Genomic DNA, 55246 nt, shown 5'->3' with positions numbered 1-55246 from the left:
GTTCCGCCCGACCAGGTCACGGAACCAACGACGTCTGTCACTTCAAACCCATGTAACAGGATCGGTTTATCCAAAGTGACCATCGATACTTCGACAGTCCACCCTGATATGGCCCTTGGGGTCACGCGGGTGACCCCTTCCGGAATGATAACAGTAACGCGATTGGTCGGCTCGCCGTCACAGCCGTGCATCACGCGCAATTGAGCCGTATGAAACGCACCCGCCGCAGCTTCGGTCTCGTTGAAAACCACATGGGCTTGCGCCGAACTGGCGATGGATAATGCGGCGATCCCCAATTTGAAAAAGTGCTTCACAAAAAGCTCCTTAAGCTGATTATACCGCGCCGGGTCCAGTCAGAGTTGTCGCAGCAGCAATGACCAAGAGAATACCCGCAAAAACAAGAATGTCAGCGCCAAGCGAGCGCTTGAGACTCGCCACGCCGCTTGGCGCATCGTTCTTCAATAGATGCGTGATCCGCAATTTATTCCAGGCGCCAATCGCAAGCGCCAGAGTGGCGAGCAGAAGCTTTGCAAGCAGCAGCTGCCCATACGAACTGGAAAGTATCGCTTCAAGGGATCCAGCCAGTCGGAGGGCCAACCATATACCAGAAACGAATAGGAACGGGACACACCAGAGCGCAATTTTGCTGAAACGCTCCATTCGCGCATGCACGAGATCGGCATCTAAACTGGCATGGGGCCAAAGCGTAAACGGCGCGACGATCCAGAAACCAGCTATCAGCGCATGTACGCCAGCAAACCATGGTGCCAGGCCCGGCGTATCAAGCCCTTGGGTGTGTCCGCCGAGCCCAAAACCGGCGGCGATAAGGAGGGCGGCAGGTAGCCTAAGATATTTCAGAGGCGCCAAGCTTGACGCCGCGATCAGGCCCCCGCCAGCCAAGAACGCCATCGCCTGGGAGCGATTGGCGGGCCAGATCCAGCTAAAGGTGTCCGGCGAGAAGGCTGCACTCAAACCGCCCGCCAGTTGTGCATTCAAAAGAGCGAGCCGGAGAGAGACGGCGATGATCAGGCCAAGGCCAAGGATGACCAACCATCGCCGAGGCGTGACGATTGCCGCAGCGCTATGTAGCGCCGCGCCAAGACCCATAAGCGCGGTGAGATAAAGTCCGAACTTCGAAAACAAGACCAGAAGCGTCAGCATTCAAGACGCTTAGCCGGTGATGGTGAACGATACTTCACCTTTCATGACGTGCCCATCTTTAGCCACCGCCCGCCACTTCAAAACGTATGCGTCTGCCACGAGGGGCGGCAATGCGACGGAAAAATCCTTTTGCATGCCCCGGGGGGGATCAAAGCTGATTGCCACCGCTTCACCGGCCAGGGTTTCAAGCTCGAGCCCGGCGAGACCAACGGCGCTACCAAAACTGAATTCAAATGCCGACGGCGCGCCCGATAGAGTCGCGCCATTTTCAATATTGGCCGCTTGTATCGTTGTGTGAGCCAGAGCCGGCGCGGCGAAGAGAATTGCTGCGATCGCTGCCATTGCGAACATTTTTCTGCCAAGCTTCATGTTGGTGCTAGTCCTTTTATCGGTTCCATCCAATATCTGCATACGCCGGTCACGCGTCGTACCCTCAACAAAAAGCTATATCAGACCCGCGATTAGAGTCATTGACGGAGTCTCAGCGTGCTCTTGACGCGGCACGCGCTTTAATCATTATACCCCCAAGAGGTATTTCAATGAAACCAGATACGCGCACAAATGTCACACGCCGCCTTTCCCGGATCGAAGGACAGGTTCGCGGCGTTGCTAAAATGGTCAATGAAGATCGCTATTGCGTCGACATTGTCCGTCAGGTCCAGGCGATCAAGGCCGCGCTGACCAGTCTTGAGACGGTGATGCTGGACGATCACCTGGAAAACTGCGTCGAGAGCGCATTGAAAGGCAACAGCCTCAAGGCAAGGCGAGAAAAGGTCGAAGAACTAGTCGCCGTATTGGGTGGACGTCGAAAATAGCAGCGCCGTTAGATCACATGCCCGTATGGGGTATTTGTTTCTTTAGACAATTCGGGTATAGGCGATGCAATGATGTCATTTGCCCGCCTTCTCTCTGTCTTTGCGATAATCGCAATGATCAGTGCGCCGGCAATGGCCTGCTGTTTGACAGGCCATGATGACGCCGCGCATGTAGAAATCGCCGCTCATCACGACAGCGCGGCGAAGTCCGACACTGATACCTGCCATGATCATATGGCTGGAATGCAGGTCGATCAGACGCCTGCCGCTCCTTCGGACCCTGATTGTACGGGATGTTTTGACTGCGAAACCACGCTTGCGAGCGCTGATGACGCGCTTCAGCCCACATCTTTTAGCGCGGCTCAGAGCGCCGATCTGGTGACCATGCTCACGGCTCGGTTTTCGGGATTTGACACACCGCGCCTCGTTCTGACAACTGGTCCGCCCCTATTGGACCTTGTCGCCAAACCAACACTTGTTGAACTCAAGCAAATCCTCCTGATCTGATTGACGTGAACACGCCTTGCCGCACGGTCGCTGACCGAGTGCGGCTTTTCCGTTGTTCGCTCGCCTCCTTTGATTGGAGATCAGGATGTATAAACCCCCTATCTATTCCCTACGGCCTGCACTGACTGCGCTCGTGCTGGCCACACTCGGTCCCTCAGCCATCGCCCAAAGCATGGACGAACTTGAAGCGCGGCTATTTGATCATCCTGCTCTGGACGCCATGCGCTATGGTTCAGATGCTGCGCGCGAACGCGCCCAAGCCGCGACAGGCCTGCCTGATCCAGTGGTCTCGCTTGGGATCAATAACTTCCCAATCTTTGATCCCTCTTTCGATACATTTTTGCCGACAAATAAGGCGATCGGCATTCGCCAGCAGATTCCAAACAGGGCGGGCCGAGAGGCCCGATCCGCAGAGGCTCTGCGCCGGGCCGTCCAGAATGATGCCGCGACAGATATGCGATTCGCTGAGTTGCGCGCTGCATTGCAGATTGCGCTGATCGAGAAACGGCGGATTGAAGCTCAACGTATCCTGGCGGAAGAACGTGATGCCAAATATGCGGAACTCGAAGAGATCGTCCAAACAGAGATCGATTCTGGGCGACCGGTTGTTTTTCGGCTGGCTGAGATTGATGTCGAAAGGGCTGAGGTTGCCCGAACCCTGGCCGAGCTGGAGGGGCAGCTAAGCCAGGTCGACGCTCAGCTGATCGACCTCGTGGGTTTGGTCCCGGCAACGCCTGCTCCGGCGCTCACGGTCCTGGACTGGAACGGAGACGCTCAAGCCTTCCACCTTGTCCGCGTCGCCGACAAGGCGATCGATGTCGCCGACGCGGGCGTTGACCAGGCGGAAGCTGACTACCAGCCCAATTGGGGCGCGCAGCTGACTTATCAGCAACGCGATCAAGGCAGCGGCGCACCGGGGTCGACCTTTGCAGGTGACGATTGGGTGTCCGGGGCGGTAACATTCACGATCCCGCTCTGGGCCGAAAGCCGGCAGGCCCCTGCGCTACGCGCGGCAAAGGCCGACCGAGAGGCGGCTCGCGCGCGCTACATGGCCGCCGCAAGAACGGCCTCAGCGCAATATGCCGCTTTCGATGCAACGCGCCGCGCGGCTGATGAGAGTATTGCAGTTTTCCAACAGAAAATTGACGCGATCGCCGACCAGGTCGCCGCGCAACTGACCACATATGAGTCCGGCATTGGCGACTACTCTCCAATCATTGATGGCGAAATCGCCACCATCGCCCTTCGCGCGCAGATCGCGCTTGAACAATCCCGCCGCGACAATGCGATCGCGCGGATGAACGCTCTATTGGTGACCCGATGAAACAGACACTTCTCCTTGGCGCATCCGCGCTCGGTCTCCTGCTCTCCGCCTGCAGCGGCGAGCAGGCGCTTCCCATCAGCCAAACCGCAATGGCGCAAGCCGACAGCCAGCCCGGACAGGCGCAGCAATATACCTGCCCGATGCACCCCCATTACATCTCAACCGACCCCGACGGCTCATGTCCAATTTGCGGCATGGATCTCGTCCCTGTTGCAAGCGACGGCGCCGCGACCGGCGATGGCTCCATCGTCGTCGCTCCGGAAATGATCCAAACAATGGGCGTTCGGGTGGCGGTGGCGGAAACGGCGTCCTTCGGACAAACCGTGCGCGCGTTTGGGACCGTGGAAGCGGATGAACGGCTGGAAGCTGTATCTGCGTCCCGTCTCGAAGGTTGGATTGAAAATCTCACCGTTCGCGCTGAAGGCGATACGGTTCGCCCTGGCGCCCTGCTCTACCGCGTTTACAGCCCAGAACTGATCGCTGCCCAAAAAGACTATGTCGCCTCGCTAGCCATCGGAAATGAAAACCGGATCGCAGCCGTCCGTCAGCGTCTGCGATCGATCGGCATGCAGAATGCCGCGATTAGCCGTCTTTCCGAAACCCGCGAAGTGCTTGAGCGTGTCCCGGTCTATGCCGAAGCTGGCGGCACAGTCGATAAGCTTCAGGTGCGCGAAGGCGATTACGTTAAGCCCGGTACGCCAATTCTGCAGCTTCAGTCCTATGCTGATGTCTGGGTCATTGCGTCCATTCCCGAGCAGGATTTGGCATTCATCGATACGGGCATGCCCGTCTCGCTCGACTTTCCGAGCGCGCCTGATGCGGCGGCAACGGGCCGGGTGGATTATATTTATCCAACCATTAACTCGCAAACGCGAACCGGCGATGTCCGTATCGAGATCGATAATTCACAAGGCTATCTGCGCCCGGGCGCATATGCTGACATCCGGTTCGACCTTGGCGGCGAGACGCGCCTGGCGGTCCCGACCGAAGCGATCTTGCGCGATAGCCGCGGAGCCCATGTCATTATGGCCCTCGGCGATGGCAGGTTTGCCGGGCGCGCCGTACGCACCGGCGTCTCAGCAAATGGCCTCACCGAAATTCTGTCGGGATTGGTTCCAGGGGAACAAGTCGTCGCCAGCGGACAGTTCATGCTCGATAGCGAAGTCAATTTACGCGAAGGATTTTCCAAACTTCAAGCGCCGCCCGCTTTTGCCGCCGGGCCGGATACGCCGCTCTCACAGCTTCCGGTGGATGCCACCACGCTCGCAGAGATCGATCACTTTACTGACATGGCGCTCTATTTTCACGAAGCGCTGACCGATCGCTACAAGATCGATCCCTACTTCGTGGATCCGGCCCTCGGGCTGGGTGAAACACTGCGTACACGATTTGCTGACACCAAGCTGGTCGGCATTCTGGAGCCGGCAGAAACAGCTCTGCGGGCCGCGAAAGCCGCCCGTGAAGGCGATGCGCTAGCCGCAACGCTGGCAGACTTGATGACGGCGCTTGAACCTTGGTTGCTGGAGGGCGCGCCCGTTCACTATCAAACAGCTGGCCTGGTGCTTTACCGCGAGACCGACACAGATCGCCTCTGGGTGCAGGAAGGCGGCGCGGCCCGCAATCCGTACGGAAACGGCGCTGCCGAGACCGTTGATTGGCCCGACCCCATGGCGGGGATTGAAGTGCCCGACACCGAGCGCGGCCCTATCGATCCGCATGCTGGTCATCGGTAGGAGCACGCCATGTCAGACCCCCACAGTGACGATCTTGCCGGACGTGATCCCTCCAAATCTGGGATCGCGAAGCTCATTTCTTGGTCGATTTCAAATCAGCTGATCGTGCTGACACTGGCCGCGGCGCTGGCCATCTCTGGCTGGCTGGCGCTCGATCGGACGCCGCTCGACGCGGTCCCTGATTTAACCGATACCCAAATTATCATCCGAACAGACTTTCCAGGCCAAAGCCCGCAAATCGTTGAAGACCTGGTCACCTACCCACTCTCAACCAACATGCTCGGTCTTCCAAAAACAAAGGATGTGCGCGGCGCATCCATGTTTGGCACCAGCTTTGTCTATGTCATTTTCGAAGATGATGTGGATCTGTATTGGGCCCGCTCACGGGTCGTCGAAGCGCTTTCGCGGCTTGGCTCAGAGCTTCCGCCAGGCGCGGTGCCGCAAATAGGTCCGGACGCCACGGGCGTTGGCTGGGTCTATCAATACGCACTGGTCGACAAGACCGGTGGCACCGATCTGGCGCAGCTGCGATCCTTGCAGGACTGGTTTCTGAAACTGGAGCTGGCAGGAGTTGAAGGTGTATCCGAGGTCGCCTCGGTTGGCGGATTTGTGCGGGAATATCAGGTCCTGATCGACCCCAACCGGCTACGCGCCTACGATGTGCCGCTTCGCCGTATCAGTGAGGCTGTCAAAGCCGCCTCCAGCGAAGTCGGCGGACGCGTTCTGGAGCAAGGCGAAAGCGAGTTCGTCATTCGCTCATCGGGCTATGTTGATGACAAGGCCGATCTTGGAAATGTGGTTGTTTATGCCCTCGACGGAACGCCGGTTCTTCTGTCTGACGTGGCGCGCATCATAGAAGGTCCGGCGCTCCGGCGCGGTATTGTCGAGCTGAACGGCGAAGGCGAAACAGTTGCCGGTATCGTCATCATGAGAGATGGCGAGAACGCCTTACAGGTTATTGAGCGCGTCAAAACCAAGCTTGCGGATCTTCAACGCGGCCTCCCGGACGGGGTGGAGATCGTCACGGTCTATGACCGCGCGCCCCTGATCGAAGGAGCGGTGGAATATCTTCAACACAAATTGATTGAAGAAGGGATCGCGGTCGCGCTCGTCATCCTCATCTTTCTCCTGCATGTGCGCTCGTCTTTTGTCGCGATCATCACTTTGCCACTCGGTGTCCTGGGCGCATTCTTGATCATGTCCTTTCAGGGCGTGACCGCAAACATCATGTCCCTTGGCGGCATTGCAATTGCGATCGGCGCGATGGTGGATGCCTCGATTGTCCTGGTTGAGAATGCGAGCCGAAAGCTCTCAGAACTCGATGAAAAGCCAGATGCCAAATTGCATCGCCAAACCGTGATCGCAGCGGCCCAGGAAGTCGGCCCGGGGATCTTCTTCTCGCTCTTGATTATCACAGTGTCTTTCTTGCCCGTCTTCGCCCTGACCGGTGAGAGCTTCCGGCTGTTTTCCCCCCTGGCCTTCACCAAGACCTATGCGATGGCGTTCGCCGCGATCCTGTCCGTTACGCTGGTGCCCGTTCTGATGCTTTATCTGATGCGCGGGCGAATGCGCCGCGAACAGGAGAATCCGGTCAACGCCTTTTTTGTTTGGGTTTACAAACCGATTATTCACGCCGCGCTTCGCTTCAAATGGATCACGGTTGCATTAGCGCTCGCCCTCACCGCAAGTGTCATCGTTCCGATCCAGCGTCTCGGCTCGGAATTCATGCCGGCGCTTTATGAGGGCGAACTGTTATACATGCCAACGACGCTGCCTGGGGTATCGTCCACCAAGATGCGCGAAATCCTCGGACAGACGAACCGGGTAATGATGACCGTGCCGGAAGTGGAGCGTGTGTTCGGGAAAGCGGGCCGCGCCGACACAGCCACCGACCCGGCCCCGCTGACGATGATTGAGACCTGGATCAAGCTTAAGCCCAAGGATCAATGGCGTTCCGGCATGACCGCTGATCGGATCATTGAAGAGCTAAACTCAAAACTGCAAATGCCGGGTTTGGTGAATTCCTGGGGGTATCCGATCAAGATCCGAATGGACATGGTCTCGACCGGCGTGCGGACCCCTATTGGCGTGAAAGTGACCGGTGACAATCTTGTCGAAATCGAGCGGATCGCGCGCGATATCGAGACTGCCATTGCCGACGTTCCGGGCACGCGATCTGCGTTCGCAGACCGGGTTCTTGGCGGCAAGTATCTTGAAATCATGCCCGATCGCGGCGAACTCGCTCGGCGCAATATCGATATGGGCGTTTTCCAATCTGTTGTGCAAACGGCCCTTGGCGGTATGCGCCTCGCCGAAAGCGTCGAGGGCCGGGAGCGATATGACATCATGCTCCGATATGATCGCCCGTTCCGCGAATCCAGCGAAGACCTGGAAGATATCCTCGTTCCGACCCCTACCGGCGCGCACATTCCACTCGGCGAGCTTGCGAGCATTACCTTTACGGAGGGACCTCCCATGATCCGTTCTGAGAATGCTCGTCTGACGGGCTGGGTTTTTGTCGATATTGCGGGCCGTGATATTGGCGGGTATGTCGCTGAGGCGCAAAGAACCGTCGCAGACGGTGTCGATCTACCGCCTGGTTATGCCGTATCGTTTTCTGGGCAATATGAGCAGATGCAAGAGGCAGGCGCGCGTCTTCGCGTCGCCATTCCGGCTGCGATTGCACTCATCTTCCTTCTGCTCATGCTGCATTTTGGGCGGCTCGATCGCACCGCCATCATCATGCTGTCACTGCCATTCGGCCTGATTGGAGGGCTCTGGGCCGTGTGGCTCGCAGGTTACAATCTGTCAGTGGCCGTTGCTGTCGGCTTCATCGCACTTGGTGGCATCGCCGTCGAAACCGCTGTGGTCATGCTCCTCTACATTGATGCTCAGGTGCGTGAAACGCAGCCGAAGACCAGGGCAGAATTATTCGATGCGGTCAGCGCAGGCGCTGCCATGCGCGTGCGGCCAAAACTGATGACGGTGACCACTATTTTTGCCGGTCTTGCGCCGATCTTCATTACCGAGGGACTGGGGTCCGACGTGATGCGGCGGATCGCTTTGCCCATGCTGGGCGGCATGACCTCTACCCTTTTGCTGACCCTGATCGTGATCCCTGCGGTCTACTATATCTGGGTCGGACGCAGCCTTTCCGCGCGCGCCGGAAACGCTTCCAAAGAAGCGCGCGCCATTCCCGTCTTACCTGAAGGAGACCAAGCCTAATGAAACTCTATACCTTACTTACAGTTAGCGCCGCAGCGCTGACCCTCGCCGCATGCGGTCAAACCGACAATGACGCGCCGGCATCCGATACAGCTTCCCAAACAGAGCCCCCAATGGAGATGGAGATGGCCGACGGCGAGATGATGGATCATTCCGACCACGACATGGGATCGAGCGATACTGGTCACGCCACCGGCGTCATCAAATCCGTTGGTGCCCAGGGCGACTTTTTGACGATCGATCATGGCCCGATTGATGGCATCGGCATGGGCGCCATGACCATGGGTTTCGACATCGCGGGTGATGTCGACCTTTCCGGATTCGAAGACGGCGACACCGTCAGCTTTATGGTCAAGAAAGGCCGTGACGGCTCTTACAGGATCACCGCAATCTGTGACACCGGCGCGGCGGGCGATGAATGTCTCGCAGGCATGATGGACCATTCCGGTCACGAGTAACACGACTGGGCGGCGCCCGTGAAAGCGCCGCCCTTACGGGAGGGTTGGACATGGCGGTTCTGAGATGGGCAGTGCGTATTCACAAATGGGTGGCGCTGATTGTCGGACTGCAGATCGTGCTTTGGGTCGCCGGAGGCGTCGTCATGAGCGTCATCCCAATCGAGCAGGTCCGGGGTGAACATAATATTGCGACGCAAACAGCCAAGAGTGTTTCACCAGCCGATATAATAACTCTGCAGAATGCGGCGCAGGCCGCTCAGATTAATCAAGTCGCCGAAGCTTCAACAGGAACTGTGCTGGGTGAGCCGGTTTGGCATCTGAAAAGCCCGGACGGTATTTCCTTTACAATTGACGCCAGGACCGGCGCTGTTATTTCACCGGCGAGCGAGTTGTTGGCAACTCAAATCGCTCAGGCGGATTATTCTGGAAATGCAACACTTAGCGACGTAACCCTTCTGACCGACCCGCCATCGGAATACGGTAGACCGGGCCCAGTTTGGCAAGTCGTATTTGCCGACCGTGACAATACCACTCTATATGTTGATCCGGCACGTGCAGAGGTTCGCGCGCGCCGCTCATCTACCTGGCGCTTCTACGACTTCTTTTGGAAGCTTCACATCATGGACTATGACGACGGAGATGATTTCAATCATCCTCTTCTGATCACAGCTGCGGGCGCCGCCATGTTTGTAGCTCTCTCGGGGCTCATTCTGCTGATTATCAAAATGCGACGTTCATTACTCGCCTGGAGCCGGCAGCGTAAGTCTTCGCCATGATCGGACGCGCTTAGACGGCCTCCTCTGACAGGGCGGTTCCATTGGTTGCATCAAGTTCGCACCAAATTCCCAACAGGCTGGTATGGAACTAACCCCCTGACATCGTGCTGAACTCTATAGCAAACACCTGAGGTGACATCCGGTTCCTGCCTGATCCAGGCGAAGACTCCATTGACGTGTCATGGAGCAAGACTATATACCCATACAGGGTATAGGTTACCGGAGATATGATATGAACAGCCTAGCAAAGCCAGGCAACGATACCGGGCAAGAGTCTGCACAACTCTTTCGTATGGTGACTGAAGATCATGTCTGTCCCTACGGATTGAAGGCTAAAGCCTTGCTGGAGCGCAAGGGTTATGCGGTACAGGACCATCACCTGAAAAACCGGGATGAAACAGACGCATTCAAAGCGAAGCATGATGTTCAAACAACACCGCAAACGTTCATCGGCGGGGACCGGATCGGTGGTTACGACGATTTGAAGGCTCATTTCGGAAAGCCAGTTAAAAAGGCTGGTCAGTTAACTTACACGCCAATTATCGCGATCTTCGCCGTTGCGGCATTGATGGCGCTTGCAATTAGCTGGGCGTCATCTGGAACACTGCTCAGCATACGCGCCATTGAGCTCTTTATTGCTGTCAGCATGTGTATTCTGGGCGTTCAGAAACTGCGCGACCTATCAAGCTTCTCAAGCCAATTTCTCGGTTACGACCTCTTGGCCCAACGTTACGTGCGATATGCATACGTCTACCCGTTCGCTGAAACGGGCGCGGGCATCTTAATGATCGCAGGCGCGTTGACCTGGATCGCAGCACCAACCGCTCTGTTCATCGGTCTTATCGGTGCCGTTTCAGTCTATAAAGCGGTCTATATAGACAAGCGCGACTTGAAATGCGCCTGCGTCGGCGGCGACAGCAACGTGCCGCTTGGCTTTGTGTCCTTGACCGAAAATTTGATGATGGTGGCCATGGCCGTCTGGATGGGTACAAAGGCATTCGCGCTCTAACCACGGCGATTGCCAGAGACTTAAGAGCGGTCTGTTCGCACAAATCACGGCGTGGGATTATCGGAGGTAAGCCAGTTTTCCCAGCAGTCGGCCTTCCTACGCTTTGACACGGGCGCAGGATGAGAGTCGACTGATGGCCTTAGGGCCCCAATGAAAGCGTCAAAACAGATAGGCTGCAACCTAATTAAGTCGAAAATTAATTAGACTGCAGCCTATTGATCGAATGATAACTATTAGGCTATAGTCTATCTTTTCCATTGACCTTGATAGACTGCAGCCTATGAAAAAACACCTTACACGCGCGCGCGACGCACTTGATGGACGCCTGTCACCGATGCGTCCAACGGATCGTTTTACTGTTCCGCCGAAAGGTTGGATACGCGCGATCCGAGACGCACTCGGCATGTCTGGTGCACAGCTTGCTGCAAAGCTAGGGATGAAGCCACCAAGCGTTGTTGCGCTTGAACAATCTGAAGCGGCGGCCACGATCCGCCTGGAGACGTTGCAAAAGGCGGCAGCAGCGCTCGATTGCGAACTGGTTTATGCCTTGGTACCCCGAAAACCATTGGAAGAAATCGTCCAAGATCGCGCGAGGATGATCGCGCTTCGAGAACTCGGCGGGATTGCCCATTCGATGGGACTTGAAGACCAGGCGGTCCCAGATGAGCTTGAAGAGCGCATCAATCGCTTTATCGAGCAGTCGCTGCGCGATCGAGACCTTTGGGACGAGTGATGAGTGACTTGTTCCAGGAACCCGATGATGCAACACCCTTAGTGCCCGCCGAGCGGGATGGGCTAAAGCTGACATGGATTACCACCCGAGCTGATCTAAACGCTGCGGAACAAGACAATATCGATGCTGGAGCGGCATGGGCTTTTCGCAGTCGAAGGGCCAACATATTGACCGTTGCCTTTTCGATCGCGCTTCACCGACAGATGTTTGGACAAGTTTGGGATTGGGCAGGCCACTATCGCACGACCGAGCGAAACATCGGTATTGCGCCATACAGAATTGGCACTGAGACCGCGCAACTCTTTGATGATGCAGCATTCTGGGTCGCAAACGAGACTTATGAGCCTGACGAACTTGCGGTGCGCCTGCACCACCGCTTAGTCTTTGTACATCCTTTTCCGAATGGAAACGGACGACATGCGCGCATGATGGCGGACCTCCTCATCCGTCGTCTTGGCGCACCGCCCTTCTCTTGGGGCAGTAATAGAGATGACGGCGTCATCCACGACATTGGCGACCTTCGCAAGCGATATGTCTCAGCGCTGCGAGCGGCAGACGGCAATGATTATGAACCATTGATTGCCTTTGCACGATCGTAAGTCGTAGTCGCGTTGAAACCTTGCTGCGGTCGACGATACGGTTAAAATGAGGTACCTTAGAACAATGTCAGATTATGATCCCTCAGAACTCCAAAATCCGTTCACTAGTTCCGCGCGTCCTGGAGACTTTGAGCGGGCTTCGGAAGGCGAGAATTACGGTGAGGTACAAGCTTCTCTGAAGCACTTACTTATTGCTTTTGTTCTAGGTCTCGTCGGAGTATTTATCGTATTCGGGCCACTCACTTAACTGAATCATCTCACAGACCTAAGCCTCCGATCTTCTTCAGCTTTTTCTGCTTCGACGCGAACCAATTCTTCAAAACGCTCATCTCCCATGACGGCGCGTGCATTCTCTTCACCGCCAGCCCACTCAACGTACGACTCGAGCCCATATCGTTGAACATGCGCTTCCCCATTGGTGATGGCCGTTTGGTGAGCGACGTCATCTCCTGATCCTCTGACATACTCTTGAACCTCACGTTGTTGCCCGATCATATCTGTGAAGCGTCCGTCAACGGCTGCGGATGTCGGCGTCTCAACGGGCGTTGTTCGTTCGTCAAAACGAATATTGCGATCGAAAGCAGCGCTCTCGAATGCAGCACTCTGAGCCGCTTCGCCAGAGAACGATCCGATCGGCGCGTACGCGCGGCCCTCAGGCTGGGAAAAGCCGTTCGGAGCGCCAAATGACTCTGGCCTCAAACGGCTCTCGAAGAAACCGGATTGAACGGCTCGCTGTTCAGCGCGTCCCATGTCGGAAGATGACAGGTCAACCCAATACTCCTGAGCCTCCCGTGTCGAAACGGTTCGACCATTCAAATTTGAGAGATGGCTAACCAGAAATGTCTCAAACGCTGCGACCTCGTTCGCATTGATGGATCCGCCGCGTCCCATTCGATCATCGGCGCTCGCAGTGTAAGTCGATGCTTCTGTGTAATAGGCCTCCGCCTGCTGCCTTGCTTCTTCGCCGCGCCTAAAGTCAGCCGAGGTCTCGCGTGCGAGTGACAAACCTTCCTGGTGTTGTTGTCGTTCCATCACGCTCTCAGCATCGCGCACGAACCCACTCAACTCGTCGCGATACTGCTGCCCTTCATCATATGAGGAGCTGTCGGTCGAACTTCGGTCTGAATTAAGAGACCCAGATTCGCTAACGCGATAGCCTTGGTCAGCGCGGTTTTCTCCGCGCTTATAAGAATTTCCGTCTGTCCCCAAGCCACCAGAAACTGGAAGTCGGCCACCTTGGCTACGGCCGTTTTTGGGCCTTGGAGAGCTATTGCTTCCACCTCCACTTGGCGTACCCACACGCAGTCCCACATTGATGTTCGCTTGCTCACCCTCAGCGATTGAAGCAGTACGGCCTTGGAATTCATCCAAGCTCAGGGTCATCGAGCGCCCAGCTCTGAGTGCATCGAGACGGCTATCCTGGTAACTACCATAATCGGCAGCACTTTGGGTTAGAGCAGCCCCCCGCTCGGACAGCACCTGGGCGTCTTGACTGTCCATACGAGACAACATGTCGGTGAGGCGCGACAGATCTGTTTCTGTTTCTCCGTAGAATTTGGATGCGCTCTCACGGCGTGTGTCGCCCTCGGAGCGATAGACCGAGCGCCCGATAGACGTCATCGCATTGGAATCGAGCGAGGTCGCGAAACCAGATTGATACCGGCTATGGCCTGCCGTCTCATCAACGAGCGACACGCCGCCAGATGTACGCGTCCAGTTGCGCCCTTCGGGATCTCTGTAGCTGGCATGTCCGACATCATATGAGGGACTAAGGCGGATCTGCCCGGCAGTTGCATTGCCAGCTGATGATGTCATCAAAGTCTGATTGCCAATATTCGCGTTGCCGAACCCAAGATTTCCCGTTGCGGCTTCAGCAGCCGCCGTCTGAGACGCGCTTTTGACCGGGGCCAGAAAGCTTTCGTGCAAACGCCCAACTCCAACCGCGATTCCCGGCCCCGCCGCAGCAAGAAACGGGATCATTGTGATGAGCAATCCGCCAATACCAGATAAATCAGCCGCAGTGGCTGACATGCCAAGCGAGGTTTGGATCGTTTGGCCAAGCGTGCCTGGCATTTGCGCCGAGGCATTGATGGCGTCGTAGCCTTGGCGCGTGATGATGTAATGAATGACTGCGAAGAGCGGTCCCCACATTTGCAAGTACAGAAAGCCCGCAAAGTATTTCTGCATGAAGCTGAACCCGATGTTCGGGAGCAAGAAGAAAGGTGCAATGATCGGGAAGATTGCGATCACGATCACGGTGATCGCGATATAGAGAAAGTTGACGAACTTCTCGGCGATCGCGCCAAGCACGGTATAATTCCATTTGGCTTGCTGCTCAGCGCGCGCGGCGGCATAGGCTTCGACCGCCGCCGATGCATCTGCCCGCGCCGAATAGTCCACCACCGCATCCATCGTCGAGTTCACAAGGATCGCTTGCTGGGCGATTTGCTGAGCTGATTGTGAGACGCCAACAAATTGCTGATAGATGATTGGAAGCGAGGAGAGCATAACCGCTCTTGCCTCGGCATTGGTCAGATGCGGCTTGGAAAGCTGCGCCTGACGGTCGATTGTGTTGTCGGCCGCGGCGGCAAGTCCGGCAGAAATGCCGGTCCAGGCATTCGCGCAGGTTTCGACCGTGACGGTGCCGTCGGCCAGTTCATAGCGTGTGAAGAGCGCCGGCGATGCAGACGTCGCCAGCACGGGGACAAGATCGGTTGCGGTGACAAGATCATCGATCGCGGTCAAGCCGGCGTTGATGTCCGGGAAGACGCAGTCGCGGGTATAACCGGTGAGGTTGCGCGAGAACCAGGTGTCGACCGCGCGCCAGTTGTTCAGGGACGACTGAACCTGCAAGGCATATCCAAAGCCGTGCGTTGAATAGGCCATATCGGCCGGTTCGGCGAACAAAGTCTCGAACGCACCTGTGAGCGTGCTGCCAATGGTCGTCGTGATCGACGCCGGTACCGCAAGTCCTATGGGCACATTGTTAACGGTGGCGACAGGGGTTCCGGAGACCCGATCCGTCACGGTTACATTCACAGTTGGGACAAGCAGCACCAGATAGATGACGGTCGATTTCACCAGAAAGTCGAAACCGGCCTTGAAGTTCATGCTGACCGCGACTTGCCAGGCCGCGAGCGCAAGGCCGATGATCAGGACAACGCGGATCAATGACGCAAACGCGCCTGAGCCGGTAAAAGCGGCAACGGCATTTAGAACATCGACGATGAATTCGCCGCCTCCGGTGACAATAACTTCCATCAGCCGGCTCCCTTAAGAAGCTCAAGCTCCAGTTCGATCCGGATTGTCAGCAGTCGAAGGGCGCGCGCCTCTCCGGCGCCTAGCGAGATGTCCTTCAAGCGATCCCTTAAGAGACGTGCGCGCGACAACCTATGTTGCGGATTTTCGGTCTGGTCCATAACAAGAAACTCAGAGAGCACCGAGGCAGCGGTCTCTAAATGGCGCTGGCCGAACACGCCTTTCGAGACCATCATTTCGCCGAAGGAGACCACGACGCAGAGATGGCCATCGATTAGGGCGAGACGCTCCGACCAATCCTCGGTACGGGCGCAGATCGCGTCCCACAAAGCTTTGGTATAGGCGTCTATCCGGCACTCACAGGCGCGGCCCCGAATAGCGGCAGAATCAATGCACGCATTGAGACGATGCTCGCGCGCCGCACGCTCCTGCTGAGATAGATGTTCAAGGCTGAGGATCATCGTGATTGCACCGCGTCGGCAAATCGCAGCGAGCCTTGCATATCGACTGAAAGCCGCCCGGCAATGATGCGTTCCAGGGTTTGGGTTTGTTCCATGACCGCCAACCATCCCCCGACTTCTGTGGCGGCAACGGCCCGGCGGGCACGGAGCTTGGTGCGCAGCTCTGAGATCGTGGATTGGACCTGCTCGCTATCATAGACGCTGATGCGTCCTTCGGCTTTCAGCGCCTCTTCAATCGCGTCCAATCCTCGTTCGAGATATTCCACGACAAGGACGCCGGCAATCACGTCAGCATATGCTGCAAGCGGATTGCCCGCCTGATTGTTGTATTGGGTATGCACGACCAGCATTTTGTAGACGGGCATGGGCGCGAGATTGACGAAGTCGATCTCTTCGGGGGTGAGCGCCGATCGCGTCCGCGCCTTCTCGGTGATGCTGGCGAGCAGGAGATCGACCCGCGTGCGGAAGCCTTCGCTCGCTGGAATGGTGATGTCTGTCCGCGCGGGACGCAGGCATTGATCGATCTCATCACAGCGATAAAGCGTGAGCGTCCCGCCATCGAGGAGCGCACTGAACGCATCAGTCGTCATTGGTATCGGCGGAAAAGGCGGCACGGTTGTTCCAGCATCATCGGCATAGATGATTTTCATGCCAACCATGGACATGAGGAATTCTGCATAGTCTCGGTTTGTGGTGAGCCTCGCGTCTTTCAGCGCCAACCAGACCCGATTGGTGTTCTCTTCATTCTGGCGTGAGAAGGCCTCGCCCGCGCCATCAATGACGCCCTGCTTGTCAGCATCCATGCCGCATTTCTGACGGGCATCCGCGCCGTCTTCATAGGTGCCCGAGGCGAGACCTGCGATCCGGCAGAGATAGTCAGATTTGCCTTGGGCGCGGTCATGGACTTCGCCCAGCAGGCTTTGCGCCGCCTCGCAGCTATCCATATTCCAGGAATTGATCGTGTTGGCCCTCTCTTCCAGATCCGCAAGAATACCGCCAAGCTCGGGGCTGACCGCATCGATCCCGGCTTTGAAGATCAGGCCAGCGCTATCCGCGGCGACGGCTTTTAGAAAATCGATGAACTCATCGGCATCGATGAAGGAAAATCCACCTGCGAAGAGATCAATGCCGCCGCAGCCCGCGCGATAGGACGGAAATTGAATATCAATCGGGTCGAGCGTTTTGCGCGGGGTGCGCAGATAGATCTGGCCAAGCGTATAATATCCGCCGCTTTGCAGATCATGTGAGCTTGGGCCCGAGACATTGCCATAGCCGTTCAAGTCTTCCCAGAACTCGGTCATGTCTTGGCCGAGCTGCGCCGATGCGGGCGCGCCAAGCGCCCATGCCACGCCAAGGGCTGCGATCCATTTAGTCCAGGTCATGCGCCTCTACTCCATATTCTTCGCCCGGCGCCATCGTGGTGAGGGCGCGGATGCGATATTCCAGTTCTGAGATGGTCAGCAGGCCATAGCCTACGGGGATCACCTCACCGGTTTCTGCGTCATACAAGGCGACGGCGGGCGTCACATCGGCAAGACCCATGCGGGCGCGCTGGCCGGTATCGACCTGGTAGCCCTCAAAGCCGGCAAGCGGCCTGCCATCGACTGAGACCGGCAGGATGGTGAGGCCATAGCGGTCCGCAAAGCCGCCAAGGATCTGCTCATAGACAGCGCAAAAGTCGCACGTCCCCGCGCCAAAATAGAAAATCCCGTAGCGGTCTTTAATGGCCTCAATGCTCGCGGTTTCAGCGGCCCGCTCAATGTCGCGCTCTGCCTGACGGCCGAGCTGACTGGTGGGCCAGTCAACAGATTCGTCCAAGTCCGGGTTGGACCAGACCACCCGTTTCCACTGGGCGGTCATATAGGCGGCATTATCGACCCAGCGTTTTTGCAGCCGCATATAGCGCTCAACATTGGCCGGCGTCGGATCGAGGACCATGGCAGCCTTCGCCTCATCGAATATGGCGCGCTCAGTCTCAAGACGTTCACTGGCGCTCGGCGCGACAACGACTTCAGACTCGACCGGTACTTCTTCGACTGGGTCCGAAACGGCTTTGTCCGGATCGCAATAGAAGTGATAGCCAAGATCACGATCGCAATAGACTTGTGTGTCGCCATTCGGCTCGGCCGCTACGGGCAGCGCCGCAGATGCGAAAATCGAGATAGCGATGAGCGATCTAATTGCCATAGTTTCGAAGCCTTTCCTGCATGGCCGCAGAAGCATCCACTGGATCGGGCAAGGTGAGGCTGGCCTCCAGGTCCTCGTAGAATTCTGAAAGATCCATCGCGCCGATATCGAGCGAGGCGAATTCATCGACGGTAAAGCCAGAACAGTCCGGGCTTTTGACATCGCCATAAGCGCGCCCAAGCTGCGCCCGGCCTTGTTCGGTGAGGATGCGTGAGAGGCGCGAGCCATGACAGCAATAGCTGCGCTTCTTTTTCAGGCAGACGCCAAAGAAGGTTTTCTCATCGCAATAGGTCCCGACATAGGTGCATTCATGCAGGCCTTGGCTTTGGGCCAGCCTTTGCTCGTCGGCATTGCACTGGTTGAGGCCAAGATCATTGAGGATGCCTTCATCCTTGCAGCAATTGAACGCGCCAAAGACCGCCTTGCCGCATTGCAGGTTCTCACCGTCGAAAATGGTCAGCGAATCCCCGTCCAATTGTTCCGCGCCTTCGAACACCGCCGCAAAAGCCGCCGTCGCCTCTTCGAACTGATCAGACGGTTCAGGCTCAATCGCCGGGAAACAGTCGCCCGTGATGCAATAAACATTTTGGGCGCAGACCGAGACAGTTCCGGTTTGGATCTGATTTGCCGGGCAGGCATATTCATGATGCTCGGAGATGCAGGCTCCTGATGGATCGTTGGACAAACAGGTCGTCTGAACGAGATCGCAGCCAGGATCGGGCGGTGCACATGTATTGAAAACGTCGCCGCCCATCACTTCGCACGCGGCCTGCATGCGGACGCGCCAACATTCGCCGCCGACGGGCAGATAACGCCCTTCACTGCGCCCAAATGCGGTCCAATGGGTCAAGCCGCATTGCGCCTTCGTCTGCCCCCGGCACGGCGTCCAGGACCCCGTCGTGAAAGCGGCGGTTAAATCGGGATGATAATCGATGTAAGACGCATAATCGGCAGCCCCGTTCGGGGCGCCATAGCCGCTCACCTCGGGACCGGCGATGCAGGTTTGGGTGAGACTGGTGCATTCCGGACGCGCGGCAAAACTTGCGCAGGTCTGAGGCTGCAATTCAAATCCGAGTTGCCGTGTCTCGACCCGCACCGGAATGCTGGTCGAAATCTGGCGGTCACAGGCAATCTCCCATTGGGTCACTGGGATTCGCCTGATGATTGTTGTTGCTGAGACTTGCGTACAGCCCTGGACATTCACAAGCCAGTCGCGCTGCCCCCGATCAAGCGTGGTATAGATCCATTGGGTGTCAACGCGCGGGCGGCCTGTATAGTCGCAGGTCTGATCTTCCATCCGGCTGGTGCCAGAGACCTCGCAGCCATAGCTTGTCGAGCTTTCGCCATAGACCGCGCTATCGGTGCAGGCGCCATATTGGCCAGCAAGTCCCAGATCACTTCCAACCACAGCGAGCGGATCGGCTTCAACGGCAAGCCCGGCGCTCAAGATGCTCCGCGCCTCGGCCTCATTCATATAGTTCGGGCTGACAGCGCGGGTATAAGCCACGCCTGCGCCAGAATCACTCGACAGCGCTGTGCTTCCTGCCGTCTGCAGGGCGCTCTCATTGCCATAGAAAGACATTTCAGGTGGCGCATCACTATAAGACGGCAAGGCTTCGACCGCAGTCGGATCGATCAGTTCCTGGCCGCCTTCAGGGAAGACGTCGCGCACAGAGTCCTGGCCTTCTTTATAGGCGTCCTGGGCGAGGCTTGGCACGGCCAACAGACCGATCCAGCCTGCAAGAAGGCATACGGCGCGGATCATGGCACCGCCGCCAAACGCGCCAAAGCTGCGCGGGCATGCGCCGGGGCGACCGCCCCTTGCTCGCCGAGAAGTCGAAGCGCGGCCTCGACGGAGATATTGCCCGAGACCGTATCGGCCTCCAGCTGCCGGCAGGCAAAGCCGTCACAGACCGGCTCGCCAGTCAGCACGGCATAGGTCGGCACTTGCGTTACGCCGAGCGCCTGAAAATAGCGCGGATCCACACTGATACCGACCTGATCGCCTTCTTCAAACAGAGCGCGAATGCGGGTCGCAAAGCTCGCATACCCGCCGCCATAAAAGCCGCGCACGACAACTACGCCGCCCGCCTCCTTCGTCTCGCGAATGATTGAGGTCAGCGCCGCGTCCGGCATGGAGAGGCTGACAAAACTGACAAAAAGCGGGGCCTCACCGGACTCCCGGCGCGCGCCCCGCGCGACATCTCCGGCCGCCGCCGCAAGGGCCCCAGCATCTATACTGCCGTCCGCGTCAAAGAAAGACCCTTGCCCTCCAGCGCCTTGCGCCGCCAATCGATCGCCGACGCGCTCGTTCAAAGCCTTTGCCTCAGCGCTAAATCGTTCGGCTTCCATCAGGATCGCGTCAATATCCACGTCTGTGCCGTCCGGGCGCTCGGCCACGAAATCCCGCGCGAGCTGTTCAGCCTCGCGGCGGATATCGCCGAGTTCTTCCTCGCGAGACTGGGGCTGCGCAATCAGGCCAAGGCCGAGCACGATCATTAGAAGCGCGGTTAGACGTGGGGCGTTGAAGATATGCATCATGATCAGCCGGCGCAGCAATTGCGCTTCCCCCAGTATAAATAGCCAAAGTCTTCTCCGATCACGGGGCCCCATTTCAGCGATTGCCAGACCATAGTGGACCGCCCGACCGGAATGCAGGCGCGCAGCGAGCCGCGGGTCACCGGGACCGGCACTGTTGTCTGAACGCGCCACTGCGATTTGCGCCAGACGGGCGCGTATTGGTCCTGACAGAGCACAGCTGCATCCGAGCCCGCCGCGCGCGGTGTCAGACCAAGCCGGTAATTATGATAGAGGAGCCGGTTCGCGGCGAGCACCGAGCCCATAGGCTGGCCGGTCTGGACCGGTATGTTCTGGGTCAGCGGATAGACATTGCCCTGACAACCCGAACACCAGAACAGCTCATCAATGGGTTTGCCCGCTGTGGCGGCGACGCAATCAGCCGAGCAGGCCAAGAGCGCGACCGGATTAGCGAAGGCAGCGGCTTCCGGGTTCATAATCATGGAGAGGCCATCATCATGCCAGAAGGGATCAAGCTCTGAGAGCCAGGCAATATCCCATTGCGGGCCACGCACGCAGGCCGCATCAGTGATCAGCTCCAGCATGCTGAAGAGCGGATAGATGTACCAATGGGCTTCCCAGACGCCTTCTTCGCCAACGCCCTGATCGCGCTCGGCGCGGCCATGGCCGCGCGGCAAGACGCCCGGCATGACAAAGCCGCCCAGGTTTGGAAAGCAATAAGGCTGCATGGTCACATCGGCTAATCGGGAGGGCTCCCACCATCCAATCGACAGGCCGACCCGCAGGAAAAGTGGCGGCGGCGCCGGACACGTACATAAGGGACTTGAAGGGTTCTCCGTATCTGGCCTTGAAGACGGCACGACCGGGATGGAGCCGACCGTGATCGGGAACATGCAATCCCAGCAGACATCTGTGATCGGATTGATCATCCGGCCTGAGCAAATCGCTTCAGACACCTCGCCAAGGGCGCTGGAGCCGCCCTCCTGGGCATGCGCCGGGCTCAAGAATAATGCGAGGCTGGCCGCTAGAATGGCGGCGAGACGTGAGATCAGCGGTGTCATGGCGCCACCTCTTCGACCCGAAGCATTCTGCCCTCCTGACGGATCCGCGCGGGCACAGATGTGACCCCGAACTTGGCGGTGATGAGCCCGCGCTGATCGAAATAGACTGGCTGCTGGATCTCTTGCTCCAGCTCGAACGGCGCGCCACTCACCAGAATAAGCTTCGCGCCCCAAATGGAGGCGTCCGCTTGGGCGAGCGCCCAGTCCACTTGTTCGCGGTCATCGCCATCGACCAAAAGCAAAGGTGTACGCATGGCCACAGCATCGAGCGGATTGACGCTTTGGCCTGCCGCGATGATGAGGCGGCCTTCGGTATCGGTGATGTCTTCCGGCGCGGTCCAGGACGGGTCATAGGTCCAGGATCGTGGTTCTACGGTGCGGGTGATCCCCGGCACCGGATCGGGTCTGATGATCTTGGCTTTGGCGCGGTCGACAAATTCGTGTTCGAGCCGGTCCAATTCGCCGCTGGCGCGCATCTCTCCAAGACGGCGCTGGATCTGGTGCAGCAGGTCTTCTTCTGTAATCTCGAAGGTCTCGCCATAGACGCCGAGATCTTCCGCACTCGCGCTCCAGCTAAAGGAGAGGGCGAGCGCGGCCAATAATGCGGCCCTGCCCAACATAACCAATCTCCTTATATCTTGAATCGAAACTGTCCGGGCTCGGCGACCAGACGAAGAACAACCCCTCTGGCACGGTGCCGGGATCGACTGGCGTGACATTGGGATTTGCGCCGGTCAGCGCCTTATTGGGTCCCAGCCGCTCGCCATTGATCGCAACGTCCACCCCTTCATGGGTCACCATGTCCCCGCCGACGCCGCGCACGATTTTTACAAAAGCGATATCCTCTGGATAATAAGGGTTCGGGCCCGGCGTGAACGCCACCATATCGCCCTTGCCGGGCAACACGCCTTTCTCGACAATAAACGCCCAATGCGGCAGTGACTGGGTTTGATTGATCAGAATGTAATGGGTCTGGCTCCAGGCATAGATGGCCTTCAGCACCCCGAGCGCGAGAATGACCGCGCAGACGATCAGCCATTTGCGCAAGGGGGGCCGCGAGCGCTGCGCAGAGGTGGAAACGGCGGTCATTCTTCACCCTCCATGTCTGCGATCAGGGCGTCGCCAAAGCTTTCCGGGCGTGCGGTCGCTTCAGGAGCGTTCACCCCCAAAGCGACCGATTGAGCGCCCGTGCTTCGTGAGACCGGGTCAGAGGACCGTTCTCGCGCGCCCAAACTTGCTCGGACCGTCTCTGTGAGGTCCGGGATATCACCTGCCAGCACCGCTTCTTTCACGACAACGATGTAGCCTTGCGCCTCAAGCGCCTGAAGCGAGGTTTCAATCTCGGTCGCGACTGTGTCGATCCAGACTGATGCGCTCGTCTCGCTCGCATTTTGTGCGAGCAACCAATCGCGCTCTTCTTCAATCAGTGTCTTCACCGAGACCGAGACGAGCTTGGGTTGAGCGCTCCATGTCCGAAGCGACGCGGCTAAAGCGATCACAGCCAGGCAAAGCGCGACGCCTGCCGTTATTTCCGCGAGCGAGACAGACCGGCTCATGACACCCGCTCCCGCTCGGCGGCGCGCATCGCGAAGAAGGCCGGCAGTCTTAAGAGGCAGACAATGACAAATAGTCCGAACAGAGCGAGCCATAAGCCGTCCAGAAGCGCGTCACGGTTCTCGCGCCAGATTACGTGGTCGATGAAGTTCTCGATGGTCATCAGGCCATCGCGAAGATCAAAACCGCGATAGAGGAGCGGGATGGCGACAAGTGCACCGAGCGCGACGAGAGCATTCTCGAACGCCCACGCGGCCGACTTCATGGCAAGACGGAACCGTTTATGCGTGAGCCATCTCAAGCGGGAAAGACTTGCTTGTTTCATGCGATGTCTCCTTTGCTCGCGATCAGTGTGACGGCGTCAGCGATCGGCACATTCATTTCCGCCAGACGTTTGAATTCGGCGAAGACTTCTGGGTCGGATGAATAGGCAACAAGGCTGCTGGCATCGAGCGCCAGGCGCCCAAGGCAGCGAAACCCGCCCGCGCCTCGGATGAGCGCTTCGGAAAACGCGCCTTTCACGGTTTTGAGGGATTTGATCGCCGCCTCAAGACCGGGATCGAGTTCCACCAGGCTCGCGGCGCGCAATTGTTCGACCGCGTCATCCTTCATGCGCATGAAGATGGTCCAGTCAGAGTTCTGGAAAGCGAGCTTGGCACCTTCAGACTTGTTGACGTCTTCAATCGACTGGGTCGCGGTAATGAGGGCGGCATTATACTTCCGACAGCGCCGGGCAAAGCCTTCGATAAATCCGGCAGCTTCGCCATCACCAAGAATTTGCCAGGCTTCATCCATCATAAGGACTTTGCGCTGGGACCGATTGGTGCGCATGGTCGCGTCGACCAACAAAAGTAGGCAGTAAATGACGAGGCGGCGCAGCTGTTTGTCGGTGCCAAGTTCGGAGAGCTCATAGACGGTGAAAGGATTGTCGATGCGGATGCTTGCGGGCCGCGCAAAGAAGTCGCCATAGGCCCCGTCTGAGCGAAACGGCGCCAAGGCTTGCGCCATATCCGCGCCGCGCTCTCCATGGGATTTGAGGCGCTCAACCACATGGTCAGGTGAGCCGGCGCCGCGATGATCGGCCCAGACGCTTTCAACGACCTCCATCATCAGACCGCGCTCAGCGGGATCGGGTTTCTCTCCCTGAAAGGCTGCTTCCAGCATGAAGCCGGTAATGCCGACTTTGGCGTCGCGCTCGCCGTCGGAATCCAGCCCATCGCCGAACAGGCTGAACGGGTTGAGCGAGACCTTTTTCTCCGTTGAAAACGTCACGCATTTGCCGCCCTGTAGCCGCGCGGACTGAGCAAAAGAATAACCATCATCCAGCACGACCACGACATCGCCAGTGGCGGCATGGGCGCTCGCGAGTTCCTGCAGCAAAACAGACTTGCCAGAGCCTGACGCGCCGAAGATGCCGACATTGTGGTTGCCTTCCCCGACATTCTGGAAGGGCGACCACATCCAGGGCTGGCCGCGGCGGCCAACCATGAGCAGAACCGGTTGATCAGAGCCGCGCGGCTCGCCATGCAGCGGGGCCAGCGCGATTGCGGTCTGGGCCACCATGCGCCGGGTCAGTTGCAGTGTCTTGAGATCTTTGATCGCGCCGTCCCCGCCATTCATCGGCATACAGGCGGCGAGGAGCGGTCTCTGGATGCGGCTGCCTTTGGCGATGTCGAGGCCGAGATTCTTATAGATCGAGCGCACCGACCGGTCGGCTTTCTCAATGTCTTCAGCTGGCGCGAGCACGCCGACGGTATGGGCGGCGCGCACAAGCCGATCGCCGGATTGAAGCTCGCTCACCACATCGCGCCAATCCTGGGCTTTTTCTCCGAGCGATGGATCGATTTTCGCCATCGGGCCTTCAGCAGAGCGGACCGAAGAGGCAAGCTTGGTCGACGCATAGGAATTCGTAAGATCTGCGCCGCCAAAGCTGAGGGTCATGCAGGAGAGCACTGAGCCGGAATGGCGCAGCGTGTCCGTGGTCGGATGGCCGATCAGGAGCGGCGCGGTCCAGCTGGAAATTAGCTGCGGATAGGCGCGGATCTGAAACATGCGCCATTCAAAAGCATCGCGCTCAACTTCCAGGGATCTCGGATTAAGCGTCTCGGTTTTAACGCCGAGCCCGCTGGATCCGACGGCATATTCGGTATCATCGCGAACGCATTGAACATCCAACATGCGTTTCTCATCGAAGCGCGCTTCAGTGCCCCATGCGCCGCGTCTTGGATTGAGCACATCATCCATGAGGGCGACGAGGCCTGAGCCATCGAGGCGGCCATGCGCCACGCGCGCGGTCCCGAGCGTGCCCTCCAGTTTATCGCGCAAAGCCTGAAGCTCGAACACATCCGCGGCGCTTGGTTTGCCGGGAAAGGACAGCGCCACGAAGGCGCGCCATTCGCGCACCAGAAAAGGCGATGCATTGGTGAGGCTCGTCCAGGCGGCTTTTTCAAGTAGCTCAGCGCGCGCGTCGGCAATTGCGCCGTAAACACCGCCGCGGGCCCGGCGCGGGGCCGCCCAGTCTTCAATGATGGGCGCAATACGTGGGGAAGACCAATTGATGAACTGAACCACGCCCCGCGTCATTGAGTCTTCGGTCGCCCACTCTTTTAAGAGCGAGATGAAGCTGTCATCGCCATTTGCGACCGGGGCGAGTTCAACAATCCACCCGGTCGAGGCGCGATTGTGAAAGAGCATGGTTTCTGGATCATACATGCGGTAAGGCAACATCGCGCTCAGCCGGTCGCGATGTTCCAACTCCCGGAAGCTCTCAACAAACCCGTCCGCCCCGAGAAGCCCGCCGCCGATCCGTCCGAGCCAGGCTGAAGCGCGTTCCAGAACACCGCCAATCTTGGCCTTATCGGGCGCGTAGCCTTCTTCGCGCGCAGCGGCGTCTGCGTGATGGTGATCATACGCCATCAGTCGAGCACCCAGTCGGCAGGTTCAACTTCGAGCCAGATGATTTTGCGTTCATGGAAAACGCCGCGAGCATCAACAAAGGCCGAAATCACCACAGGTAGAATTTTTGCAGCTTTTCGCCGTGGGCCGGTCTCGGCAGCCTCGACGAAGGCTGGTATTGGGTCGCTTGTGATCTCTTCCTTCGACGGCGAGACCCGGCGCGTGGCTTCACTCACAGCAGATGCGGTGATGACGGTGGTTGTTTCAGCCCCGCCCTTTAGCGCGGTCGGCACCCCGCGGAAGGGGTCCACAAGTTCGGTCACCCGCTCGTCAGGCGGTATCTCGACGCCGTTATGGCTGACTATGGTCCGAGTTACCCGTCCAGCGGTCAATGACGCAGCGCTGATCCCAGTTTCCTTGAACTCTGAAACATCAGAGTTTGCGTCTAAAGCCTTGACGTCGCTGAGCGCAGAGACGTTCAGAGCGTCGCTTAAGCGCTCACCGCCCGTATCAACGGATGCGGTTAGCAGCGGTGCGGGCTCTGGGGCCGGCTCGTCGGATAAGCCGGTTTCTATCACATCGCCAAGCCTGTCGCGCAGAACGGCAAACTGCGCGCTGGCGGCAGCTTCTGGAAAGGCGGATAAAAAGGGATCATCTTCCCGGGCACTGTTGGCGTCCGATCTGCCCGACATCACCGCATCAATGCTGAAGGCGCTTGGACCGCCGAGCACGGCGCTGGCGGCAAGCGCCTGCTCGTCTGCAAAGCTCGTCTCAAGGAAGGGGCGCCCCTGCTCAATCTCGCTTTCGAAAAAGTCCCGGTCCAAGGGGCGCACATCTTGTAAGAGCTCCGGCGTTGCCGAGAGCGGCAGCGTCTCGATTGGATATCCTGATACGGGGCCGGCCTCTGCCGGATCGCCGCCAAGTTCGGTGATGGTGATCTGATCGATCGTATCGGTGCGGGCGCAGACCCCGTCCTGGCGCTGACAGCTCCAGTCCTGAAACCATGTTGTTTCTGATGAGAGGACACCGCCAAAACTTGAGCAGCCTCCAAGAGAGAAGAGCGTTAAGACAATTAAAGACAGACGCATGGGTTTGGCTCCTTGGAAGGCTCAGCTCATCAAATTTGCCGTGCTTGAAACGGCGACGGCGGATGAGAGCGTTTGAGAGAGGGCGAAGGCGACCGCGGCGCTTAAGGCTGCGAGGTAGACACCGATGCTGTGCTGGCGGGTTGCAAAAGCGCGGATGGCAGCGACGGCGAGGCTTCCGGCAATCAGCGCAGCGGCGGCGAGGTATATCGTGTCGAAGCCAGCGCTCCGGTGCATGAAAGCAAGGCTCGCTGCGAGCGTTCCAATCACCATCATGATCAGATTGTATGTATAGGCAGAGCCCGGTTCACGGTCGCGGCTGACCGCAAACCCCGTCATCGAGCCGCCCATACAGGCCCCTGCGGCCAAGAGTTCGAGACTTCCAAGCATTATTCAGCTCCTTTCAGCCAGGCATCGAGTTCTTCCGGCGGCAACATGCCGTAGCGAATGGCGCCGTCGTCTCGGATAAGAATTGGCGTGCCCGACAGGCCGAGCTGGCGCGCCGCGCGTTCGTTGCGCGCAACGGCCATGGCGCGTTCGCATGAGGCTCCGGGCTGGAGCGCACGCATATAGGCTTGATAGAGCGCGGTTTCGGGATCACGCGCACAATAGACCGCTTCTGGGATGGCGCGCCCGCCCACCGTGCCGACCAGATAGACGTCGGCCTGGACATCGCCGAGCGCAATTACGGCGTCCGCGAGCTGCGCGCAGTAAGGGCAGCCAGGATCGGCGAGAACCGAAAGATGACGTGGCCCCTCGCCTGTTACAATTGCATCTTCCGGCCGAAAGGCCTGGCCGAGGCCGCCGGGTAAAGCCTGCGGCGGCCGGCTTGCAACCGAAGCGGTGCGAACCGACGCTTGCCCGCCATCCAGAGCATCAAGGCGGTCATCGGTCAGCGAACGTCCAAGCTGTAAGTCAAAGACCCGTCCAATCACCATGATGCGCGCATCGGGCGTGGTGTAGAAGACCGATTTTCCCGCCACCACTTCGCAAAGCGGCGCGGCCAGCGCGCAATCGACGGTCTGGATCGCCGTGTTTGGAAACGCCGCGCGAATGACAGCTTCGTCGCCATGTGCCGACATGCTGAAAGCCGCGAGACTGAGAGATAAGAGCGCGCGCCGGATCATGGCTGACCTCCCGCATCATGGACATCGCGCACCGTTGATCCTGAGACAAAGACAAGCTCAACGGCGACACCGGCGGGAAGCTCAATGACGCTGTCATAATCTTCTGCCTGCTCGATCAGGAAATCGGCGATCCTGTCGGACGCTGATGACAGCCCGCCCCCGACACCGCCGCGGATCAGTTCTTCCGGGCTGAGGCTTCGGTCTTCTGTGCCTGTATAAGGCGTGTAGGCGAGCTGCGTATTCGCGCCAAGCGCGTCGCCAAAACCGCCCACAAAGGAGGCGAGCAGCGCCTGTTTGATGAAGGCGCCCTCGCGGCGAATAACCCGGCCGCGCACACCGACTTTGCCAAATTGCGCGACATAACCTTCGACTGCGGTCTCAACGACCTCTCCGCTCTCGCGCAGACATGTCATTTTCTGAAGACGGATAAGAACGCGTTCAGAGGAGAGATCCGGCGTTGCCGCACCATTCACCTGGCATCCTGTGAGATTGGTCTCCAGCGGGGCGCCATCTTCCAGGACAGATTTAGCGGGCCCCGTGATGCGGAGAAGGACGGGGAGCGGATCGCTTGTGTCTTCCGATCCGGCGGGCATATCGACCGTAACCAGGAAAGTCGCTGGCGCATAAGCATTGGTCGGCACCCAGTCGGCAACATCGCCGCGGGTGAGACCAAGCGTCGTTTCCATTGGAGGGCGCGCAAACGCCTCCATCTGCGTTGCGACAGCTGATCGATACGCAATCGGTTCAGCGGCGAGGTCGCCGTCGCTCGGCTCAAACCTTTCGATCTGAACCGAGCGGCGGCGCCGGATTTGAGGAGCAGCGGGTGCTGACGCCGCGAGCTCCCCATCCGGTGTGGCAGTGGCTGGAGAAACGGGTGGGCGCGCGACGCTCAAACGGCGTGTCAGATCATCATTCGAGCGTTGAAGGCGCAGCATCTCAGCCCGAAGGTCTTCGATTTCGCGGGCGGTTTCGGGCGTGATGCCTGCGTCAGGTTGAGCGACCTGGCTGCTAATGGCTGCCAATTGCTCTTCTACGAATTTGAGCCGGGCTTCGCCGCCGGTCACCCATTGCGCTTCTGCATCGCGTGGATCGACGGACGACAATCTTGTCTTGCTGGCCGCTTCGCGGGCCCTGTCTTCCGGGTTGGACGGGGCCATCAGCACATAAGCGAGGCCGCCTGCGAACAATATCCCGATCAGGCCGAATGCGAGGAAACGTTGGCGATTGGCGAACCTTTTATTCGCGTGAATATCAGTGTCTGAAAATTCGCTCATGGCTGACCTCCTTTAACGACGAGGAAGATTTGAGCGGTTTGTCGGCGCGCTACAGGGTCTTGATCGCCGGTTGCAGCGACCACGTTGAACACGGCGAGACGCCCATAATTGATGCGTGTTGGCGCGGTGGCTTCATTGCGAACGGTGACGGCGTAGCCGGTGGCGCCATTCCCGGCCCATTCAATTACGCCGCGTTGCGAAAAGCCCTGGGCTGAAAGCGGGCCTTCAAGCCAATCGAGCCGGCGATAGCGCCTTGTTTCAAAGCCAGTCACCCGCGCACCTGAATACATGGCTCGGATCAAAACCGATGACAGATCGACAACAGGGGTTTCGACGGGCCCGATAGAAGCCGTGGAGCCCATCGAAAGGTTTGCAGCGAGGACATTTTCGCCCCGCTCAAGCGAGGGATCATTATTTTGAGGCGCTGCGATCTCCACCTGCAAGGTAGGCACATCACGCACGCCCATCATGACCTGATAGGTTTGCCCGCCTTCTGTGGTGACGAAAAAGGACAGGTTTCCCAGGGCGTTCTCGCCGATGACAACGTAAAGATCGCCGGTCGCCATATCTTTGGTGGCTGAGAAGTCACCTTCAGGATCGCCTTCCGCGATCTTTTGGACGGATGCGGCGCGGTCATCCTCGAACGCGATCCGGGTCATACCCGTCCGCGACGCGTCGAGCGTAACGACGCCATTCGGCGCTGGCTCGATCACCTGTTGCGCATTTGCAGACAGTATAATGGCCGGTATGACGGCTGCGGCGAGCAATAATCTATTGAGCATCGGTCATCGCCTCGGCGCGAACACGGGCGCCAAGCCCTTCTTGTGGTGTGATTTCTTTGATGTCCTGGAGGTAAAGCGAGTAGCCTTCTTGGAAGAACTGCATGGCGAGCGTCATTTGTCGCTGATCGACAAGCTTCATCCCGACAAAGGTTCTGAGTTCTCCGGTGACCTCGACATAGAGGGTCTTTGGATCCTCATAGACATCGCGCGGATACCAGGCGCGTGATGAGGATCCATCCTGCCAGCGTTCCACGGTTTCCTGCAGACCTGCCGAAATCCGTCCTCTTGCCGAGGGGTGGGTCACCGACAGGATGCGCTCTTCGAAATACTCAGCCGTTTCTGGCGTGATGTTCTCAAAGAAGTAACTGATTGTGATCGCGGTTTCGCGCAGATAATCGCGGCGGACTTTGCCAGCCTCAACCGTCATCGGGTGATTGGTCAGCGGCACCAGAATGATCTGGTCTTTCTTAGCTGTCACCGACAAGGACAGAATGACAATCGCGACAAGCGCAACGAGCAACAGGACAAAGGCGACGTTTCGCTGTCGGCCAACCGTGCCGAGTTGAACAAGGGCGTTATCGGGCGTCATGTCCGTCACCCCGCCAAGATGCGTTCATGGGACGGCGGAATTGCTTTCCAGCGCATCACCGTGTCGGGCAGGATCCAATAGAGCCAATGCAGAAGCTTGGCAGAGTTCTCTCCGCCTTTAAACTTGCGCATGCCCACAACGACCAGTGCAGCTGTCGGCATGGCGATCCAGATTTCAGAGAACATGATCAGAGCGCCAGCGACCCCGACAAAGGCGAGAAACTCGTCAACGGTGAACACCAGAATCTTTTCTGGAAGATCGAGCCATCGGGGGACTTTGTAAGTTCGCTCACTCATCGAGGGCTCCATGCGATAAAGAAGTTGGGTTGAAACGGCCCCGGCTTGAGGGAGAGGCTGCCAGCGGCGAAGTCGGAGGCTTCAAGACGCCAGATGGACCGGGACCGTTTCATCTCTCAGGACGCCTCAAGAGGTAGAGACGCCGCATCTACAGTTTGGATTTGCGCTTCGATTTGCGCGGGCGCGTCTGGAAGCTCGGCCGCGACAGCGGTGAGGACAATCGGCCCGCCAATGCCAACCAAGAGCCCGATACCTGCTGGCACAAGGATTGTTCCAATCGACATACGCGCGATTGCGCCGGCGGCGGCATAACCAAGCGCGATAAGCGTGATGATCCGCCCACCCGAACCAGCCAGCCAATCGCCAAGCTGGGTTTCGGCGGCTGCGAATGTCGTGTCGCCGCCCGCCATAGCGACCCCGGCCAGCACGGTGCCCGCAAGCGCTGCTGCGCCTAGCGCACCGACAGCGCCGAGCCCTCGACTAAAAGAAAACTTAAGAATAGAACCAAACGCCATTTGCGTAACTCCAGGTTTAAGGAAGACGCGGTCTTCACGAAGCCTGGAAATTAACGGGTGCTATTCATCATTCGTCAATATTGGCCAATTTTCGGCAAATATTCTGCAAGTGTTTCGAAAAATTGATTTCAGAATGAATTATTCTCAGAATGAATATTTCATTCCTGGCGTGATTTATAAATTATGGGTGACGATATTAAAACTGCGTCAAACGGGGCCGAAAAAGAGCAACTGCGACAGCTTGTCGCGATTTGTCATCCTCAAATACAGTCTGTTTTTCGCCTAAGCGGAGAATAATATAGCCTAAATAAATCGATTCATTTCAAAGACAAGTTGCGTAACTAGTTATGGTCAGCTAGCGTTCACTTGAGGTGGAAGCTGTAGAGTGCCTATGGCGGAAAAGGAGACGGAGACAGAAGAAAGGGGGGACAAGAATGTCCATCCAACTTGCTCCTAGGGAGCTCGTGCACGTTACGAGCATTGACGACACCCAGAGAAAACTGGGACGTCTTATACGTATAAACAGAAGAGCCTTGGAACTAACTCAAACAGGGCTTGGTGCTCGTGTGGGGCTAAATCAGTCGCAAATCTGCAAGTTTGAGCAGAACGGAGCAACAAGTTTCGAGATTTTCTTGAAAGCGTCTCGAGGTTTGGATCTGCCAGCCTGGGTCCTCTTGAAGGTCGCTGAAGACCCCAACGCGTTCGAAGAGGTCTGCAGCGTCAAATCAAAGTTTCGATCTGCCTTCTGAAGCCCAACACTTGTGGCCCACAATTAGTCAGAACGACTAGATTTGGCCCTTTTTTGCCATAGGCGAGGGTCGATATGGGCGACTTAAAACGCCCTAAAACGGTCGCTGCGCCTTCATTTGATCAGAAGCAAAATAGCGGTTTGAGAGATGTGACCTGACCCCTGATTTTCGGGCCATTTAAGGTTGGAATTTTCCATTTATGATCCCGTCAGGGAGAAGGAAGATTCGATGCGAAAATCTAAATTCACAGACGCGCAGATCGCGTTCATTTTACGTCAGGCTGAGGAGGGAACGCCCATTGCAGAAGTCTGTCGCAAAGCCGGGATTGCCGAGGCGACGTTTTACAACTGGCGCAAAAAGTATGGTGGTCTGATGCCGTCGGAGATGAAGCGGTTGAAGCAACTGGACGAAGAGAACGCACGGCTCAAGCGGCTTGTAGCAGACCTGTCATTGGACAAGGCGATGCTTCAGGATGTTATCAAACGAAAGCTCTAAGGCCTGGTCGTAAACGCGAATTGGTGAAAGACATGATGTCTGTTTGGCGGGTCAGTGAACGCCGCGCGTGCCGGGTCATGCAGGCGCATCGCTCTACCCAGCAGTACAAAACCATTCGCAGCGATCAGGCCGATTTGAAAAGGCGGATCAAAGAGATTGCCGAAACCCGTGTTCGCTACGGTTATCGGCGCATCCATGTCATGCTGAAGCGCGAAGGCTGGCCTGTAAATGCAAAGCGGATCTATCGCCTCTATCACGAGATGGGCCTGCAACTACGGAACAAAACACCGAAGCGACGGGTCAAGGCAAAGCTCCGAGACGATCGGAAAGATGCGACAGCGGTCAATGAGACCTGGGCCATGGACTTTGTTCACGATCAACTCGTCACGGGTCGCAAACTCAGGATTCTGACCGTCGTGGATACGTTCTCACGGTTCTCTCCCGTGGTCGATCCACGGTTCAGTTATAAAGGAGAAGATGTCGTGCAGACACTTGAACATGCCTGCAAACTGTTCGGTTATCCCAAATCTATCAGGGCCGACAATGGTCCCGAGTTCATTTCTCGAGACCTCGACCTCTGGGCTTATCAGAACGATGTCATTCTGGATTTCTCACGACCTGGCAAACCGACAGACAATGCCTTCATCGAGTCATTCAATGGCAAGTTCAGAGCGGAGTGTCTGAACGCGCACTGGTTCATGGGGCTCGAAGATGCCCGCTCAAAACTGGAAGCTTGGCGTAGAGACTATAACGAGGTAAGACCACACAGCGCGATCGGCTACAAAGTCCCGAAAGCGCTCATGAAACGCGAGAAGGCCGAACAGCCAGCTTGCGCCTGAAGCCCGGAAAATCCTCCAACCGGGTGGCCCAGAGATGGGGAGCAGGTCAATCTGAAGCCAGACTAACTCAAATAATGGACCACTTTTTGGGGAGCAGACCAGCAACTTTCTGGAGTTTGGGTTACACAAACTCAAACACGCAGCATTCTCTGAAGTGCATGCATCCAATATGTCCAAGCTCAGTGAAAGGCCGGGAACGGACGATCACTATTTCGGGTAACCGCACGGCCAATAATGGCGCCCAAGACCAGTTCCCAGCTGCAAATCGTTTATCCGGGTGGCACAAATCCAAGCCGCCGCATAAGAACGATGATTGACTATATAACTGAGCAAATGAATTGCCGAGCGATTCACCGTACCGCTCGAACTCTGGGTGCGTTCACCTCACTTTTCAAGAATGCAAGCCACTGATCCATACCTTGGTTGGACTTGGCTGACAGCAACAGAACTTTTGCGTCAGGGTTCACCGCCTTGATATTCGCAAGGCAGGCCTCTTCATCAAAATCAACATGCGGTGCCAAATCCATTTTGTTCACGATCACAAGGTCCGATGCTCGAAACATGTGAGGGTATTTCAACGGCTTGTCTTCTCCTTCAGTCGTCGAGATTATCGCAACCTTCATGTGTTCTCCAAGATCGAACATCGCGGGACAGACTAGATTGCCAACATTCTCAATAAACAAGATCGAACCTGCCGCGGGGTTGAGAGTTTTTACGGCACTAGAGATCATGTCCGCTTCTAAATGACATCCCGCACCCGTATTGATCTGGAGCGCCTTTGCGCCAGCTTCTCGAATGCGGTTTGCGTCATTGGCCGTCATTTGGTCGCCCTCTATAACAGCAATATCCAACTCATCATTTATGGCTGAAATTGTCGCTTCGAGGAGTGTGGTTTTACCTGCACCCGGAGAACTCACAAGATTGAGCGCCAAGACTCCTCGCCCCTCAAACCATCCTCTATTTTGCAGAGCGATCTGATCGTTCTTTTGGAGTACCGCCGTTTCAAGGCTGATAATTTCACCGCCAGGGCCATGCACATGCGGCTTGTCATCCCCTTCATGATGATGGTGATCATGGTCACCATCATGGGCATGATGATCATGCGGTGCTGCGCTCTGGGTTTCATCTAAAATCGACCCCGGACGCACGATCTGCGTTTCGCCGGTTTCAGGGTCCGTTATTGTGACAGCATTTTCCGTATCGCTACATCCGCATGTTCCGCACATTACGCAGCCTCCTCTGTTTCAAACTCTTTTATTAAAAATGTATCGCCCTCAGCGGAGACAATCTCTAGTGTCGCATTTTCAACAACCGTACCTTCGGCCACGATACCAAAACAAAACTCCAGGGCCCGAGACTCTACACACGCTTGGGGGCCTACAGACAGACAAATCCTTTTAACCTGACGGCCTTTGGCATGTTCCGTCACAATGGCGACAATGTTCTTTGTCAGCCCTAACTCATGCATTAGACTACTCCCCAAGCGAGCGGGCCGGTCTCAACCAAAATATAAGTTCCCATGGCAATGGCTAACCCGGCAGCGGCGGTATTTAATCCGGCATGCATCCATCCCATGCCTTTATCCACCCATTTCAATGGCCAAGCGACGACATATGTCAGTGCCGCCATACCCAAGATAGATCCCAGTCCAAAACTTAGGACGTAAAACACCGCTGTGGACACGTTTTGTGTTGCGGCCACCGCTAAAGCCAAAAGACCTGCTGATCCGGCCGCACCATGAATAAGGCCAATGAACAAGGCCTTGACTGGAAACCCTTCAGGATGATCGTGGACGTGCGGGTCAAGATTGTGCGTCTCCTTCGAGTCTGCATGCGAATGGACATGCATATGTTTCGCGCCATCCTCATGTTGATGACCGTGAAAATGTAACTTCTTTTTGCGAAACCGCCGAAAGACATCCACGCCCAGCACTATCAGCATGACCCCTACCCCAAACTCCAATGCGGCGCTCATGCGTTCCGTCAACTTCAAACCAAGCAAGATGACACTTGTGCAAATCGCAAACAGCGTAATGGTGTGGCCAAGCCCCCAAACTGCACCTCGGAAAGCCAAGGATCGTTTGGACTTCTTCGTGTCGGTCATCATCGTGCCTATGGCCGCCAGATGATCCGCTTCGAGCGCATGGCTCATTCCTATGAGAAACCCGAGAAGTAGAAAACCTATCACGTCGACCCTCCTAGCAAATTCTTGGCAGTTGCGCGCCGACGAGCATGTCAACAATGCGCCCACCGCCAAATATGGTCGTCATTTCCACACGCCCTGGTGTGCCTGATGTGGCTCTTCCTATAATTGCCGCATCCTTACCTGCCGGAAGGTTTCGCATCACGTTCAACGCGACCTCCGCATCTTCTTCAGGAACAAAAACGACCAGAGTGCCTTCATTAGCCAGATAAAGAGGATCTAGGCCTAGAATCTCGCACACGCCTTTGACCTCTTTTCGAATGGGAAATTGCGTTTCTTCGATAACAATATGCGTGCCTGATGCTTCCGCAATCTCATTCAAGGCGGAGGCCAATCCTCCTCTTGTTGCGTCTCGGGCGCAGCGTGTGCTTGGGACGGCTTTTGTGACAGCCTCCATGAGACCAGCCAATGATTGACAATCAGATGTAATGTTTGTCTTCAAGGCGAGGTCACCGCGCGCTGCCATTATGGCTGCGCCATGATCGCCCAAATAACCGTTTACGATTGCGACATCGCCAGGCTCAACCGCGCCAGCGTGAAGGAGCACGCCAGGAGGGATAACGCCAATACCTGCTGTCGTAATGAAGACCTTGTCAGCGCTACCGCGTTCCACAACTTTCGTATCCCCGGTCACAATCTTTACACCGATTGAATCAGCCGTTTCTTTCATCGTCGCAACAAGGCGTCTGAGCAAAGTTACTTCAGTACCTTCTTCGATAATAAATCCCGCCGATAGCCAAAGCGGGCGTGCGCCACCAACAGCAAGATCATTCACAGTTCCGCAGATAGCCAGTTTTCCAATGTCACCGCCAGGAAACTCAAGAGGGTCGACAACAAACCCATCAGTTGTGAAGGCGAGTTTCGCGCCGGCTTCAGATAGCGCGGCTTCACTAAGGCGGGCCTGGTCTTCGTGGCTTTCAGGTTCGAAGACGGATGTAAAAACATCATCGATTAAATCCCTCATTGCGCGACCACCCCCGCCATGAGCCATGGTGACATATTCAGCGCGCAGCGTTCGCCGTTTTGTCGGTGCAGATGTCGCAGGTGCTGCCATTACTCTGCGCTCTCCACTTGTGTGCGCACTCCACCGTATTGATAATAAGCTGCGCAAGCACCTTCTGAGGACACCATAAGGGCACCAAGAGGCATGTCAGGCGTACACCCAGTGCCAAATTGCGGGCATTGTTGAGGCTTCATCCTGCCGGTCATCACAGCACCGCATTCGCATCCCTCTGGCTCTTCATATTTAGTCCGCGGACGGCCATACCCGATTTCAAATTTTCGTTCAGCGTCGAAAGCAGCATATTTTTCGCGCATCTTCAGGCCAGACTTGTCAATTTCGCCAAGGCCGCGCCATTCGAAAGTTTCGCGGCGTTCATAGACGTCAGCGCATGCGGCAATGGAAACAGCGTTTCCATTATCCGGTACAATGCGCGCATACTGGTTTTCAACATCGGCCCGGCCGTCACGGACTTGCTCCAAAACCATCAGGACGGATTGGAGCAAATCGAGCGGTTCGAATCCCGCGACAACAATTGGCTTTTTATAATCGCGGGCAATAAACCGATAAGGCTCAATACCGATCACCATTGAGACATGCCCCGGCCCGACAAAGCCATCGAGTTCCATATAGGGGTCTTCCAAGAGCGCCTTTATGGGTTCTGGTACGGTAATGTGATTGCAAAACAGGGAAAAATTAGTGAGCTCTTCTGCTGCTGCCTGTTGCGCGCAAAGCGCGGTTGATGGCGTGGTTGTTTCAAACCCCAACGCAAAGAAAACAACCTCTTTGTCAGGATTGCGCCGTGCAAGTTCCAAAGCGTCGAGCGGAGAATAGACCGTGCGAATGTCCGCGCCTTCGGCTTTGGCCTGCAACATTGATTTTTTGGTTCCCGGGACGCGCATCGCATCGCCAAAAGTCGTAAAAATGACATTTTGGCGCTCAGCCAATTCTAAGCAGTCGTCGACGCGCGACATTGGCAGAACACAAACAGGACAACCGGGTCCGTGAATAAACTCCAAAGCCGGCGGGGTTAGCTTATCCAGTCCATACCTGAAAATCGCATGCGTATGTCCCCCGCAAACTTCCATAATGCGGATTGGCTTTTCGGGTGTTGCACCGATTTCGCCTACGACGCGTTCGATCGCCGCCAGCGCGCCCTTTGCTGCAACGGGATCACGAAATTCGCTTGCGTATTTCATCCGTTCTTTTCCATGGCTAATTGTGAGCGGCGCATGGCTTCGATTTCTTCTTGAGCCTCCCCCAACATCAACAAGACCTCCATCGTCTTGGCTGCTTCCTCTTCATCAATGCGGCTCATCGCAAAGCCCACATGCACAAGGGCCCATTCACCGATCAGAGCATCAATATTGCCATCTTCTGGCATGATACAGGCAAGATTGACCTCTCGCTGAACACCTGAAACATCGATCATACCTAGCTTCTTGGTCGCATCAGAAATCGAAATTATTTGTCCGGGAATACCAAGGCACATAAATATTCTCCTATTGAGGACTGGGTTGAAGTGAGGCAGCGGCGATAACCGCTTGACCAAGGGATAGACCGCCATCATTGGCGGGAATTTGTGAGTGGCTTAAAACACGATAGCCTAGGAACTGGAGTTGATCGTGAACGAGCTGAAACAGCGTTCTGTTCTGGAAGCAGCCCCCACTTAGCGCGATGGTTTCAAATTTTCGATCCGAGCCTGAGAGCTTCGCCACCATTTGCACAATGACACTTGCAAGGCCTCTGTGAAAACGCGCGGAAATTGTCCCAATCGGTGTTCCAACGACCAAGTCTCCAAGCATGGCGCGCCAGGCCCCCAAAGGTTCAATATAGGGCATCCTTGTTTCCTGATGCAGCGGAATAGAAAATGGATATTTCAAACTGTCCGGCTCATTTAAGGCAGCGGGGTCTATCGACGCTTCAAATAGCATGGCGGCATGCCCCTCATAGGACTGCTCATCCCTCAAGAGCCCCGTAATAGCGGCAGCAGCATCAAATAATCGTCCGCATGAGGAGGCAAGTGGCGACTGTGTGCCGCTAGCCATCATCCCATCAAGGGTCTCTCTTGGGGCCTCGTTCAAGTATTTGAAAATATCGAGGTCGGCAAAATTCATTGCAAACTCAGCCCAACCCATTTCTGCGCGAATATGGGCATAAGCATTCCGCCACGGTTGGCGAACGGCCTGTTCTCCGCCGGGAAGTGCGACGGGTTTGAATTGCCCCAGCCTTTCATATGAACGGTAGTCACAAGCCATGAATTCCCCACCCCAAACGGTTCCGTCAGGCCCCCACCCTGTTCCGTCCAACGCAACGCCCAAAACCCGGCCTGCATCCAGTGGCCAATTGTTCTCGGCCATACAGGATGCGATATGGGCATGGTGGTGCTGGATTTCGATCAACGGAATCTCGCGCTCACGCGACAAGCCCCGTCCGGCCTCTGAAGATGCGAAGGCAGGATGTGCATCAACTGCGATCGCATTGGGCTTGTGATCGAATAAGTTCTGATAAAGAGACAAGTTCCGAACAGCCTCGTCTCGGGCAGCCGGATGCTCCATATCCCCCAAATGCTGGCTTAATATCGTTTGACCATTTTTGACCAGACAGAACGTATTTTTGTAGTCCCCCCCCATGGCCAATAGGTCGTCCACATCGACAAAGCCGTCAGGCAGATCCAATGATTGAGGGGCATAGCCTCTGGCACGTCTGATCACGCGTTCACGTCCAGCTACGACACTGGCGACACTGTCATCCACGCGGTTGATAATATCCCGGTCATGCAGACAGGCAAAATCTGCAATCTGTGCCAAGTCTTTCCGGGTTTGTTCATTGGTTATGCATTGCGGGGCGCCTGATTTGTTTCCCGATGTCATCACGATTGGGCGCTTCATGCGCCGCAACATTAAGTGATGTAAAGGCGTATAAGGGAGCATAAACCCGAGGCGGTTTAGCCCTGGGGCAACGACCTCAGGAAGGGTGCCCGGTTTGGCTTTCAACAGCACGATTGGAGCCGCAACACTCTTGAGTACCGCTTCCTCAGCCTCGCTAACCTCGCAATATTGGCGAATGATATCGACCGTCTTTGCCATAAGAGCGAAGGCTTTATCTTTGCGGCCTTTCTTGGCCCGAAGGCTCGCTACCACGTCAGCCTTTGTCGCGTCGCAAGCTAGATGAACACCGCCAATGCCTTTGATGGCCACAATATGACCCATCATCAACATTCCGCCCGTGGCATCAACGTCATCCATCATGGAGAAGGCTTCGCAATTGACTACACCTCCCCCTAGTTTTTCAATCCAGGCTTTCGGGCCACAAACGTGACACGCCACTGGCTGAGCGTGCATGCGGCGATCTTTCGGATTGTCGTATTCTTGCTGGCAATCGGCGCACATAGAGAATGCCCGCATGCTTGTTTTTTCGCGGTCATAAGGGGCGCCATCAATGATCGAGAACCGTGGGCCGCAATTTGTGCAATTGGTAAAGGGATATCGATAGCGACGCTCAAACGCGTCAAAGCTTTCAGTATTGCAGTCCGTACAGCTTGCTGCATCCGGCGTGATCGAGACGCGCATGTCTCCGCCTATTGTGGCGATAATCTCAAAACCGTTGGGAGCATTGTCGCTTATCTGTTCTCTGGTCAGCCGATCAATTTTAGCCAGTGGCGGTAATGCTTCAGGCAGTGAGGTGACAAACTGGTCAATGCTGTCTCCCCAGAGGTGGATCAAAACACCATTTGCGGTATTGCACACGTCACCGCGCAAACCGAGATCCGTTGCCAGTTTCCAGACCGTTGGCCGGAAACCGACGCCTTGAACCTGACCGCGAATAAGAATGGCCTCTCCTTTTATGGGGATGGCATCAACCGCGTGTGCTCCATCGCTCATCATGGCTCAATCCGCCACAATAAAATCCGGTTGTTTCCGCTATCGGAGACGACGGCCATCCCGTCATGGCAGGTCAAACCATAAGGCCAACAAACACTATCGCGCCTGGCGACACCCCAGCCATTATCGCCTTTTGATGCAAAATCAGGTTGTGCCATCAATCGATTGGCGTCTGAGTTCATCGCGCAATCTTGCCAACCCAGAAGTCTCGAATTTGCTGTATCAGCGACCAAAAGCTGATCGCCATTGACGGTGATCGCATAAGGCATATTCAAAGCCTTTGCGTCAGGATAATATGCTTTTTGATTGTGGTCGCATTCTGAGAAGTCTGACTGCCCTAATACGAGATCACACGCTTGGCCGTTTTGTGTCGGAAACCCAGTCCAAAGCATGACTCGATTGTTCCCTGCATCCGTGACCGCGAAATGGCCATTCCAGAAAGCGGTCGCATGTGGCCAGCGCATGCCAGCGGGACCGACCTCTTGACCCGCATTTTCATGTCGCTCATCAAAAGTCGCCTGACCTATGACCAAATCGGCAGGTTGCCCTGTCACTTCAGGATCATTCCAGACCAGAACGCGCCGGTTCCCGCTATCACTAACCACGAGCCGGCCATCAATTTCCGCGACCCCATAAGGCCAGTGCATCGAATTCGCCTGAGGTTGATCCTTGCCGAAATTGGCAAGGACATCATTCGCATTGATCTGTCCCAATATAATATCGGCAGGTTGATTGTCATCGACTGGCACGGTTTTCCAAAGCAAGACCCGGTGGTTCCAAGCGTCAGCAACAGCAAGCCCCTTCCCCCATGGGCTGACCCCCGTTGGCACGTTTAAAGTTGAGGCGTTCGCAGCGCCCTTGGCATTGCGTCCTTCGGAAACGAAGTCAGGTTGACCGATCAATAAATCAGCTGGCTGGTTATCGACCTTTGGACCAGTTTTCCATCCCAGCAAGCGATGATGGCCGGTATCAGCGACCCATAAGGAGCCGTCCGGAAGCAGGCAGGCGCCACGAGGGCCAAACAGGACAGACGGACTGGGTGCATTTGATACTGCAAATTCAGTCTCGACCCATCCCAATACAATCTCGGGCCCGTCCTTATTGAGCAAACTTGCCCCGGTCGTCACCGAGCCTGGTGCTTTTACCGATGGGGAAAGAGAGATCTTCGCTGTGCTCATCTCGTCAGTCGCACTTCAACAATATTTCGTGTCACACGAACGCCATGCGGCTGTAATTGAACTTCAGGAGCTGTCAGGCATTCTCCGCTTTCGAGCGAATACTGAAATCCGTGGAATGGACACGTAATCAAACCCTCGTCGATAACGCCGTCATCCAGACGAAACCCCATATGAGCGCACGAATTATTGAAACAGGTTATCTTATCGCCGAAGCGCGAGAGCAGAACGGACTGGTCGTCAATATCGAGTGTTTGCGTCGTCCCATCTGGCAGATCTTTTAGATTGACGGTTTCGGTCCAGCCATCTTTCTGGAATGAGGCAAAAGGAGATACAAATTGAACACCTTCTCCACCGCCCATGCCTTTGACTTGCTGAATTTCAGTCGCTTCGGGCACATGGGTTTGTATGGCCGTCTTTACACCGGAGTAGAATGTCAGCGCCGAGGCCGGACATCCATCACAAGCACCCAGAAACCGAACCACAACCTTAGGGAGTTCAACTTTTACCAGTTCGACATCACCGCCATGACTGGCAAGCATCGGGCGAATGGTCTCAAGAGCCGCTTCAACCCTCTCAAACAAAGAGGCTCTCAATATTCCATGTCGTCGCAAGACCGTATAAACGATTTCGTCCGATGCAGCAGCCTTCAATGCAGGTCCAAATTCCGGCACCTCAGTCAGTAATTTGATCAGACGCTTAAATGCCTCGGCGTTCAAGGCATCAATCGCTTCCCCTCTGGCATGTGCAGCATTGCGTTGCTCTTCAGGCCAAGTATCAGCCAATTGCTCAAGTGCTGCAATGTCACTCAACAGAGATGGCAGATCTTTTTCAACTGATTCTTCGGGGGACGTCGCCATTTACGATTACCTGTATTTGAGGTCTTTATAGAGAATTGGCAGAGTAAACCCGCTAACAGCGCCACCAACGACTGCCGCGATCACCACCGAAACAAATTGCCCCAATCCTACGAGGATCACCGCCCCTAACAGGGTGGCCAGAATACCGCGCAAGAACACCTGAGTGTAATTTGCAAACAGGCGACCGGTTACAAACAGTTTGACCGAGTCCATGACCATAGAAAACATGCTAAACCCCTGCCAAAATCGTAAGTGCAAATATGCCGATAATCACAGCGGCGGCGCCACCGACCAAGCCATATAGACCGCCCATGCTAGCAGCCATTTCTGCGCCGAGGGCATCCTTACCAATGATCCAGCCCGACATAGCACCTCCCGCTAAAGAGGCAGCAATGCCTCCGAGTATCGCTATTATTAGTAGTGTTGACATTTAATCCTCTTTGTTCTGATGTTTATTGATTGATTTTGTGTACGTTTGAGAGTGGCTGCGAACTACCAAACATCTCGGTTTCCAATTCTTCCAAAGCGCCGCTGACAGCTTCGACTTTGTGAATGTCCCCCAGCTTGTTAAAGACAGAACGAGCTTCACGATAAAGACGAATTGCCTCCTTCAAGTTTTCCGGATTGCCTGCCTCTGGATTTTCAGGGTCATCTGGCAAGTTCGCGATGCAGTTCGCCTTGTTAGAAATCGTGTTTGCGTACTCGGCAGGCGTATCTTCCAAAGTTCTTACACGCAGCGCTTCATCATAGGCCTCAATTGCCCGAAAACCGTTTTCGACCCTATGACTTGAAGAGACATACTGGAGCGCATTACCAAGATTGTTCTGCAGCATCGCATATTCACTTGGGTTGTCGACAATAGTTACGACCTTCAACCCCTCTTCAAAAGCTTGCACGGCAAGAGCCTCCCGCATTTTTGAACGCTCATCCGAAAACGGAATTGACATAAAGGCTGTCGCGAGATTGTTCTGCAGAATGGCAAATTCTGCGGGATGCTTTTGTGCATTGAAGGTGCGCAAAGAACGTTGATAGGCGGAAATGGAATCGGTGATTGGCGCCCGGTTGTAGGAAGCCAAATTTTGCAAAATGAGGCCCAAATTCATTTCGGCTTCGGCAACTTCTTCTGACGTCCCCTGAATCCGCAAAGCCTCCAAAGCGCTGTTCATGGAATCACGAGCGCCTTCAAGATAACCGGGGTCATTCGATGGAACGGACATTTGGGCGGTTGCCATTCTAGCCTTGATCCGAGCCGAAAGAAGACCTTCGGTTTCAGGGCATAAATGCACCGCGTCATCGTAAAGCTTTATTGCCTCAATCAAGTCATCAAGTGATTTAGGCTTTTGCTGCATGCCCATGGCGATTTCCATCAGCATTTCGGCTTTTTCGGCGTCACTCGCACTTGCCGAGGCGACAGCCTCTCGGGCCGCTTTGGCTTCTTCTTGTGATCGGCTCACCATTCTTCGCGTTTCCCTAGAAGCCTTGTACTGGCTTCATATTTTTTGTTTTTTGATAATAGGCATCACTTTGAAGGTTTGTCTACGTAATACTCACAATGAAAACTTAGTTTGCACTTATGATGAAGGAATGGTGCAAATCAAAGCGGCCTGAGATGGGTCCCACTCGGCTGTCACGTCATCGCAAACCCACTCCGCTAGGCCGTTTGCGGCAAAAACGTCTTGCGCTGCAACAACGCGGTCTCCTTGAGCATTTCTGATTTTCAGGAGGCTACCCCCAGCCCTTACATGCTGAACCGGCATAATGAGCAATTGGTCTTCACGGATGATCGCAATTATAGCCTCGATCCCCTGAAAGTAGGTTTCATAAACACCGACAGGAACATAGACAGAGCCGCGCCTTATAGAAATTGTCGCACTCATCCGGTTTAATCCCTCTCCGTGCGGTTTTGAACTGTGAGATCCAGAACGCGCCGGCGTGCTCGGCGCGTCAGGATAAAAGACAAAGTGATTATGACGGGCACTGATAGTGTAACTAAGAGGCTATCGCTTATGGTAAAATCTGGTAGCCCTTTTAAGACATAGCTCACAAGCCCGATGCCATAGTAAGAAATAGCAGCCACAGACAGCCCCTCAACCGCTTGCGACAAGTGAACTTGTTGGCGTGTTCTGTGCTCCATCGAAGAAAGTAGCTTTTGATTTTGAGCTTGAGACATCTGGTCAAGCTGAGTACGGGCCAACTCCATCGCCGATCGTACTGTCAAGGAAGTCTGCTCCAAACGTCGATCGAAAGCCTGTATTGTTCCCATAGCCGGCGCAAGCCTATGCTCAATGAAGCCCCCCAAGGTCTGGCGTTGGCCAATAGGCACCTCACCCAAACTATCAAGACGTGAACGCACAATGTTGTAATAAGCATTCGAAGCCGCAATACGGTAACGTGTCTTGGATTGAAGACTCCCCACTTCAGCGAGAATGATCGCCAAGCTATCTATCGCCCCCCCAAGATCTTCACGAGTGACAATAGAGAGGTCCAAAACAGCAGCCTCCGCACGCCCCTCAAGCTCTCTCAGAGAGTCTGAAGCCATCCGAACGACTGGCAAAGCAAGTAGGGAAATCGATCGATAGATCTCGAGATCAATTAGGCGCTTAACCAATCGCCCGCGTCCAAACCCATCATCAAATCCACCGGTCACATAGTAAGGCACCAACCCATCACTATTTCGGAATGAGGTTGTAACCACGACCCCATCAAAAAATGTCCCACCGCCGAACAATCTTTGCTCCGGAAACTGAGTTGCCATATCTACATTTGATTTCTGCGATAGGGTAATCTTGATACCGGATAGCTGCCTTGCTGGTGCGCTGCGGATCAAGTCTAGTATTTCAGAAGCTGGAGCGGTTTGGCCGACATAAGTTATCGATACAAACTCCGTGTGCCTCTCAAATCTTATTATGCCATCATTACGTTGAATGATCTGATGACGTTCTGCTGGATTAAACTCTTCTGACCACGTTCCTGAGCTACCCTCGATTTCCTGGAGAGCCCAGCACCAAACCTGAGCTTCTGAAAAATCGATGTCCAGTGGTGGTCGTGAGTGAAATTCGGCGTCTATGGCCGCTCGGTCCTGATGCTGTTGAAAGATCCCAGAACTCAATTACTGCCCCCCCAGCCTCTATGCATCCTTCTGCACCGAAATCTCAGGCCATTTTAGCTCCGGCATGCAAGCCAGCTTGTGAACCTGCTTGATCACTTCTTTGGCCGCGTGGGCAACTTTTTCTGTCAGCCCAATGTGCATTTGCAGTGATTGCGCCTCGATGAGAAAGACTTTCACATGCTTTGGGAACTCATCCTCGTAAATACGCTTCCCGGCATAAAGAGCATGATCCCAGCGAAAATCATGCAAGTTCAGACTTTGCTCTTTAGGCGCTGCGAGCACCTCCCCTGGAACCTCATATATGGCCCCCGGATTACCTTCCGGCGCGCGAGCATCCACGACAATCAAATGCGTGGAACCTCGGGCATGATACATAACCCCCATACCATCTGTACCGGCGTCATAGAGCTGCACATATTCGGGCAACTCAACATCGCGCAGAACATTGATAACGGTTGCTCCAACGCCGTCGTCACAACGATTGGGGTTTCCGCAGCCAATAATCGCCAGTTTTAAATTCGCCATAGTCGGCAAGACCATTCCGGTTCCACAGGAAGCATCAGCTCGGGCAGATCGCAAAATTTGTTATGGGTCTGATAGTACATGCAAGTTTCACATGGCTGTTCAATATCGTGCGCTTCAATCGTATAGTCCGTGAACCCGGAAATGATCAGTTTCTTATCCAGATCATCGCCAGCTTCGTTTTGCAGTCGCGTGATAAACTCGTTGACCATTTCGGACGTTTCCGCACGCGGAAAGACCTCAGTCTTAAGGCCTGCCTTTAGCTTCCCAGCTATGACACTTCTTAGAGCAGTATTACATCCAGGTTTCATATTGTCGTCCATCGGCACGCTCAAATGCGCCAAAGCCGGCACCACCATTCCGGCTCGGCAGGCAGATTAAGTTCTGGAAGATCACACCAACGTCTGTGAACGAGATAGTACATGCATTCCTGACATCTCATCTCATCCTCGCCATGTGGCGAAAGCTTCCAACCGCTTACATCCAATTTGGCGCGCAATTGGTTTGCGTCCATGGCGCGCAACTCATCCAGGAGAGCAGAAAACTCTCTATCGGTCTCAGGAAACGGCTCTAACTGAGTTGTGAGCCCGTCTTTGAAAGCATCCTCAATCATTTTGATGAGGGTGTCATGATCAGCATTTGCAGGTGCAACGCCGTACTTATCCTTGCATTCCTCTGCAGATGTTTTTGTGGTCATGATTTTTTCTTCAGATATGTTTTAGACCCTAAATGGAAAGTCTGGAGCGAAGATCAAAATCAACCTTCGCTCCAGAGATGTCACCAGGTAGGCCTAAGCTGTTCGGAAACGCGCCAATTCTTCACCGGTTTTGGCGTCATGCGCATGCACCGTACACACAAGACAACTGTCATAAGAGCGGCAAACATGGCCCACCTCGACAGGGTCAGTTGGATCAGCAATTGGCGTTCCAATCAAAGCCTCTTCGATCGGGCCGCGTTCCCCTGCTGTGGAGCGTGGGCCAACATTCCAAGTTGTCGGCGCAATGATCTGATAGTTTTTTATTTTACCTTCTTTGATTTCGACCCAATGGCAAAGCGCACCGCGAATAGCCTCTGTTGCACCCCAACCGCGACCGTCCTTTTCCGTTGGCTTAATATACCAAGGATCAGTCAATTTGAACTCGCGCAAGCAACGCTCCGCTTCCCGATAAAGCTTGCAAAGCTCATGCATGCGGGCAAAGTGACGGAGCAAAGCAGATGGGCCGCCCATCTTGCGGTACATATCCAAAATCAATGGATCGGTATGTTGCCAAGCCTCGCCATGAGATCCGCCAGCTACGAGTTGACGGGCAAGTGGTCCAGCTTCCAGACGGCCATTTTCTTCATGGCTCACAGCTGTGCCCCAAGAGTATTTACCGTCAATATCAATATCGTTTTTCTGGATCGGATTGGTGGTCCTGTCAAATGGATGCACCATATCGCTGCCCTCATCATACCAAGCATGCAAGGTATCTTCGCGGGCAAATTTTTGATCCATAATTTTATGGGTATCTGTCGCACCGTCATACACACCAGACTTCATGATAAGGGCAGCATTTCTGCCTTCAATCGTTGGCTTTTGATATTTGTCTTCGTGCGGAAGATATCCCCAAGTTACAAACTTGTTGTGACCCCGACCGTAATTCTGAAGACCGATGTCCATCCCCATTCGCCAGTAGAGACCTAGGTCTGAATTGGCATGCTCAGGCTTCTCGTCGAGCCACGCAATGAAGTCATCATAGGATTTGATCTCCTCATAACGCTCCATGGAACACCCGAACCAAAGTGTTTCGATCCAATTTTTGCGGAAGTGTTCCAGGATCGCGATAGAGCGTGTGACGTCGGTAAGTGTTGGCGCACACATAACCCCGCCCGGAACCATGAATGAGGAATGCGGCCACTGCCCACCCAAGAGAGCATAGATTTCAACCGGGCGCCCTGAAATGGTGACACCAGCTTCATAAGACGTGCCTGTGAATGGTGAGTATCTTTTGACCGCTTCTTCGAAATACTGACTCTTGGAATAATTCTTATTGGTAAAATCAATCATGAAGAGGCCATAGTGATGGCGCGGCAATGATTGCAGCGATTCAACAATCTGTCCCAGATTACGAGCCAGAATAGCGTTTCGCGGAACCTCTGTTCCCCATGCCGTATCGAGCGCCCACGCTGCGCAGGTCAAATGTGACGCGCCGCAAATACCGCAGGCACGTGGTGTGACCACAAGACCCGCTTGGGGATCTTTGTCTTTTAGAATGACCTCAAAGCCGCGGAAAAGCTCCGCATGCGTCCAAGCATTGGTAACAACGCCGTCTTCAATATCGACGCGAACATCAAGATCGCCTTCAACACGGCCAACGGGTGAAATATCGAGTGTTTGAACTTGTGACATAATAATAACTCCTGATGTCGCTTATACGACGAAAATATCTTCTTCAGCCCAAGCTGGTGAAGCTCCCTTCGCGGCGGCCGTTAGCTTCATATAACCCTTCTTGTTCACGCCGGTGGGCATGTCCTTTGGTACGCCCATAACCGTTTGTGTCTTGAAGACCGTACCGGGTGCCAAATCGAAGAACGGAAACTCAGGTTCGGTACAGCCCAGGCACGGCATACCAGCACGTGTCTTGGAAGACTGACGGTTCCAGAGAATTCTATTACATGGACTATGTGTCATCGGTCCCCGACACCCAAGATCATAGAATAAGCAACCCTTGCGCTGACCGAAGGCCGTCGTCGAGACCTTGTAAGCAAAGTGCATGTTTCTCGTGCACCCCGTCTGCGTAAAGCTTGAGAAGAAGGTCTTAGGCCGTTGGAATTCGTCCAAGGTTAAGTCCCCTGCTCGTCCTGATGCAACGGCCACGAGGATTTGTGTAACCCAATCAGGGTGCGCCGGGCAGCCTGGAATATTGATGACAGGAAGGCCAGCTTTCGAAACGTAATCTTTGCCAAGCAATCCGCCATCATGATCTCTTTTCAAGAATTGAAGCCCGGTGCTTTCACTTGGGTTTGGCGCCATGGCAGGAATGCCGCCATAAGTCGCGCAATCGCCAATCGCTACAACAAATTGTGCCACGTCGCATAATTCTTTGACCCAGTCTTTCATTGGGCGACCGCCAAAACGGTTCCAATTGCCAGTACCGTCTGGCGCGTTCACGATTGATCCTTCGAACACAAAGATGTCCAATTGGATTTCGCCTGAGACACATTTCTTCAAAATGTCCTGAACCTGATCGCCAAGTTCCAGTCCCAATGAGGGTTGCCAAAGAATATTGATGCCAAAGTCTGTAACCAAGTCACAGGCGCTCGGCTCCTCAGCATTGAGAAATGACATTGTATTGCCGGAACACGCTCCGCCTTGAAGCCAGAGAAGATTTGCCATGATGAGTCCCTTTTCAGCAAGTTTATCTTGACGAAGATCACGGTCTCCTCGCTGATTGCGCAGTACACTCAGCTATAGATTGCGAACCTCTTGATTCCATATGAGGAAACCAGACACGCCTTGTAAAGCCTTATTTTCACGCAATTTTTTTCGATTTAGTGCAAAGAAACTTTCTTTGTCATGGTGCAAATCAAGTTTCAGCGCGTGCAAAATTGCAAGTCAACAGACTAGCCGTTCCGGTTTCCGCAGACTGGGCACTCAACCTCAGCCCTTAGGCCATACCAGACCCCCTCGCATGGCGTGCACCAATGCCCGACGGCATGACTGGGTTTGTTTGATAGCGCCGACAGTAAAGAGGTATGGCCTAGCTCTTTGGCTGGCTGGTTTCGATTCGAGCCTGGCAATCTTGAGAATGGAAAACGTGTGACATTCGTCTCTGTTGGCATATTCGCACCTGTGTCTTGCGGAATCGTCTCGCGATCAAATCAACCTTGGCTCAACTCATAACGCTTGATCTTATTTGCAATTCCCACCCGCGATACGCCGAGTTGTTCTGCAGCCCGTTTTTGGTTCCAACGATGACGCTCAAGCGCTTTGGAGACCACATGCTTTTCTAATTTCTCTACCATTTCCTTGAGAGTTGCGCCATCGACCTCAAAGTCCTCCGTGGTGGATTTATCAATATTGATACTGGCAATGTTTGGAGAAAGATGCCGGGTGAGGATATAGCTATCCGTGCCTGCGATCGTGACAGCCCTTTGGATCTCCATTTGAAGCTCGCGCACATTTCCAGGATAATTGTGGAGACTAAGTCGCTTCAGCGCGTCCATTGCAATGCCCAACAAATGTCGACCAGACACTTCTGACGCACGCTCCAAGAAATGAGTCGAAAGAGCCGGAACATCTTCTAGGCGCTGCCTTAAAGGTGGGATGTTAAGCTCAATCCCTTTGAGACGATAATATAGATCTCGCCGAAAAGTGCCTTTGACAACCAATTCCTCAAGTGGCCGATTACTCGCAGCGATGACCCGCACATTGGAATAGAGCGTTTCATCCGACCCGAGCGGCTTGACCTCCCCTTCCTGCAAAAATCGCAGCAAGCTGACCTGGAACGCAGGAGATACTTCAGAAATTTCATCCAGGAAGACGGTCCCGCCATCAGCAGCGCGGAAAAGGCCCAAACGCGGCGTCAATGCGCCCGAATAGGCCCCCGCCACATGGCCAAACAATTCAGAATGCAAAACATCATCGGGAAACCCTCCACAATTTTGGACATGCATAGGAGAGTTTTTACGATCAGAATTGTAGTGCACCGCGCGCGCCATTAGTTCTTTGCCGGTGCCCGTTTCGCCCTGTATCAAGATTGGAATTTCTGTCGCTGCGGCTTGTCGAGCCAAGGCGCACAGCTCATCCATTTTGGGGCTGACATAGATAAGTTTTTCAAATCTGGACCAAGGGCTCTTTATATCCTCAGATTTTGTTGGCTTGAAGATATGGTCATCTATCGACAGTTTTAGCTCTCGAGATAAAAGCCTATGACGACGCGAAAGCTCACTTATCTCAAGCGCGCGTTTAACGACGATCTTGAGTTGTTGTGCCTGAACAGGCTTTACCAGATACATAAATGTTGCGGCTCGAGATGCCAGATCGACCGCCTCGGCGGATATCTCCCCATCCGTAATCAAGATACGCGCAGTAGCTGGAGCCCTCACTCTCAAACGCGTTAAAATATTATCAGATGAGTCTTCAAGACTGTCATCGTCACAAATCAATAAATCACACTCAACGTCACTCATTGCGCTTTGTGCTTCCCGCTCGTTTTCGAACGTAATCAAGCGACAATCATTCTCGGCAACTAAGACTGAATGTGCAGCCTTGGTCAGCTGCTCATCAGACGTCAATAGGATAATCGTGTTGTACTGCGACAAATAAACTTCCTTATCATTGTGCAAACTATGTTTGTATCATTGATTTTACAGCACTCGTCAATGGTGACTGTCCATTCGCGGCAACGAGAAATGGACATCCGGCGCCGGCACCTCAGGCGGGGATACAACTGGTAAGGTCCAGCTCCGGTTCGCCCGCTAGGCCCTTCAGGATGAGGCCGGTAACACCCGGTATCACCTTACCTACACTGAGATATCGGACCCGCCACAATAGGTCGTCATTGCGGCTTTTCGATCGCCGGGGGCGCGACCAGCAGACTCGACAGCTCCCATACGGAGGCATCGATTATCTGCTCCGTCGCTACAATCACAACAGTGAGCGTTAGTTTGAGTATGTTCCCCTCATTTCGAAGTAGTTCCGATTAACACCCGTATACGGCTGATGGGGTATTCGTCCCAAATTACTTCTTGCGCCCACCAAGTACTGCGACGAGCTCTTCGACTTTCTCACGACGTTCAGCCACATCGTCGCTGCTCAGGGCATGGTCGACGCACGTGTCCAGATGATCTTGGAGCGTGAGATTTTCGAGCGCCGACAGAGCGGCCTTGATCGCCTGCAGCTGCCGCACAACATCGATGCAATAGCGGTTATCATCAATCATCTTCGAGACACCGCGCACCTGACCTTCGATACGAGCAAGGCGTTTGAGCGCGGCCGACTTTGTTTCTAACTTCATTTCGTATACCCCAGCAGCGTATGTCGCCAGACGTGGAAAGCGGCTCGGCTAAACCCTCAAAACACGAACGCTTTGAGCGGTATCCAAATCCCCATCGCCATCATGACTAGGTTCTCTGTCAAAGACACGAAGCCGAGCGGCACATTGGAGTCGCCGCCAACGCACGCGCATTTTAGGTCGCGCTTGTCGACATAAACAGCCTTGTAAACTGAGATCGCGCCAATCGTACCAATAAACAGCGCGATGGGCGCGCCAATCAAGGCCGCAGCTCCGCCGCCAATCATCAGGACGCCAGCAACCACCTCGGCGAAGGGATAGACATAACCGTACCCAACCTTGCGCTGCGCCAGGAGGTCATAGTTCAAGAACATGGTTGAGAAGCGCTCAACGTCCTGAAGCTTCTGAAGCGCCAAAGCCGTCATCGCGAAAGCGGCAAAGAGTTCAACGGTGCGGACCGCGAGCACATCACCAAGCAGTCCCCAAGACACAGCGAGAGCCATAAGGGCGCTGATCGCGAAGATCATCAAAACGGGGGTGTACGTCTTTTTGTCACTACTTTTCTCATACGACGTCAAACGCTCGCGCAACGCTTCGTACCCGCCGATGCGCTCGCCTCCGATAAAGGCTTGCGGCGTCGTTTTGACATCATGCTTTTGTTTGAAAGCATCGGTTTCTTCGCGCGTCGTTAAATGATGGTCTTCAACGTCAAAGCCCTGTCGCTCGAGCAGCCATTTCGATTTAAGTCCATAAGGGCAGAGATGCTGATCCATCACCATACGATAGAGCGCCGCCGTTTTCTGCGAGACTTGCGGCGCCTCTGCACCATTGGTCGCGTCTAATGATGACATCCTGAGACTCCAAATATACCCTATGGGGGTATATTGATAAGAGCGCACCTTCCGTCAACCGCTCTAAGCGATGAAGATCTGCCCAAGAGGTCAACGGGCTATTCAGCGGGCTACGCCAATCCTGCCGGAATGGGGCAAATCGAGCCGTATTTGGTCCTATTTTTCGAACCACCTCTATTCACGAAGCAGCAATGGCGTTCTTCGAACCTCACTCCTCGACGACTAATCGAACATTCCCAAGCTCTGTCTCAAACGCGCGGCCATCGCCAGACCAGGTCTCGAAGCCCTCATGTGCTGAGACGTTGTGATAGCCTTGTGCGTCAAGCGCCTTCTTCACGAGCGCGGCACGGCTGCCGGTTCGGCAATAGAGTATGATCTCAACATCTGCATCTCTGACTGTATCGGCGACTATGAATTCCGCTTTGCCGCGGGGCAGCCACTGCGCTCCAGGAATATGCCCCAGCTCGAACTCGGACTCGGTACGAACATCATAGAGGAGCACGTCCGGATTCGCGGCCAAGCGCGCAGCGACGTAGTCATTATCAACAAATTCAATGCCTGCCTGAGCCGCCTCAACCACATCTTCCATCGTCATCAAATCGTCCGCCTGTGCAGCGAACGGCAACCCAGCACATAAAACCACAAGGGCCATCATTCTCATCATCAGTATCTCCAATCTCAATCACTAAATTTAAGCCCGTCCGGCACCAGATGAGCAATCTTCATCAATTCGTCCCGCCGGTAGGCCATGGACCCACCGTCTCCATAGGCTGGTCGATCTGTCTTATGCCCCATCAGCGTGCAGCGTAATCCATAATCCAATCCAGCTTCGAGCATTCGTTTCTCGAAAGCGTGTCGGAACGAGTAGATTACGTGGTCTGTTGTTGGAAACAGCCCCCTTTGCCGAAACGCCTTCATCAGATTGGCGGATACGAGTTCGCCGCGATCACGGTAATGCTCGAAACCTTCCGGAGCTGCTCGCATCGCTTCAAGCGCGACGCCGACCAGTGGAATATCGCGTATGGATGTCTCGGTTTTGATTTCACGGTTCTGCCGAGGGCGGATACGAATAAAAGGGACGTTGGCTTTTAGCTTTATGTCTTCTGGCAGGAGATTGCAGATTTCACTGGTTCTGCAACCTGTTTCGATCAGCACATAAATGATGCACCGTAGCTCCCATCGCAGATCATCAAAGATGCCGGGCGCGAGAATTTTGCTGCGAACCCAGTCATCCTCGAACGGTGGCACGTCGACCCGAGATTCGCCCTTGAAGAACATTTTCCGAAAAGGATTGAGCCGCTCTTCGTCGCCCTTGTGGGAGAAGTAGGCCTCGTGCAGCGTTCGCATATTGCCAATATGCCGATTGGCCGTGTTCGGCTTGGCCGGTTTCTCACCTTCCTCGCGTGGGATCATCCGCTCCATCCACCAGTTGCGGTAAGACAGTGCATCGTCACGTGAGATCGCAGCTATGGGCAGATCGCCGATCACATCAATGAAGTAATTGATTGAGGTCCGCTTGGTCTTTTCCCAGGAGTATTTCTGTTTGGGCGACTTGTTGTACTGCTCGTCGAAAGCGATTTCATCGAGATAGAGCTGGAAGGC

The 55246-nt window shown here is 55.3% G+C and carries 58 protein-coding genes; 11 read left to right on the top strand and 47 right to left on the bottom strand.

Annotated features, from left to right (window positions below; translation table 11 throughout):
* The 3 genes from AAC029_RS14900 to AAC029_RS14890 all read right to left on the bottom strand — a co-directional run.
* The coding region (locus tag AAC029_RS14900; protein ID WP_339749366.1) for a DUF1775 domain-containing protein at positions 1-314 on the bottom strand (314 nt) is incomplete at its 3' end.
* A gap of 19 nt (positions 315-333) precedes the next feature.
* The gene (locus AAC029_RS14895) at positions 334-1161 is read right to left on the bottom strand and encodes a CopD family protein (RefSeq protein WP_051602669.1); all 828 of its coding nucleotides are present in this window, start codon (positions 1159-1161) and stop codon (positions 334-336) included.
* Between the two features lie 9 nt (positions 1162-1170).
* Positions 1171-1530: a copper resistance CopC family protein gene (locus AAC029_RS14890; protein ID WP_035551705.1), complete on the bottom strand. Its 360-nt coding sequence runs from the start codon at positions 1528-1530 to the stop codon at positions 1171-1173.
* A gap of 170 nt (positions 1531-1700) precedes the next feature.
* Here AAC029_RS14890 and AAC029_RS14885 point away from each other — a divergent pair, with 170 nt between their 5' ends.
* From AAC029_RS14885 to AAC029_RS14840, 10 genes are all read left to right on the top strand, one after another.
* Positions 1701-1976: a metal-sensitive transcriptional regulator gene (locus AAC029_RS14885; protein ID WP_035551703.1), complete on the top strand. Its 276-nt coding sequence runs from the start codon at positions 1701-1703 to the stop codon at positions 1974-1976.
* A gap of 69 nt (positions 1977-2045) precedes the next feature.
* Entirely contained in the window at positions 2046-2483 is a 438-nt protein-coding gene (locus AAC029_RS14880) for a hypothetical protein (protein WP_035551701.1), read from the top strand.
* Between the two features lie 172 nt (positions 2484-2655).
* Positions 2656-3807, top strand: a complete 1152-nt coding sequence (locus AAC029_RS14875) for a TolC family protein (protein ID WP_339749360.1) — start codon at positions 2656-2658, stop codon at positions 3805-3807.
* Positions 3804-5540, top strand: a complete 1737-nt coding sequence (locus tag AAC029_RS14870; RefSeq protein WP_035551698.1) for an efflux RND transporter periplasmic adaptor subunit — start codon at positions 3804-3806, stop codon at positions 5538-5540. The genes AAC029_RS14875 and AAC029_RS14870 overlap by 4 nt, the downstream gene beginning before the upstream one ends.
* 9 nt (positions 5541-5549) lie before the next feature.
* Positions 5550-8765 (top strand): CusA/CzcA family heavy metal efflux RND transporter, encoded by a 3216-nt coding sequence (locus AAC029_RS14865; protein WP_035551696.1) that lies wholly within the window; start codon positions 5550-5552, stop codon positions 8763-8765.
* Positions 8765-9223, top strand: a complete 459-nt coding sequence (locus AAC029_RS14860; RefSeq protein ID WP_241764181.1) for a copper-binding protein — start codon at positions 8765-8767, stop codon at positions 9221-9223. The genes AAC029_RS14865 and AAC029_RS14860 overlap by 1 nt, the downstream gene beginning before the upstream one ends.
* 50 nt (positions 9224-9273) lie before the next feature.
* Positions 9274-9999 (top strand): PepSY-associated TM helix domain-containing protein, encoded by a 726-nt coding sequence (locus AAC029_RS14855; protein ID WP_339749355.1) that lies wholly within the window; start codon positions 9274-9276, stop codon positions 9997-9999.
* A gap of 232 nt (positions 10000-10231) precedes the next feature.
* Positions 10232-11008, top strand: a complete 777-nt coding sequence (locus AAC029_RS14850; RefSeq protein ID WP_339749353.1) for a glutaredoxin — start codon at positions 10232-10234, stop codon at positions 11006-11008.
* A 280-nt stretch (positions 11009-11288) separates the two neighbouring features.
* Positions 11289-11741, top strand: a complete 453-nt coding sequence (locus AAC029_RS14845; protein WP_112062124.1) for a mobile mystery protein A — start codon at positions 11289-11291, stop codon at positions 11739-11741.
* Positions 11741-12340 (top strand): mobile mystery protein B, encoded by a 600-nt coding sequence (locus AAC029_RS14840; protein ID WP_339749350.1) that lies wholly within the window; start codon positions 11741-11743, stop codon positions 12338-12340. The genes AAC029_RS14845 and AAC029_RS14840 overlap by 1 nt, the downstream gene beginning before the upstream one ends.
* Positions 12341-12592: 252 nt before the next feature.
* On the opposite strand, the gene AAC029_RS14835 is transcribed toward AAC029_RS14840, so the two are convergent.
* The 20 genes from AAC029_RS14835 to AAC029_RS14740 all read right to left on the bottom strand — a co-directional run bounded on the left by AAC029_RS14835 (position 12593) and on the right by AAC029_RS14740 (position 31962).
* Positions 12593-15601, bottom strand: a complete 3009-nt coding sequence (locus tag AAC029_RS14835) for a conjugal transfer protein TraG N-terminal domain-containing protein (protein WP_339749346.1) — start codon at positions 15599-15601, stop codon at positions 12593-12595.
* A complete protein-coding gene (locus AAC029_RS14830) occupies positions 15601-16059 on the bottom strand; it encodes a hypothetical protein (protein ID WP_339749342.1) in 459 nt (152 codons plus the stop codon). The genes AAC029_RS14835 and AAC029_RS14830 overlap by 1 nt, the downstream gene beginning before the upstream one ends.
* A complete protein-coding gene (locus AAC029_RS14825) occupies positions 16056-17441 on the bottom strand; it encodes a conjugal transfer protein TraH (RefSeq protein ID WP_339749339.1) in 1386 nt (461 codons plus the stop codon). Before AAC029_RS14825 ends, AAC029_RS14830 begins: the two co-directional genes overlap by 4 nt.
* Positions 17428-18246, bottom strand: a complete 819-nt coding sequence (locus AAC029_RS14820; protein WP_339749336.1) for a conjugal transfer protein TraF — start codon at positions 18244-18246, stop codon at positions 17428-17430. The genes AAC029_RS14825 and AAC029_RS14820 overlap by 14 nt, the downstream gene beginning before the upstream one ends.
* Positions 18236-20011, bottom strand: coding sequence for a conjugal transfer protein TraN (locus tag AAC029_RS14815; protein WP_339749334.1), 1776 nt, complete (start codon positions 20009-20011; stop codon positions 18236-18238). Before AAC029_RS14815 ends, AAC029_RS14820 begins: the two co-directional genes overlap by 11 nt.
* On the bottom strand, positions 20008-20805 hold the full coding sequence (gene trbC / locus AAC029_RS14810) for a type-F conjugative transfer system pilin assembly protein TrbC (RefSeq protein ID WP_339749331.1): 798 nt from the start codon (positions 20803-20805) through the stop codon (positions 20008-20010). Before trbC ends, AAC029_RS14815 begins: the two co-directional genes overlap by 4 nt.
* Positions 20790-21845, bottom strand: a complete 1056-nt coding sequence (traU, locus tag AAC029_RS14805) for a conjugal transfer pilus assembly protein TraU (protein ID WP_292048282.1) — start codon at positions 21843-21845, stop codon at positions 20790-20792. Before traU ends, trbC begins: the two co-directional genes overlap by 16 nt.
* The gene (traW, locus tag AAC029_RS14800) at positions 21842-22465 is read right to left on the bottom strand and encodes a type-F conjugative transfer system protein TraW (protein WP_292048281.1); all 624 of its coding nucleotides are present in this window, start codon (positions 22463-22465) and stop codon (positions 21842-21844) included. The genes traU and traW overlap by 4 nt, the downstream gene beginning before the upstream one ends.
* Positions 22419-22934, bottom strand: a complete 516-nt coding sequence (locus tag AAC029_RS14795; protein ID WP_292048280.1) for a S26 family signal peptidase — start codon at positions 22932-22934, stop codon at positions 22419-22421. Before AAC029_RS14795 ends, traW begins: the two co-directional genes overlap by 47 nt.
* The gene (locus AAC029_RS14790; protein WP_292048279.1) at positions 22931-23401 is read right to left on the bottom strand and encodes a TrbI F-type domain-containing protein; all 471 of its coding nucleotides are present in this window, start codon (positions 23399-23401) and stop codon (positions 22931-22933) included. Before AAC029_RS14790 ends, AAC029_RS14795 begins: the two co-directional genes overlap by 4 nt.
* Positions 23398-23724, bottom strand: a complete 327-nt coding sequence (locus AAC029_RS14785; RefSeq protein WP_292048278.1) for a hypothetical protein — start codon at positions 23722-23724, stop codon at positions 23398-23400. Before AAC029_RS14785 ends, AAC029_RS14790 begins: the two co-directional genes overlap by 4 nt.
* Positions 23721-26315 (bottom strand): TraC family protein, encoded by a 2595-nt coding sequence (locus tag AAC029_RS14780; RefSeq protein ID WP_292048277.1) that lies wholly within the window; start codon positions 26313-26315, stop codon positions 23721-23723. Before AAC029_RS14780 ends, AAC029_RS14785 begins: the two co-directional genes overlap by 4 nt.
* Entirely contained in the window at positions 26315-27382 is a 1068-nt protein-coding gene (locus tag AAC029_RS14775; RefSeq protein WP_292048276.1) for a hypothetical protein, read from the bottom strand. Before AAC029_RS14775 ends, AAC029_RS14780 begins: the two co-directional genes overlap by 1 nt.
* Positions 27383-27403: 21 nt before the next feature.
* On the bottom strand, positions 27404-27769 hold the full coding sequence (locus AAC029_RS14770) for a hypothetical protein (protein ID WP_339749326.1): 366 nt from the start codon (positions 27767-27769) through the stop codon (positions 27404-27406).
* Complete coding sequence (locus tag AAC029_RS14765; protein ID WP_292048274.1) at positions 27769-28506, bottom strand: DsbC family protein; 738 nt, start codon at positions 28504-28506, stop codon at positions 27769-27771. The genes AAC029_RS14770 and AAC029_RS14765 overlap by 1 nt, the downstream gene beginning before the upstream one ends.
* Positions 28503-29780, bottom strand: a complete 1278-nt coding sequence (locus tag AAC029_RS14760) for a TraB/VirB10 family protein (RefSeq protein WP_292048273.1) — start codon at positions 29778-29780, stop codon at positions 28503-28505. The genes AAC029_RS14765 and AAC029_RS14760 overlap by 4 nt, the downstream gene beginning before the upstream one ends.
* Positions 29777-30562 (bottom strand): type-F conjugative transfer system secretin TraK, encoded by a 786-nt coding sequence (locus AAC029_RS14755; protein ID WP_339749321.1) that lies wholly within the window; start codon positions 30560-30562, stop codon positions 29777-29779. Before AAC029_RS14755 ends, AAC029_RS14760 begins: the two co-directional genes overlap by 4 nt.
* Positions 30552-31151: a TraE/TraK family type IV conjugative transfer system protein gene (locus AAC029_RS14750; protein WP_292048270.1), complete on the bottom strand. Its 600-nt coding sequence runs from the start codon at positions 31149-31151 to the stop codon at positions 30552-30554. The genes AAC029_RS14755 and AAC029_RS14750 overlap by 11 nt, the downstream gene beginning before the upstream one ends.
* Before the next feature lie 5 nt (positions 31152-31156).
* Complete coding sequence (gene traL / locus AAC029_RS14745; RefSeq protein ID WP_292048268.1) at positions 31157-31447, bottom strand: type IV conjugative transfer system protein TraL; 291 nt, start codon at positions 31445-31447, stop codon at positions 31157-31159.
* Positions 31448-31563: 116 nt separating this feature from the next.
* Positions 31564-31962 carry a hypothetical protein gene (locus AAC029_RS14740; protein ID WP_292048267.1) on the bottom strand — a complete coding sequence of 133 codons (399 nt, stop codon included), beginning with the start codon at positions 31960-31962 and terminating at the stop codon, positions 31564-31566.
* 977 nt (positions 31963-32939) lie between these two features.
* On the opposite strand from AAC029_RS14740, the gene AAC029_RS14735 reads away from it, so the two are divergent.
* Positions 32940-34045, top strand: a protein-coding gene (locus AAC029_RS14735) for an IS3 family transposase (protein ID WP_292048265.1) whose coding sequence is annotated in 2 segments (ribosomal slippage) — positions 32940-33195 and positions 33195-34045 — 1107 coding nt in all. Because the reading frame shifts where the segments join, the coding sequence is not laid out codon by codon here.
* Between the two features lie 350 nt (positions 34046-34395).
* On the opposite strand, the gene hypB is transcribed toward AAC029_RS14735, so the two are convergent.
* From hypB to AAC029_RS14615, 24 genes are all read right to left on the bottom strand, one after another.
* A complete protein-coding gene (gene hypB, locus AAC029_RS14730) occupies positions 34396-35271 on the bottom strand; it encodes a hydrogenase nickel incorporation protein HypB (protein ID WP_290479371.1) in 876 nt (291 codons plus the stop codon).
* A complete protein-coding gene (locus AAC029_RS14725) occupies positions 35271-35513 on the bottom strand; it encodes a hydrogenase maturation nickel metallochaperone HypA (protein WP_290479370.1) in 243 nt (80 codons plus the stop codon). The genes hypB and AAC029_RS14725 overlap by 1 nt, the downstream gene beginning before the upstream one ends.
* The gene (locus AAC029_RS14720; protein ID WP_290479369.1) at positions 35513-36232 is read right to left on the bottom strand and encodes a hypothetical protein; all 720 of its coding nucleotides are present in this window, start codon (positions 36230-36232) and stop codon (positions 35513-35515) included. Before AAC029_RS14720 ends, AAC029_RS14725 begins: the two co-directional genes overlap by 1 nt.
* Positions 36233-36242: 10 nt before the next feature.
* On the bottom strand, positions 36243-37301 hold the full coding sequence (gene hypE / locus AAC029_RS14715) for a hydrogenase expression/formation protein HypE (RefSeq protein ID WP_290489764.1): 1059 nt from the start codon (positions 37299-37301) through the stop codon (positions 36243-36245).
* The gene (gene hypD, locus AAC029_RS14710) at positions 37301-38446 is read right to left on the bottom strand and encodes a hydrogenase formation protein HypD (protein ID WP_290479367.1); all 1146 of its coding nucleotides are present in this window, start codon (positions 38444-38446) and stop codon (positions 37301-37303) included. Before hypD ends, hypE begins: the two co-directional genes overlap by 1 nt.
* Positions 38443-38739 carry a HypC/HybG/HupF family hydrogenase formation chaperone gene (hypC, locus tag AAC029_RS14705; protein ID WP_290479366.1) on the bottom strand — a complete coding sequence of 99 codons (297 nt, stop codon included), beginning with the start codon at positions 38737-38739 and terminating at the stop codon, positions 38443-38445. Before hypC ends, hypD begins: the two co-directional genes overlap by 4 nt.
* Before the next feature lie 10 nt (positions 38740-38749).
* On the bottom strand, positions 38750-41134 hold the full coding sequence (gene hypF / locus AAC029_RS14700) for a carbamoyltransferase HypF (RefSeq protein ID WP_290479365.1): 2385 nt from the start codon (positions 41132-41134) through the stop codon (positions 38750-38752).
* On the bottom strand, positions 41131-42309 hold the full coding sequence (locus AAC029_RS14695) for a hypothetical protein (protein ID WP_290479364.1): 1179 nt from the start codon (positions 42307-42309) through the stop codon (positions 41131-41133). Before AAC029_RS14695 ends, hypF begins: the two co-directional genes overlap by 4 nt.
* Positions 42306-43166 (bottom strand): NifU family protein, encoded by an 861-nt coding sequence (locus AAC029_RS14690; RefSeq protein WP_290479363.1) that lies wholly within the window; start codon positions 43164-43166, stop codon positions 42306-42308. Before AAC029_RS14690 ends, AAC029_RS14695 begins: the two co-directional genes overlap by 4 nt.
* A 6-nt stretch (positions 43167-43172) precedes the next feature.
* Complete coding sequence (locus tag AAC029_RS14685) at positions 43173-43394, bottom strand: hypothetical protein (RefSeq protein ID WP_290479362.1); 222 nt, start codon at positions 43392-43394, stop codon at positions 43173-43175.
* 1 nt (position 43395) lies between these two features.
* Positions 43396-43533 (bottom strand): hypothetical protein, encoded by a 138-nt coding sequence (locus AAC029_RS14680; RefSeq protein ID WP_290479361.1) that lies wholly within the window; start codon positions 43531-43533, stop codon positions 43396-43398.
* 85 nt (positions 43534-43618) lie between these two features.
* Positions 43619-44623, bottom strand: a complete 1005-nt coding sequence (locus tag AAC029_RS14675; RefSeq protein ID WP_290479360.1) for a hypothetical protein — start codon at positions 44621-44623, stop codon at positions 43619-43621.
* A 114-nt stretch (positions 44624-44737) separates the two neighbouring features.
* On the bottom strand, positions 44738-45043 hold the full coding sequence (locus AAC029_RS14670) for a hypothetical protein (protein ID WP_290479359.1): 306 nt from the start codon (positions 45041-45043) through the stop codon (positions 44738-44740).
* Between the two features lie 5 nt (positions 45044-45048).
* Entirely contained in the window at positions 45049-46275 is a 1227-nt protein-coding gene (locus AAC029_RS14665; protein ID WP_290479358.1) for a DUF3422 family protein, read from the bottom strand.
* An 18-nt stretch (positions 46276-46293) separates the two neighbouring features.
* Positions 46294-46815 carry a hydrogenase maturation protease gene (locus AAC029_RS14660; RefSeq protein WP_290500967.1) on the bottom strand — a complete coding sequence of 174 codons (522 nt, stop codon included), beginning with the start codon at positions 46813-46815 and terminating at the stop codon, positions 46294-46296.
* Positions 46788-47120, bottom strand: coding sequence for a hypothetical protein (locus AAC029_RS14655; protein ID WP_290480837.1), 333 nt, complete (start codon positions 47118-47120; stop codon positions 46788-46790). Before AAC029_RS14655 ends, AAC029_RS14660 begins: the two co-directional genes overlap by 28 nt.
* 8 nt (positions 47121-47128) lie before the next feature.
* Entirely contained in the window at positions 47129-47494 is a 366-nt protein-coding gene (locus AAC029_RS14650) for a hypothetical protein (protein ID WP_339749309.1), read from the bottom strand.
* A 93-nt stretch (positions 47495-47587) separates the two neighbouring features.
* Positions 47588-49186, bottom strand: coding sequence for a nickel-dependent hydrogenase large subunit (locus tag AAC029_RS14645; protein WP_290479354.1), 1599 nt, complete (start codon positions 49184-49186; stop codon positions 47588-47590).
* Positions 49187-49207: 21 nt separating this feature from the next.
* Positions 49208-50173: a hypothetical protein gene (locus tag AAC029_RS14640; RefSeq protein WP_290479353.1), complete on the bottom strand. Its 966-nt coding sequence runs from the start codon at positions 50171-50173 to the stop codon at positions 49208-49210.
* 485 nt (positions 50174-50658) lie between these two features.
* Positions 50659-52101 (bottom strand): sigma-54 dependent transcriptional regulator, encoded by a 1443-nt coding sequence (locus AAC029_RS14635; protein ID WP_290479352.1) that lies wholly within the window; start codon positions 52099-52101, stop codon positions 50659-50661.
* A 419-nt stretch (positions 52102-52520) separates the two neighbouring features.
* Entirely contained in the window at positions 52521-52796 is a 276-nt protein-coding gene (locus AAC029_RS14630; protein ID WP_290479351.1) for a metal-sensitive transcriptional regulator, read from the bottom strand.
* A 56-nt stretch (positions 52797-52852) separates the two neighbouring features.
* Entirely contained in the window at positions 52853-53644 is a 792-nt protein-coding gene (locus AAC029_RS14625) for a glutaredoxin (RefSeq protein WP_290939962.1), read from the bottom strand.
* A gap of 208 nt (positions 53645-53852) precedes the next feature.
* Positions 53853-54308 (bottom strand): rhodanese-like domain-containing protein, encoded by a 456-nt coding sequence (locus AAC029_RS14620; protein ID WP_290479349.1) that lies wholly within the window; start codon positions 54306-54308, stop codon positions 53853-53855.
* 14 nt (positions 54309-54322) lie between these two features.
* Positions 54323-55246 (bottom strand): tyrosine-type recombinase/integrase (locus AAC029_RS14615; protein ID WP_339749301.1); only part of this gene is annotated, 924 nt, incomplete at its 5' end.

Origin of the sequence: uncultured Maricaulis sp. (genome assembly GCF_963975345.1) — a bacterium.
Taxonomy (GTDB): domain Bacteria; phylum Pseudomonadota; class Alphaproteobacteria; order Caulobacterales; family Maricaulaceae; genus Maricaulis.
Note: the sequence above shows the minus strand (reverse complement) of the source record. Positions and strands in the feature narration are given on the sequence as shown.

What these genes read in the sequence shown, in the direction of transcription:
- AAC029_RS14795 (WP_292048280.1), bottom strand. Translation starts at nt 22,934, where the DNA reads ATGACCGCCGTTTCCACCTCTGCGCAGCGCTCGCGGCCCCCCTTGCGC.
- traW (WP_292048281.1), bottom strand. Translation starts at nt 22,465, where the DNA reads ATGTTGGGCAGGGCCGCATTATTGGCCGCGCTCGCCCTCTCCTTTAGC.
- AAC029_RS14770 (WP_339749326.1), bottom strand. Translation starts at nt 27,769, where the DNA reads ATGCTTGGAAGTCTCGAACTCTTGGCCGCAGGGGCCTGTATGGGCGGC.
- AAC029_RS14670 (WP_290479359.1), bottom strand. Translation starts at nt 45,043, where the DNA reads ATGAGTGCGACAATTTCTATAAGGCGCGGCTCTGTCTATGTTCCTGTC.
- AAC029_RS14820 (WP_339749336.1), bottom strand. Translation starts at nt 18,246, where the DNA reads ATGGCAATTAGATCGCTCATCGCTATCTCGATTTTCGCATCTGCGGCG.
- AAC029_RS14690 (WP_290479363.1), bottom strand. Translation starts at nt 43,166, where the DNA reads ATGGCGACGTCCCCCGAAGAATCAGTTGAAAAAGATCTGCCATCTCTG.
- AAC029_RS14835 (WP_339749346.1), bottom strand. Translation starts at nt 15,601, where the DNA reads ATGGAAGTTATTGTCACCGGAGGCGGCGAATTCATCGTCGATGTTCTA.
- AAC029_RS14685 (WP_290479362.1), bottom strand. Translation starts at nt 43,394, where the DNA reads ATGTTTTCTATGGTCATGGACTCGGTCAAACTGTTTGTAACCGGTCGC.
- AAC029_RS14750 (WP_292048270.1), bottom strand. Translation starts at nt 31,151, where the DNA reads ATGACGCCCGATAACGCCCTTGTTCAACTCGGCACGGTTGGCCGACAG.
- AAC029_RS14885 (WP_035551703.1), top strand. Translation starts at nt 1,701, where the DNA reads ATGAAACCAGATACGCGCACAAATGTCACACGCCGCCTTTCCCGGATC.
- AAC029_RS14840 (WP_339749350.1), top strand. Translation starts at nt 11,741, where the DNA reads ATGAGTGACTTGTTCCAGGAACCCGATGATGCAACACCCTTAGTGCCC.
- AAC029_RS14645 (WP_290479354.1), bottom strand. Translation starts at nt 49,186, where the DNA reads ATGTCACAAGTTCAAACACTCGATATTTCACCCGTTGGCCGTGTTGAA.
- AAC029_RS14625 (WP_290939962.1), bottom strand. Translation starts at nt 53,644, where the DNA reads ATGTCATCATTAGACGCGACCAATGGTGCAGAGGCGCCGCAAGTCTCG.
- hypF (WP_290479365.1), bottom strand. Translation starts at nt 41,134, where the DNA reads ATGATGAGCGATGGAGCACACGCGGTTGATGCCATCCCCATAAAAGGA.
- AAC029_RS14815 (WP_339749334.1), bottom strand. Translation starts at nt 20,011, where the DNA reads ATGATCCGCGCCGTATGCCTTCTTGCAGGCTGGATCGGTCTGTTGGCC.
- AAC029_RS14855 (WP_339749355.1), top strand. Translation starts at nt 9,274, where the DNA reads ATGGCGGTTCTGAGATGGGCAGTGCGTATTCACAAATGGGTGGCGCTG.
- AAC029_RS14765 (WP_292048274.1), bottom strand. Translation starts at nt 28,506, where the DNA reads ATGATCCGGCGCGCGCTCTTATCTCTCAGTCTCGCGGCTTTCAGCATG.
- traU (WP_292048282.1), bottom strand. Translation starts at nt 21,845, where the DNA reads ATGACACCGCTGATCTCACGTCTCGCCGCCATTCTAGCGGCCAGCCTC.
- AAC029_RS14895 (WP_051602669.1), bottom strand. Translation starts at nt 1,161, where the DNA reads ATGCTGACGCTTCTGGTCTTGTTTTCGAAGTTCGGACTTTATCTCACC.
- AAC029_RS14865 (WP_035551696.1), top strand. Translation starts at nt 5,550, where the DNA reads ATGTCAGACCCCCACAGTGACGATCTTGCCGGACGTGATCCCTCCAAA.
- AAC029_RS14725 (WP_290479370.1), bottom strand. Translation starts at nt 35,513, where the DNA reads ATGCATGAGTTAGGGCTGACAAAGAACATTGTCGCCATTGTGACGGAA.
- AAC029_RS14680 (WP_290479361.1), bottom strand. Translation starts at nt 43,533, where the DNA reads ATGTCGGGCTGGATCATTGGTAAGGATGCCCTCGGCGCAGAAATGGCT.
- AAC029_RS14875 (WP_339749360.1), top strand. Translation starts at nt 2,656, where the DNA reads ATGGACGAACTTGAAGCGCGGCTATTTGATCATCCTGCTCTGGACGCC.
- AAC029_RS14675 (WP_290479360.1), bottom strand. Translation starts at nt 44,623, where the DNA reads ATGGTGAGCCGATCACAAGAAGAAGCCAAAGCGGCCCGAGAGGCTGTC.
- AAC029_RS14785 (WP_292048278.1), bottom strand. Translation starts at nt 23,724, where the DNA reads ATGAAACAAGCAAGTCTTTCCCGCTTGAGATGGCTCACGCATAAACGG.
- AAC029_RS14860 (WP_241764181.1), top strand. Translation starts at nt 8,765, where the DNA reads ATGAAACTCTATACCTTACTTACAGTTAGCGCCGCAGCGCTGACCCTC.
- AAC029_RS14755 (WP_339749321.1), bottom strand. Translation starts at nt 30,562, where the DNA reads ATGCTCAATAGATTATTGCTCGCCGCAGCCGTCATACCGGCCATTATA.
- AAC029_RS14870 (WP_035551698.1), top strand. Translation starts at nt 3,804, where the DNA reads ATGAAACAGACACTTCTCCTTGGCGCATCCGCGCTCGGTCTCCTGCTC.
- AAC029_RS14630 (WP_290479351.1), bottom strand. Translation starts at nt 52,796, where the DNA reads ATGAAGTTAGAAACAAAGTCGGCCGCGCTCAAACGCCTTGCTCGTATC.
- AAC029_RS14655 (WP_290480837.1), bottom strand. Translation starts at nt 47,120, where the DNA reads ATGGACGACAATATGAAACCTGGATGTAATACTGCTCTAAGAAGTGTC.
- AAC029_RS14780 (WP_292048277.1), bottom strand. Translation starts at nt 26,315, where the DNA reads ATGGCGTATGATCACCATCACGCAGACGCCGCTGCGCGCGAAGAAGGC.
- hypB (WP_290479371.1), bottom strand. Translation starts at nt 35,271, where the DNA reads ATGTGCGGAACATGCGGATGTAGCGATACGGAAAATGCTGTCACAATA.
- AAC029_RS14845 (WP_112062124.1), top strand. Translation starts at nt 11,289, where the DNA reads ATGAAAAAACACCTTACACGCGCGCGCGACGCACTTGATGGACGCCTG.
- AAC029_RS14695 (WP_290479364.1), bottom strand. Translation starts at nt 42,309, where the DNA reads ATGAGCACAGCGAAGATCTCTCTTTCCCCATCGGTAAAAGCACCAGGC.
- AAC029_RS14650 (WP_339749309.1), bottom strand. Translation starts at nt 47,494, where the DNA reads ATGACCACAAAAACATCTGCAGAGGAATGCAAGGATAAGTACGGCGTT.
- AAC029_RS14890 (WP_035551705.1), bottom strand. Translation starts at nt 1,530, where the DNA reads ATGAAGCTTGGCAGAAAAATGTTCGCAATGGCAGCGATCGCAGCAATT.
- AAC029_RS14660 (WP_290500967.1), bottom strand. Translation starts at nt 46,815, where the DNA reads ATGGTCTTGCCGACTATGGCGAATTTAAAACTGGCGATTATTGGCTGC.
- AAC029_RS14790 (WP_292048279.1), bottom strand. Translation starts at nt 23,401, where the DNA reads ATGAGCCGGTCTGTCTCGCTCGCGGAAATAACGGCAGGCGTCGCGCTT.
- hypC (WP_290479366.1), bottom strand. Translation starts at nt 38,739, where the DNA reads ATGTGCCTTGGTATTCCCGGACAAATAATTTCGATTTCTGATGCGACC.
- AAC029_RS14620 (WP_290479349.1), bottom strand. Translation starts at nt 54,308, where the DNA reads ATGATGAGAATGATGGCCCTTGTGGTTTTATGTGCTGGGTTGCCGTTC.
- AAC029_RS14740 (WP_292048267.1), bottom strand. Translation starts at nt 31,962, where the DNA reads ATGGCGTTTGGTTCTATTCTTAAGTTTTCTTTTAGTCGAGGGCTCGGC.
- AAC029_RS14640 (WP_290479353.1), bottom strand. Translation starts at nt 50,173, where the DNA reads ATGGCAAATCTTCTCTGGCTTCAAGGCGGAGCGTGTTCCGGCAATACA.
- AAC029_RS14830 (WP_339749342.1), bottom strand. Translation starts at nt 16,059, where the DNA reads ATGATCCTCAGCCTTGAACATCTATCTCAGCAGGAGCGTGCGGCGCGC.
- traL (WP_292048268.1), bottom strand. Translation starts at nt 31,447, where the DNA reads ATGAGTGAGCGAACTTACAAAGTCCCCCGATGGCTCGATCTTCCAGAA.
- AAC029_RS14825 (WP_339749339.1), bottom strand. Translation starts at nt 17,441, where the DNA reads ATGACCTGGACTAAATGGATCGCAGCCCTTGGCGTGGCATGGGCGCTT.
- AAC029_RS14775 (WP_292048276.1), bottom strand. Translation starts at nt 27,382, where the DNA reads ATGCGTCTGTCTTTAATTGTCTTAACGCTCTTCTCTCTTGGAGGCTGC.
- hypE (WP_290489764.1), bottom strand. Translation starts at nt 37,301, where the DNA reads ATGGCAGCACCTGCGACATCTGCACCGACAAAACGGCGAACGCTGCGC.
- AAC029_RS14850 (WP_339749353.1), top strand. Translation starts at nt 10,232, where the DNA reads ATGAACAGCCTAGCAAAGCCAGGCAACGATACCGGGCAAGAGTCTGCA.
- AAC029_RS14880 (WP_035551701.1), top strand. Translation starts at nt 2,046, where the DNA reads ATGATGTCATTTGCCCGCCTTCTCTCTGTCTTTGCGATAATCGCAATG.
- hypD (WP_290479367.1), bottom strand. Translation starts at nt 38,446, where the DNA reads ATGAAATACGCAAGCGAATTTCGTGATCCCGTTGCAGCAAAGGGCGCG.
- AAC029_RS14760 (WP_292048273.1), bottom strand. Translation starts at nt 29,780, where the DNA reads ATGAGCGAATTTTCAGACACTGATATTCACGCGAATAAAAGGTTCGCC.